51 protein-coding genes, 1 tRNA gene and 1 pseudogene (2 of these 53 running past the window's edge) are annotated in these 56378 nt (G+C 69.1%); 36 read left to right on the plus strand and 17 right to left on the minus strand.

The features are described 5' to 3' along the window. The 3 genes from E7Y32_RS09655 to E7Y32_RS09665 all read left to right on the plus strand — a co-directional run. Positions 1 to 890, plus strand: the 3' end of a protein-coding gene (locus E7Y32_RS09655) for an acyltransferase family protein (protein ID WP_146336920.1). It extends 1204 nt beyond the left edge of the window; the window shows 890 of its 2094 coding nt (coding positions 1205-2094); its start codon lies beyond the left edge, outside the window; its stop codon occupies positions 888 to 890. A gap of 178 nt (positions 891 to 1068) precedes the next feature. After that, positions 1069 to 2580, plus strand: coding sequence for an IMP dehydrogenase (gene guaB, locus E7Y32_RS09660; RefSeq protein WP_146336921.1), 1512 nt, complete (start codon positions 1069 to 1071; stop codon positions 2578 to 2580). A gap of 98 nt (positions 2581 to 2678) precedes the next feature. Next, complete coding sequence (locus E7Y32_RS09665) at positions 2679 to 4511, plus strand: ABC transporter ATP-binding protein (RefSeq protein WP_146336922.1); 1833 nt, start codon at positions 2679 to 2681, stop codon at positions 4509 to 4511. Here E7Y32_RS09665 and E7Y32_RS09670 read toward each other — a convergent pair. Further along, positions 4508 to 5113 carry a hypothetical protein gene (locus tag E7Y32_RS09670; protein ID WP_146336923.1) on the minus strand — a complete coding sequence of 202 codons (606 nt, stop codon included), beginning with the start codon at positions 5111 to 5113 and terminating at the stop codon, positions 4508 to 4510. The genes E7Y32_RS09665 and E7Y32_RS09670 overlap by 4 nt on opposite strands. Positions 5114 to 5295: 182 nt before the next feature. Beyond that, positions 5296 to 7200, minus strand: a complete 1905-nt coding sequence (locus tag E7Y32_RS09675; protein ID WP_146336924.1) for a S8 family peptidase — start codon at positions 7198 to 7200, stop codon at positions 5296 to 5298. Positions 7201 to 7484: 284 nt separating this feature from the next. Here E7Y32_RS09675 and E7Y32_RS09680 point away from each other — a divergent pair, with 284 nt between their 5' ends. The 7 genes from E7Y32_RS09680 to E7Y32_RS09710 all read left to right on the plus strand — a co-directional run bounded on the left by E7Y32_RS09680 (position 7485) and on the right by E7Y32_RS09710 (position 18544). Next, positions 7485 to 8621 (plus strand): GuaB3 family IMP dehydrogenase-related protein, encoded by a 1137-nt coding sequence (locus E7Y32_RS09680; RefSeq protein ID WP_146336925.1) that lies wholly within the window; start codon positions 7485 to 7487, stop codon positions 8619 to 8621. A gap of 92 nt (positions 8622 to 8713) precedes the next feature. Beyond that, complete coding sequence (locus tag E7Y32_RS09685; RefSeq protein WP_146336926.1) at positions 8714 to 10465, plus strand: glycerol-3-phosphate dehydrogenase/oxidase; 1752 nt, start codon at positions 8714 to 8716, stop codon at positions 10463 to 10465. A gap of 63 nt (positions 10466 to 10528) precedes the next feature. Beyond that, positions 10529 to 11017 (plus strand): PTS sugar transporter subunit IIA, encoded by a 489-nt coding sequence (locus tag E7Y32_RS09690; protein ID WP_146336927.1) that lies wholly within the window; start codon positions 10529 to 10531, stop codon positions 11015 to 11017. A 62-nt stretch (positions 11018 to 11079) separates the two neighbouring features. Continuing rightward, entirely contained in the window at positions 11080 to 11946 is an 867-nt protein-coding gene (locus tag E7Y32_RS09695; RefSeq protein ID WP_146336928.1) for an SURF1 family protein, read from the plus strand. Further along, positions 11943 to 12455 (plus strand): DUF3817 domain-containing protein, encoded by a 513-nt coding sequence (locus E7Y32_RS09700; RefSeq protein WP_146336929.1) that lies wholly within the window; start codon positions 11943 to 11945, stop codon positions 12453 to 12455. The genes E7Y32_RS09695 and E7Y32_RS09700 overlap by 4 nt, the downstream gene beginning before the upstream one ends. 96 nt (positions 12456 to 12551) lie before the next feature. Continuing rightward, on the plus strand, positions 12552 to 14141 hold the full coding sequence (guaA, locus tag E7Y32_RS09705) for a glutamine-hydrolyzing GMP synthase (RefSeq protein WP_146336930.1): 1590 nt from the start codon (positions 12552 to 12554) through the stop codon (positions 14139 to 14141). A gap of 209 nt (positions 14142 to 14350) precedes the next feature. Beyond that, a complete protein-coding gene (locus E7Y32_RS09710; protein ID WP_186466967.1) occupies positions 14351 to 18544 on the plus strand; it encodes a DUF4011 domain-containing protein in 4194 nt (1397 codons plus the stop codon). A 63-nt stretch (positions 18545 to 18607) separates the two neighbouring features. On the opposite strand, the gene E7Y32_RS09715 is transcribed toward E7Y32_RS09710, so the two are convergent. The 3 genes from E7Y32_RS09715 to E7Y32_RS09725 form a co-directional block, all read right to left on the minus strand. Then, the gene (locus E7Y32_RS09715; RefSeq protein WP_146336932.1) at positions 18608 to 19363 is read right to left on the minus strand and encodes an RcpC/CpaB family pilus assembly protein; all 756 of its coding nucleotides are present in this window, start codon (positions 19361 to 19363) and stop codon (positions 18608 to 18610) included. A 154-nt stretch (positions 19364 to 19517) separates the two neighbouring features. Then, positions 19518 to 19766 carry an FmdB family zinc ribbon protein gene (locus tag E7Y32_RS09720; RefSeq protein ID WP_146336933.1) on the minus strand — a complete coding sequence of 83 codons (249 nt, stop codon included), beginning with the start codon at positions 19764 to 19766 and terminating at the stop codon, positions 19518 to 19520. Positions 19767 to 19875: 109 nt separating this feature from the next. Continuing rightward, positions 19876 to 20505, minus strand: a complete 630-nt coding sequence (locus E7Y32_RS09725) for a 5-formyltetrahydrofolate cyclo-ligase (RefSeq protein ID WP_146336934.1) — start codon at positions 20503 to 20505, stop codon at positions 19876 to 19878. A 110-nt stretch (positions 20506 to 20615) separates the two neighbouring features. Here E7Y32_RS09725 and galU point away from each other — a divergent pair, with 110 nt between their 5' ends. The 5 genes from galU to E7Y32_RS09750 all read left to right on the plus strand — a co-directional run bounded on the left by galU (position 20616) and on the right by E7Y32_RS09750 (position 24236). Then, a complete protein-coding gene (gene galU / locus E7Y32_RS09730) occupies positions 20616 to 21521 on the plus strand; it encodes a UTP--glucose-1-phosphate uridylyltransferase GalU (RefSeq protein ID WP_146336935.1) in 906 nt (301 codons plus the stop codon). 4 nt (positions 21522 to 21525) lie between these two features. Further along, positions 21526 to 22146 carry a GNAT family N-acetyltransferase gene (locus E7Y32_RS09735; protein ID WP_146336936.1) on the plus strand — a complete coding sequence of 207 codons (621 nt, stop codon included), beginning with the start codon at positions 21526 to 21528 and terminating at the stop codon, positions 22144 to 22146. A 321-nt stretch (positions 22147 to 22467) separates the two neighbouring features. Next, positions 22468 to 23235: a hypothetical protein gene (locus E7Y32_RS09740; RefSeq protein ID WP_315897975.1), complete on the plus strand. Its 768-nt coding sequence runs from the start codon at positions 22468 to 22470 to the stop codon at positions 23233 to 23235. Between the two features lie 79 nt (positions 23236 to 23314). Beyond that, entirely contained in the window at positions 23315 to 24115 is an 801-nt protein-coding gene (locus E7Y32_RS09745; protein ID WP_146336937.1) for an SDR family oxidoreductase, read from the plus strand. A gap of 48 nt (positions 24116 to 24163) precedes the next feature. Continuing rightward, positions 24164 to 24236 (plus strand) — tRNA-Ala (locus E7Y32_RS09750). Positions 24237 to 25036: 800 nt separating this feature from the next. Here the strand turns inward: E7Y32_RS09750 and E7Y32_RS09755 are convergent. From E7Y32_RS09755 to E7Y32_RS09765, 3 genes are all read right to left on the minus strand, one after another. Next, positions 25037 to 25918, minus strand: a complete 882-nt coding sequence (locus E7Y32_RS09755; RefSeq protein WP_146336938.1) for a F510_1955 family glycosylhydrolase — start codon at positions 25916 to 25918, stop codon at positions 25037 to 25039. A gap of 82 nt (positions 25919 to 26000) precedes the next feature. Continuing rightward, on the minus strand, positions 26001 to 26645 hold the full coding sequence (locus E7Y32_RS09760; RefSeq protein ID WP_146336939.1) for a DUF305 domain-containing protein: 645 nt from the start codon (positions 26643 to 26645) through the stop codon (positions 26001 to 26003). A 134-nt stretch (positions 26646 to 26779) separates the two neighbouring features. Next, positions 26780 to 27256, minus strand: a complete 477-nt coding sequence (locus E7Y32_RS09765; protein ID WP_146336940.1) for a hypothetical protein — start codon at positions 27254 to 27256, stop codon at positions 26780 to 26782. 212 nt (positions 27257 to 27468) lie between these two features. On the opposite strand from E7Y32_RS09765, the gene E7Y32_RS09770 reads away from it, so the two are divergent. Both E7Y32_RS09770 and E7Y32_RS09775 read left to right on the plus strand, forming a co-directional pair. After that, positions 27469 to 27918: a universal stress protein gene (locus E7Y32_RS09770; protein ID WP_146336941.1), complete on the plus strand. Its 450-nt coding sequence runs from the start codon at positions 27469 to 27471 to the stop codon at positions 27916 to 27918. A 47-nt stretch (positions 27919 to 27965) separates the two neighbouring features. Beyond that, positions 27966 to 28403 (plus strand): hypothetical protein, encoded by a 438-nt coding sequence (locus E7Y32_RS09775; RefSeq protein ID WP_146336942.1) that lies wholly within the window; start codon positions 27966 to 27968, stop codon positions 28401 to 28403. Between the two features lie 60 nt (positions 28404 to 28463). On the opposite strand, the gene E7Y32_RS09780 is transcribed toward E7Y32_RS09775, so the two are convergent. Further along, positions 28464 to 28805: a heavy-metal-associated domain-containing protein gene (locus tag E7Y32_RS09780; RefSeq protein ID WP_146336943.1), complete on the minus strand. Its 342-nt coding sequence runs from the start codon at positions 28803 to 28805 to the stop codon at positions 28464 to 28466. Positions 28806 to 29026: 221 nt separating this feature from the next. Between E7Y32_RS09780 and E7Y32_RS09785 the strand changes: the two genes are divergently transcribed. From E7Y32_RS09785 to E7Y32_RS16415, 9 genes are all read left to right on the plus strand, one after another. Then, positions 29027 to 29290: a DUF2933 domain-containing protein gene (locus tag E7Y32_RS09785; RefSeq protein ID WP_146336944.1), complete on the plus strand. Its 264-nt coding sequence runs from the start codon at positions 29027 to 29029 to the stop codon at positions 29288 to 29290. Next, a complete protein-coding gene (locus tag E7Y32_RS09790) occupies positions 29280 to 29945 on the plus strand; it encodes an isoprenylcysteine carboxylmethyltransferase family protein (RefSeq protein WP_146336945.1) in 666 nt (221 codons plus the stop codon). The genes E7Y32_RS09785 and E7Y32_RS09790 overlap by 11 nt, the downstream gene beginning before the upstream one ends. 23 nt (positions 29946 to 29968) lie before the next feature. After that, on the plus strand, positions 29969 to 31075 hold the full coding sequence (locus tag E7Y32_RS09795) for an ABC transporter permease (RefSeq protein WP_146336946.1): 1107 nt from the start codon (positions 29969 to 29971) through the stop codon (positions 31073 to 31075). Continuing rightward, positions 31072 to 31800, plus strand: a complete 729-nt coding sequence (locus E7Y32_RS09800) for an ABC transporter ATP-binding protein (RefSeq protein WP_146336947.1) — start codon at positions 31072 to 31074, stop codon at positions 31798 to 31800. Before E7Y32_RS09795 ends, E7Y32_RS09800 begins: the two co-directional genes overlap by 4 nt. Then, on the plus strand, positions 31797 to 32474 hold the full coding sequence (locus E7Y32_RS09805) for a TIGR00730 family Rossman fold protein (RefSeq protein ID WP_146336948.1): 678 nt from the start codon (positions 31797 to 31799) through the stop codon (positions 32472 to 32474). The genes E7Y32_RS09800 and E7Y32_RS09805 overlap by 4 nt, the downstream gene beginning before the upstream one ends. Before the next feature lie 80 nt (positions 32475 to 32554). Further along, the gene (locus tag E7Y32_RS09810) at positions 32555 to 33439 is read left to right on the plus strand and encodes a DMT family transporter (RefSeq protein WP_222433441.1); all 885 of its coding nucleotides are present in this window, start codon (positions 32555 to 32557) and stop codon (positions 33437 to 33439) included. Positions 33440 to 33486: 47 nt separating this feature from the next. Next, the gene (locus E7Y32_RS09815) at positions 33487 to 33750 is read left to right on the plus strand and encodes an SHOCT domain-containing protein (RefSeq protein ID WP_186466969.1); all 264 of its coding nucleotides are present in this window, start codon (positions 33487 to 33489) and stop codon (positions 33748 to 33750) included. A 157-nt stretch (positions 33751 to 33907) separates the two neighbouring features. After that, entirely contained in the window at positions 33908 to 36496 is a 2589-nt protein-coding gene (locus E7Y32_RS09820; RefSeq protein WP_186466970.1) for a cation-translocating P-type ATPase, read from the plus strand. A gap of 410 nt (positions 36497 to 36906) precedes the next feature. Beyond that, positions 36907 to 37236, plus strand: a complete 330-nt coding sequence (locus tag E7Y32_RS16415) for a hypothetical protein (RefSeq protein WP_261382400.1) — start codon at positions 36907 to 36909, stop codon at positions 37234 to 37236. Positions 37237 to 37424: 188 nt separating this feature from the next. Here E7Y32_RS16415 and E7Y32_RS09830 read toward each other — a convergent pair whose 3' ends face one another. Then, positions 37425 to 38291 (minus strand): SDR family NAD(P)-dependent oxidoreductase, encoded by an 867-nt coding sequence (locus E7Y32_RS09830; RefSeq protein ID WP_146336950.1) that lies wholly within the window; start codon positions 38289 to 38291, stop codon positions 37425 to 37427. A gap of 258 nt (positions 38292 to 38549) precedes the next feature. On the opposite strand from E7Y32_RS09830, the gene E7Y32_RS09835 reads away from it, so the two are divergent. From E7Y32_RS09835 to E7Y32_RS09845, 3 genes are all read left to right on the plus strand, one after another. Further along, the gene (locus E7Y32_RS09835) at positions 38550 to 39167 is read left to right on the plus strand and encodes a hypothetical protein (protein ID WP_146336951.1); all 618 of its coding nucleotides are present in this window, start codon (positions 38550 to 38552) and stop codon (positions 39165 to 39167) included. Positions 39168 to 39368: 201 nt separating this feature from the next. Further along, a complete protein-coding gene (locus E7Y32_RS09840) occupies positions 39369 to 40961 on the plus strand; it encodes an ABC-F family ATP-binding cassette domain-containing protein (RefSeq protein ID WP_146336952.1) in 1593 nt (530 codons plus the stop codon). 30 nt (positions 40962 to 40991) lie between these two features. Beyond that, positions 40992 to 41321 carry a hypothetical protein gene (locus E7Y32_RS09845; RefSeq protein ID WP_146336953.1) on the plus strand — a complete coding sequence of 110 codons (330 nt, stop codon included), beginning with the start codon at positions 40992 to 40994 and terminating at the stop codon, positions 41319 to 41321. A 76-nt stretch (positions 41322 to 41397) separates the two neighbouring features. Here E7Y32_RS09845 and E7Y32_RS09850 read toward each other — a convergent pair whose 3' ends face one another. The 3 genes from E7Y32_RS09850 to E7Y32_RS09860 are packed head-to-tail and all read right to left on the minus strand — an operon-like array spanning position 41398 to position 44635. Next, positions 41398 to 43062: an AarF/ABC1/UbiB kinase family protein gene (locus E7Y32_RS09850; RefSeq protein ID WP_146336954.1), complete on the minus strand. Its 1665-nt coding sequence runs from the start codon at positions 43060 to 43062 to the stop codon at positions 41398 to 41400. Between the two features lie 31 nt (positions 43063 to 43093). After that, positions 43094 to 44089 (minus strand): magnesium/cobalt transporter CorA, encoded by a 996-nt coding sequence (corA, locus tag E7Y32_RS09855; protein ID WP_146336955.1) that lies wholly within the window; start codon positions 44087 to 44089, stop codon positions 43094 to 43096. 18 nt (positions 44090 to 44107) lie between these two features. Next, on the minus strand, positions 44108 to 44635 hold the full coding sequence (locus tag E7Y32_RS09860; RefSeq protein ID WP_146336956.1) for an Lrp/AsnC family transcriptional regulator: 528 nt from the start codon (positions 44633 to 44635) through the stop codon (positions 44108 to 44110). A gap of 175 nt (positions 44636 to 44810) precedes the next feature. Here E7Y32_RS09860 and E7Y32_RS09865 point away from each other — a divergent pair, with 175 nt between their 5' ends. Continuing rightward, the gene (locus E7Y32_RS09865) at positions 44811 to 46052 is read left to right on the plus strand and encodes an MFS transporter (protein WP_146336957.1); all 1242 of its coding nucleotides are present in this window, start codon (positions 44811 to 44813) and stop codon (positions 46050 to 46052) included. 422 nt (positions 46053 to 46474) lie between these two features. Here the strand turns inward: E7Y32_RS09865 and E7Y32_RS09870 are convergent, their stop codons facing one another. After that, entirely contained in the window at positions 46475 to 46981 is a 507-nt protein-coding gene (locus E7Y32_RS09870) for an Lrp/AsnC family transcriptional regulator (RefSeq protein WP_146336958.1), read from the minus strand. A 132-nt stretch (positions 46982 to 47113) separates the two neighbouring features. Here E7Y32_RS09870 and E7Y32_RS09875 point away from each other — a divergent pair, with 132 nt between their 5' ends. After that, positions 47114 to 48277, plus strand: coding sequence for a PLP-dependent aspartate aminotransferase family protein (locus tag E7Y32_RS09875; RefSeq protein ID WP_222433442.1), 1164 nt, complete (start codon positions 47114 to 47116; stop codon positions 48275 to 48277). Here the strand turns inward: E7Y32_RS09875 and E7Y32_RS09880 are convergent. Then, positions 48274 to 49566 (minus strand): MFS transporter, encoded by a 1293-nt coding sequence (locus E7Y32_RS09880; RefSeq protein ID WP_146336960.1) that lies wholly within the window; start codon positions 49564 to 49566, stop codon positions 48274 to 48276. The two genes, E7Y32_RS09875 and E7Y32_RS09880, sit on opposite strands and share 4 nt — an antisense overlap. 92 nt (positions 49567 to 49658) lie before the next feature. Between E7Y32_RS09880 and E7Y32_RS09885 the strand changes: the two genes are divergently transcribed. Beyond that, positions 49659 to 50642 carry a LysR family transcriptional regulator gene (locus E7Y32_RS09885; protein ID WP_146336961.1) on the plus strand — a complete coding sequence of 328 codons (984 nt, stop codon included), beginning with the start codon at positions 49659 to 49661 and terminating at the stop codon, positions 50640 to 50642. Positions 50643 to 50770: 128 nt separating this feature from the next. Here E7Y32_RS09885 and E7Y32_RS09890 read toward each other — a convergent pair. After that, positions 50771 to 51816 (minus strand): annotated as a pseudogene (locus E7Y32_RS09890) (nitronate monooxygenase). A gap of 36 nt (positions 51817 to 51852) precedes the next feature. Between E7Y32_RS09890 and E7Y32_RS09895 the strand changes: the two are divergent. Next, entirely contained in the window at positions 51853 to 52785 is a 933-nt protein-coding gene (locus E7Y32_RS09895) for an N-acetylglucosamine kinase (protein WP_146336962.1), read from the plus strand. A gap of 7 nt (positions 52786 to 52792) precedes the next feature. Here the strand turns inward: E7Y32_RS09895 and E7Y32_RS09900 are convergent, their stop codons facing one another. Further along, on the minus strand, positions 52793 to 53821 hold the full coding sequence (locus tag E7Y32_RS09900) for a pirin family protein (RefSeq protein WP_146336963.1): 1029 nt from the start codon (positions 53819 to 53821) through the stop codon (positions 52793 to 52795). Positions 53822 to 53886: 65 nt separating this feature from the next. On the opposite strand from E7Y32_RS09900, the gene E7Y32_RS09905 reads away from it, so the two are divergent. From E7Y32_RS09905 to E7Y32_RS09915, 3 genes are all read left to right on the plus strand, one after another. Continuing rightward, entirely contained in the window at positions 53887 to 54339 is a 453-nt protein-coding gene (locus E7Y32_RS09905; protein ID WP_146336964.1) for an NUDIX hydrolase, read from the plus strand. A 240-nt stretch (positions 54340 to 54579) separates the two neighbouring features. Beyond that, positions 54580 to 55728: a ribosome small subunit-dependent GTPase A gene (gene rsgA, locus E7Y32_RS09910; RefSeq protein ID WP_146336965.1), complete on the plus strand. Its 1149-nt coding sequence runs from the start codon at positions 54580 to 54582 to the stop codon at positions 55726 to 55728. Positions 55729 to 55953: 225 nt separating this feature from the next. Beyond that, a protein-coding gene (locus E7Y32_RS09915) for an ABC transporter ATP-binding protein (RefSeq protein ID WP_146336966.1) crosses the window boundary here: on the plus strand, positions 55954 to 56378 show its start. It continues 673 nt past the right edge of the window; only the first 425 of its 1098 coding nucleotides appear in the window; it begins with the start codon at positions 55954 to 55956; its stop codon lies off the right edge, out of view.

Consider the following 56378-nt stretch of genomic DNA (forward strand, 5'->3'; position numbering starts at 1 on the left):
TGGCCGGACCCGTCACCGCATGGCAGAGCCAGCTGATGGCCGACGAGGCCGCCGCCGCGGCCCAGCCCCGGGAACTGACCCCCGGCGCCGCCGCGCTGGCCCCGGAGAACGCCGGCAAGCCGACACCGGACGCCAAAATCATCCCCGGCCCCGCCGCCCTCAAGAACGAGTGGGCCGACATCGACGGCCTCTGCACGGACTCCAACGCACCCACCGACCTGCTGGCAGGCTGCCTGCAAAACAGCCGGCCGGACCACGTGACCAAGAGGATCGTGGTGCTCGGCGACTCCCACGCCCAGCAGTACATGGCGGCGCTGGGCCCCATCGCCAAGAGCCACGGCTGGGAAGTCGTCACGCTGCTCAAGGGCAACTGCCGTTTTGGCGGGGAATCGCCCGAACGCGACGCGGACTGCAACGCCTTCAACAGGGCCAGCGCCCAGTACGTGCTGGACCACAAGCCGGACGCCGTGTTCACGGTCGCCTCGCTCACGCACAAGGACGCCCCGTACGAAACCGAGGTGCCGCAGTACCTGGAGGGCATCAAGCCGTTCACCGACGCCGGGATGGACGTCGTGGGCATCCGCGACAACCCGCGGTTCACCATGAACATGCCCGAATGTGTGCAGAAGAAGGGCACCGACGCCGCCGCCTGCAACGTTCCGCTGCAGGAATCGCTGGCCGCCTCCTCGCCGCTGGACGCCTACCGCGGCAAGGTGGCCCGGCTGCACCTCATGGACATGAGCGACTTCATCTGCGCCAACGGCACCTGTCCCGCCGTCGTCGGGAATGTCTACGTGTATAAGGACGACAACCACCTCACCAAGACCTACGTCCAGAGCATGATCCCGATGTTCGAGCAGCGGCTGCTCGCCGCCACCGGCTGGACGTGACGCCCGCGGCACGGCCGGCCATGCCGTTGCTCACATTCGCGGCCCGGAATATGGGGATCGGGCCCGAGGTTCTACTATTTACACAACACTTCTGCACAGGCCACGCCCGTAATGACGGGCTGGTCATCTGCTGCAACCCCTACCCGTGAACCCAGAAACCAAGGTAAGAGGCGCACTCATGACCCAGCCCGAACACGACCCTTTCGGCTTCGTTGGCCTGACCTACGACGACGTCCTGCTTCTGCCGGGACACACCAACGTCATCCCGTCCGAGGCTGACACCTCCTCGCGGATCTCCAAGCGCATCACCGTGAACACCCCGCTGCTTTCCGCCGCGATGGACACCGTGACCGAGTCCCGGATGGCCATCGCCATGGCCCGCCAGGGCGGCCTCGGCGTGGTGCACCGCAACCTCTCGATCGCCGACCAGGCCGACCAGGTGGACCGGGTCAAGCGCAGCGAGTCCGGCATGATCACCAACCCGCTGACCATCGGCCCCGAGGCCACGCTCGCCGAGCTGGACGAGATCTGCTCGCACTACCGCGTCTCCGGCCTGCCGGTCGTGGACGAAGGGATGCGGCTGCTGGGCATCGTCACCAACCGCGACACCCGTTTTGTGCCGGAATCCGACTTCCCGATCCGGCTGGTCAGCGACGTGATGACCAAGATGCCGCTCGTCACCGGGCACGTGGGCATCAGCCGCGAGGAAGCCTCGCACAAGCTCGCCACCAACAAGATCGAGAAGCTCCCGCTGGTGGACGAGCAGGGTCGGCTCAAGGGCCTGATCACCACCAAGGACTTCACCAAGGCCGAGCAGTACCCGCTGGCCACCAAGGACGAGGAGGGCCGGCTGCGCGTCGGCGCCGCCATCGGCTTCTTCGGTGACGGCTGGGAGCGGGCCATGGCCCTGATCGACGCCGGCGTCGACGCCCTCTTTGTCGACACCGCCAACGGCCACTCGCAGGGCGTCCTGGACATGATCCGCCGCCTCAAGTCCGATCCGGTCGCCGCCCACGTGGACATCATCGGCGGCCAGGCCGCCACCCGCGAGGGTGCGCAGGCCCTGATCGACGCCGGTGCCGACGGCATCAAGGTGGGCGTTGGCCCGGGGTCCATCTGCACCACCCGCGTGGTGGCCGGCGTCGGCGTCCCGCAGATCACCGCGATCTACGAGTCCTCGAAGGCGGCGATCCCGGCCGGCGTGCCGCTGATCGCCGACGGCGGGCTGCAGTACTCCGGCGACATCGGCAAGGCCCTGGTGGCCGGCGCCGACACCGTGATGCTCGGCTCCCTGCTGGCCGGCTGCGACGAGTCCCCGGGGGACCTGATCTTCGTCAACGGCAAGCAGTTCAAGAGCTACCGGGGGATGGGCTCGCTCGGGGCCATGCAGACCCGCGGCAAGAACACCTCCTACTCCAAGGACCGCTACTTCCAGGCCGACGTCTCCGGCGACGACAAGCTCATCCCGGAAGGCATCGAGGGACGCGTGGCCTACCGCGGGCCGCTGTCCTCGGTGGCGTACCAGCTGGTGGGCGGCCTCCGCCAGACCATGTTCTACACCGGCGCCCCGACCGTCGCCGAGCTCAAGGCCCGCGGCAAGTTCGTCCGGATCACCCCGGCCGGGCTCAAGGAATCCCACCCGCACGACATCCAGATGACGGTGGAGGCACCGAACTACGGTTCGCGCTGACCCGCCACACGGCGGACAGGCAGGCCACGGGGTTACCCCGTGGCCTGCCCGCGTTAACGGCGGACGTGGACGCGCGGATCCGGAACTAGGCTGAAGGCATGTCCGAACTCCTGCCCGCGCGCGAGCCCAGGCGCAAACTGGCGCTGCGGCCCTATGCCCGGGCCGTGGCGCAGGTGCTGCGGGTCAGCTTCCGCGCCTCGCCGGCCGCCGTCGTGATGAAAATCGTGGGCTCGCTGATCTCGGCGCTCCTGCCGCTGGTCACCACCTACTTCGCCGCGCTGACCACGACGGCGCTCGCGGCCGCCTACGCCGGCAACGCCGAGGCCGGGCAGCAGGCGGTCGTCTACGTCATCATCACCGCCGCACTGGGCCTGTTCTGGGGCGCCTTCAGCAGCGTCGACCGCTACATCCAGCAGCTGATGAGCTTCCGGGTCGGCGCGATCGTCGGGGACCTGATGTACGAGCGGTTCCTCGCCCTCGACTTCTGGCGCTACGACGACAAGGAGACCGTGGACCTGTACGACCGGGCCAAGCGCTTTTCCGATTCCTACGCCCGCGTCCTGGACCGGATCGCGGCCATCTTCACGCAGCTGGTCTCGGTGATCCTGGCGGTGGGCGCGCTGCTGCTGGTCAGCTGGTGGATCGCCGTGATCGTGCTGGTGGCGATCGTGCCCAGCGTCTACCTGCAGTTCAAGCTCTCCCGCGAGCAGATCGCGCACTGGAACACCCAGGTGGACTCGCGGCGGCAGCGCCGCATGATCGAAACCAACCTGCTCCGCCCGCAGCACATCGCCGAGATGCGGCTCTACGGGATCGTCGGCTACCTGATGGGGCTGCGCTCCCGGCTCCGGGACGCGGACGAGAAGCGCCGGCTGGACTTCCAGAAGCGCTACATCCCCAAACAGCTCGCGGCGGACGCGCTGCAGTACGGCGCCGAGGTGGTCTCGCTGATCTGGGTGGTGGGCCAGATCATCGCCCGGGCGCAGCCGGTGGGGCAGTTCCTCTACGTCCAGCAGATCGTCAGCCGGGCCCTCTCCACCGCCAACAACCTGGTCTCCTCGCTCAGCTCCATCGATGAGGACCTGGCGAACCTCAAGGACTACGAGCTGTTTATGGCGCTGCCCGTGCACTCCGAGCACGCCCCGCCCCTGCTGCAGGCGCCGACGGCCGTGGAACTGCGGGACATCCGTTTCACCTACACCGGCAGCGAGCTGGAGGTCATCAAGGGCATCTCGCTGACCATACGGCAGGGCCAGCACATCGCGATCGTGGGGGAGAACGGCGCCGGCAAGTCCACCCTGATCCGGATCCTCGCCGGGCTCTACCGCCCGGATTCCGGGCAGGTGCTGCTCGACGGCGTCGACCTCGCCGCCGTAGACGTGACGTCCTGGCACCGCCATCTGGCGGTGCTCAGCCAGGAGTTCCTGAAATACGAGTTCGCCACCGCGGCGGAGAACATCTTCTTCGGCGACGTCCACGCCCCGCGGGACGACGCGCGGATCCGCCGCGCCGCCGCCGACGCCGAGGCCCTTGAGTTCATCAACAAACTGCCCAACGGGCTGGACAACCACGTCAGCAACTGGATGGAGGATCCGCGCGGGCGGAAGGGCAGCGGTCTCTCCGGCGGCCAATGGCAGCGTCTGGCGATGGCCCGGAACTTCTACCGCGACGCGTCCTTTATGGTGATGGACGAGCCGACGTCGGCGATCGACGCGCTGGCCGAGCACCGGATCTTTTCCCGGCTCTTCGCGGACCGCAGCAGCACGATCATCGCCATCAGCCACCGGCTCGCCACCATCGAGAAGGCAGACATCGTCTACATGCTGGAGGACGGCCGGATCGTGGAGCAGGGCACACACCGGGAACTCGTGGCGCTGCGCGGCCGCTATTTCCGGATGTTCGAATCCCAGCTGGCCGTGGACGAGGCCTAGGATCCTGTCACGGTGGTTTGCACCCGCGCCAGGCTGGGGGCGGCGGGGACGCTGCTGAAACCAAAGGAGACCGCGGGGCGGACGGCGGCAAGCGCGCCGGCGTCGGAGCCGTCCCAGCTCACGCGGGCCGCCGTGATGTGGTGCAGGTCTGTGACGCCGTAGTACTCCGTCCGTCCGCCCCTGGCCGTGCCCGCGGTGCGGGCGCCGGGGCTGATGCGGGCAGCGAGCGGGCTGACGGCCCGCAGCCACCGCGGGTGCACCGCCAGCGGACGCGGAACCAGGCGCACGAGGCCGCCAAGCCGGGTGCGGGCGCCGACGGCGGCGCGGACGCTGAGTGGACCGGCGTCGACGTCGAGCCGGGGGCCGTCATGCGACACCGCGACGTCCACCACGCCGGTCTCGTCAAAGGTGTAGACCGAGGCGATGAACGCGCCGATCTCGGCGGTCGGGGCCAGCAGAATCCGGTGGCCGGAGGGCAGCTCCACCATGGCGTCGGCGAAGGATCCGAACGGGGACCGCTGCCAGAGCCCCAGCACGGCGCGCAGCCCGGATTCCGTTCCCAGCCCCGCAATGTGGCCGTCGAAGATCCACCCCTTACCCATGCCGCCAGCGTCCCTGCCGCCGGAAGGCCGCCGGGCCGCCGTACCCCGGCGCAACGAATGGACATGCCCTTCCATGGCCGCGGCCAATGGACAGATTGCCACTATGTCCATTCCCGGGCGCAGAGAATGGGCATGCCCTTCCGGGGAGGGAGGACATGCCCATTCTTGGGGTGCGGCCGTGGCTAGGAGGTGGTCACCGAGGTGTCGTCCACGAAGAAGTAGGTCTTCAGCGAGGAGTCCTCGACGCCGAGGAAACGCAGTGTGACGCTCTTGCCCTTGAACCCGGACAGGTCCAGCGTCTTCAGCACGTAGCCGGCGGACTTGTTCAGGTTCGAGTAGGTGGCCAGCGTCGTGGTGACACCGCCGCTGATGGCCTGGACTTTCAGCGTGTCGTAAGCGCTCGCCGTGGTGGTCTCATCGGTCAGGGTCTTGAGGTAGAAGGACAGGGTGGAGCCGGTCACGGAGGACGGGATGGAGATGGTCTGGTCCAGCGTGTAGGACGTGGCCTGGCCCCAGCCGTTCAGGCCGGCGAAGCCGTTGCCGGTCCGGGCGTTGGTTCCGGTCTCGAAGGTGTCCGTGTGGTCGGAGGTCCACGAGGCCGCGCCGCTCTCGAAGCCGGGGTTCAGCAGCAGGTTCCCCGACGGCGGCGGCGGGGTGGTGCCGCCGAGCAGGCCCATCGTGGCGGTGGCGTCGGAGAGGCCGGCGCCGCAGCCCTTGGTGCAGCCGCCCGGCATGGCCCGGGTACCCTGTCGGAGGGTGGACTCGACCTGCGCCGGGGTAAGGGCGGGGGACTTGGCCTTCATCAGGGCCACAAGACCGGCAACGTGCGGGGTCGCCATCGAGGTGCCCTGGTAGCTGGCGTAGCCTGCGCCGCCCGGCGTCGTGGTTCCGGTGTTGATGGTGGAGAGGATGCCGCCGCCGCTGACGCTGGTGTCGCCGCCGGGCGCCGTGAGATCCACGGTGGCTCCAAAGTTGGAGTAGTAGGAGAGGGTGCCGCTCGGGTTGCTGGCGGCCACGGTGACCACCGAGTTGCAGTTGGCGGGCCGGAAGCCGGAGGCGTCCTGGTTGCTGTTGCCTGCCGCCACCACCACGGTGGTGCCGCGCGAGACGGCGGCGTCGATCGCGGCCTGGTACGTGGTGCCGCAGGCACCGGAACCGCCCAGGCTCATGTTGATGACCTTGGCGGGGTTCGCGTTGGCGGGGATCCCGGCGACGGTGCCGCCGGAGGCCCAGATGATGGCGTCCGCAATGTCGGAGAGCGAACCGCCGCACTTGGCCAGCACGCGGACCGGGAGGACCTTGGCGTTGGGCGCCACGCCGGCCACGCCCGTGGCGTTGCCGGTCACGGCGGCGACGGTGCCGGCCACGTGGGTGCCGTGCCAGGAGGAGTTGGAAGCCGCGGTCTGGCCGCATTCGCCGGCGGCGTACCAGTCGCCCTGGTCCTGGGGGTTGGCGTCCCGGCCGTTCCCGTCGCGGGCCGCGGTGGCGTCCGAGACGAAGTCATAGCCCGGCAGCACGTTGGCGTCCAGGTCCGGGTGTGCCGTGATGCCGGTGTCGATCACGGCGACGGTGGAGCCGGCGCCGGTGGAGACGTCCCACGCGCCGGGGATGCGCATGCCGTTCGCGGCGGTGAAGTCCCACTGCTCGCTGTAGCGCGGGTCGTTCGGGGAGAGCACCGCGGTCATGCGGGCATCGGGCTCGACGGCATCGACCGCGCCGGAGGCGGCGATCTCGGTCATAAAGTCCTTGGCGGCCTGGTCCGAGAGAGCCTTGTCGGACGCGATCAGGGTGCCGCCGGTGGCGAGGGCGCGCAGCTCCTTCACCGTGACGCCCCGCTGCTTGGCTGCCTTGCCCCACGCGTTCGCGCGGCCGCCCGGGGTGGCGTTCCCGGGGGTCTTCTTGAAGCTCACGATGAACTGCGTGTAGGCCTCGCCGGCGTTGACGTCCGGCGCCGGGACATTCTCCGAGGCGACCGGTCCGGTGCCGGGGGCGGCGAGGACCGGGCCGACGGCCAGGGTCATGGTGCCGACGAGGGCGGCCAGCGACAAGGCCAGCACGCGGGACTTCCTGAGTGATGCACTTCCCATGGGTTCTGCTTTCTATCACCGGGCAGTGCGGACTGCCCGGAACGGGGTGGGGAGGCCGCCGGGGAGATCCCCGGCGGCCGAAAGCAAACGTAAAGGCATTTTCAGGATTTGTAAACTATTGACAAAATATGTCAAGTTGGTGTGAGCTATCGGTTGTTTTGTGGGTTGTTGCAGGGTGCGGTAGCGGCCCCGGAGCGGCCAGCGGGCGCGGTCCGGACGGTCCGTGCCGGGTCAAAGGCGGGGTCAAAGGGTGGGTCAACGGCCGGGTCAAGTAAAGTGGGGACGTGACTTACGAGATTGAGATTGGCCGTGGCAAGCGTGGGCGTCGTGCCTACTCCCTGGACGACATTGCGATCGTCCCCAACCGGCGCACCCGCGACCCCAAGGACGTGTCCGTCTCCTGGCAGATCGATGCCTACAAGTTCGACATGCCCGTCATCGCCGCGCCGATGGACTCCGCGATGTCGCCGGAGACGGTCATCGCCCTGGGCCGGCTCGGCGGCCTCGGCGTCCTCGACCTGGAAGGCCTGTGGACCCGCTATGAGGATCCCCAGTCGGTGCTGGACCAGATTGCCGCCCTCGAGAACGAGACCAACAGCCCGGCCGTCACGCGCCGGATGCAGGAGCTGTACCAGGCCCCGATCCAGCCCGAACTGATCACCTCCCGGCTGGCCGAGATCCGCGCCGCGGGCGTCACCGTCGCCGGCTCGCTGACCCCGCAGCGCACCCAGGAGCACTACAAGACCGTGGTGGCTGCCGGCGTCGACATCTTTGTCATCCGCGGGACCACCGTCTCGGCCGAACACGTCTCCAAGGACCACGAGCCGCTGAACCTTAAGCAGTTCATCTACGAACTCGACGTCCCGGTGATCGTCGGCGGAGCGGCCGGCTATACCCCGGCCCTGCACCTGATGCGCACCGGCGCGGCGGGCGTCCTGGTCGGCTTCGGCGGGGGAGCGACCACCACCACCCGCCGCGCCCTGGGCATCCACTCGCCGATGGCCTCCGCGATCTCCGACGTCGCGGCCGCCCGGCGGGACTACATGGACGAATCCGGCGGACGCTACGTGCACGTGATCGCCGACGGCGGCATGGGGACCTCGGGCGACATCGTCAAGGCCATCGCCATGGGCGCCGACGCCGTAATGCTCGGCAGCGCCCTGGCCCGGGCCGAAGAGGCACCCGGCAAGGGCTGGCACTGGGGCCAGGAGGCCCACCACCTCGAACTGCCCCGCGGCGACAGGGTGAACGTCGGCACCGTCGGGCCGCTCGAAGAGGTCCTTTTCGGCCCCGGCCACCACACCAACGGCAGCTCGAACCTGATCGGCGCGCTGCGCCGCTCGATGGCGACCACCGGCTACTCGGACCTGAAGGAATTCCAGCGCGTCGACGTCGTCGTCTCGCCCTACGCCGGGAACTGAGCCCTGCGCAGGGCCCGGTAAAGCCCTGCCCATCCGGAGAACTTGGAAGTAGTGTGGTGCACTACGAGGTTTGATCCGGACGGAGGCGTGAGATGAACAGTTTTCCCGGTGGTGCTCCCTTGGCCGGCGGTGCGCTTGGACCCGCGGAACGCGAAGCGTCCCTGGCGGTGCTCAAGGCCAGCACCGAGCCCGGCAAGGAGCTCGACATCCTGATCGTCGGCGGCGGCATTGTCGGCGCCGGCGCCGCCCTGGATGCCGTGACCCGCGGCCTGAGCGTCGGCATTGTCGAGGCCAACGACTGGGCGGCCGGCACCTCCTCGCGGTCTTCGAAGCTCATCCACGGCGGCCTGCGCTACCTGGAGATGCTGGACTTCGCCCTGGTCAAGGAGGCCCTGCACGAGCGCGGGCTGATCCTCTCCGTCCTTGCCCCGCACCTGGCCCGGCCGGTGCCGTTCCTCTACCCGCTCACCAAGCGCTTCGTGGAGCGGCCCTACGTTGGATCCGGGATCGCCCTGTACGACGCCATGTCCATCACCGGCGGGCACAGCCGCGGCGTCCCGTTCCATAAACACCTGAGCCGCCGCGGCACGCTGCGGGCGGCGCCGAGCCTCAAGGACGACGCCTTCGTCGGATCCATCCGCTACTACGACGGCCAGGTCGACGACGCCAAGTACGTCGCCAACCTGGTCCGGACCGCTGCCTACTACGGCGCCCATGCGGTGAACCAGATGGCCGTGGTGGACTTCCTGCGCGAGGGCGAACGGGTGGTCGGGGCCAAGGTGGTCAACCACGAGGACGGCTCAAGCTTCAACATCCGGGCCAAGCAGGTCATCAACGCCACCGGGGTCTGGACCGACGAGACCCAGGCCATGGTCACGGACCGCGGCCAGCTCAAGGTGCGGGCTTCGAAGGGCATCCACCTGGTGGTGCCGAGGGACCGCTTCCAGTCCACGGTGGGCCTGATCCTGCGGACCGAAAAGTCCGTGCTGTTTGTCATCCCGTGGGGCCGGCACTGGATCATCGGCACCACGGACACCGACTGGCACCTGGACAAGGCACACCCCGCGGCGTCCAGCAAGGACATCGACTACATCCTCGAGCACGTCAACAAGGTCCTCAAACGGCCGCTGACCCGCGAGGACGTCGAGGGCGTCTACGCCGGCCTGCGGCCCCTGCTGGCCGGTGAGAACGACTCCACGGCCAAACTGTCCCGCGAACACGTGGTGGCCCACCCGGTTCCTGGCCTCGTCGTCGTGGCCGGCGGCAAGTGGACCACCTACCGGGTGATGGCGAAGGACGCCGTCGATGAGGCGACCCGCAGCATGGACGAGCGGGTCCCGCCGTCGTGCACGGAATCCATCCCGCTGCTCGGCGCCAGCGGGTTCAAGGCCGCCTGGAACAAGCGCAACCGGATGGCCGAGGAAACCGGCGTCCACGTGGCGCGGATCGAGCACCTGCTGAACCGCTACGGGTCGATGGCTCCGGAGGTGCTGGCCCTGATCGGGGAAAACCACGAACTGGCCGAGCCGCTGCCGGGCGCCGACGACTACCTGGCGGCCGAGGCCGTGTACGCGGCCAAGTTCGAGGGCGCCCGCCACGTCCAGGACGTGCTGACCCGCCGGACCCGGATCTCGATCGAGGCCTGGGACCGCGGTGTGTCCGCCGCCCCGGTAGTCGCTAAACTGATCGGTGAGGTTCTCGGCTGGAGCGACGCGCAGCGCGAGAGCGAAATCAAGCATTACCTGGCCCGGGTTGACGCCGAACGACTGAGCCAGGAGCAGCCGGACGACGAATCCGCCGACGCCGCACGGATGGGTGTGGAGGACATCGTCCCGCTGCGCTGACCGGGGCGCCGCCCGGCGCACCACCCGTCGGCGCGCACCGACGCCACATCGAAGGGACACCTCTTGGCGGAACAACTGGACCGGTACGACGCCGACCTCACCACGCCGCAAATGGTGATCCTGGAGCTGGACGCGACGGACAAGTTCGACGCCGCGGCCCAGCTCGCGCAGCGGATGTACGACGCCGGCCGGATCTCGGACCTCGAGGGATTCCTCGGCCACGTCAACGCCCGCGAGCACCAGCTGGCCACCGGGCTGCCCGGCGGCGTCGGCCTGCCCCACGCCCGCAGCGAGTTCGTCGCGCGCACCTCGATTGCAGTCGGCATTACCAAGTACGGCAAGGCGCTGGACTTCGGTGCGGCCGACGGCCCGGCCACCGTGGTCCTGCTGATCGCGACGCCGGCCAGTTCCTTCTCGGACCACCTGGAAGTCCTCGCCACCCTGGCCCGGTCGCTGTCGAAGGAGTCGTTCCGGGAGTCCCTCCGCCGCGCCTACGACCCAGAGGTGATCGCCGAACTGATCAATTCGTCCCTGGTGTTCTTCGACCACTAGTTTCCGCTGTGGCTGTAGCGCCCGTTTCGTTGTTCTACACGGGGACGAAGTACGGTTAAGGGGTGCTGAAAACCGCCCTCAAACCCCGCTGGATCGCAGGCCTGGTGTTTGCGATCGTCATTTCGGGGGTCTTCGTGCTGCTAAGCCAGTGGCAGTTCGGCCGCTCCACGCGGCCCGAGGCGCCGGTTTCCACCGGGACCGAGGAACCCCGCCCGCTGACCGCGGTCCTGAAACCCGGGCAGTTCTTCCCCGGCTCGGTGGCCGACCAGGTGGTCACCGCCACCGGCAGCTACGATCCGCAGAAACAGGTCCTCGTCCCGGGCCGGATCCACGACGGCGCCAAGGGGTTCTGGATCGTCTCCGCCTTCGCCGTGCAGGACGCCCCGGCCCTCACCGGTGCCGGTGCCTCGCCGCAGACCTGGATCCCGGTGGCGCGCGGCTGGGTCGCCGACCCCGCGGACGCCGCCGCACCGCCGTCGGGCCCCATTGAACTCACCGGCCGGCTGATCCCGTCCGAAGCGCCGCTGCCCAACACCGACGCCGGACCCGGCCGCGCCAGCGCCGTCTCCGTCGCCGAACTCATCAACCTGTGGGACGTCACCAGCTATCCCGGCTTCGTGGCCGCCAGCGCCGAACGCTCCGCCGGCGCCGACGTGGCAGCCTCCGGCCCCGTCAAGCCGCTGGCGATCGGGCCGCAGCCGCCCGCCCAGACGGTCAACTGGCTCAATCTGTTCTACGCCGCCGAATGGGTGGTCTTCGCCGGCTTCGCACTCTTCATCTGGTGGCGCCTGGTCAAGGACGACTACCGCCGAGGCCTCGAGGACGCCCAGGATGAAGAAGCCGCCCGGCTCGCCGCTGCAGGCGGGCCCCGAGACTCCGATTCCTCCGACACCAACCCGCATCCCACCAAACCGAGAGTGCAACCATGATCGAGCCCAAGCCGGCCATCGCGCCGCAGCAGCCCAACGGAACGGGAACCCCCGGCGGCCGGAAGCGCCGCTTCGGCGGGACCGAGGCGCAGATCCGCTCCGCCCTGAAGTTCTACAAGGTCCTGGCCTACCTGACCGGCTCCATGCTGCTGCTGCTCTGCGCGGAACTGATCGCCCGCTACGCCTTCGGCCAGTACCTCTTCGCCGGCGGCACCAACGCCGTCACCGGCCAGCCGTTCGGCTTCGGATTCGCCGACGCCGAGCCGCCCGGCGTCATCGGCGGAGTGAACCTGTCCGTTGCAGTGCTGATCGTGCACGGCTGGATGTACGTCGTGTACCTCATGTCCAACTTCCGGCTCTGGTCGCTCATGCGCTGGCCCTTCGCCAAGCTCATCATCCTGGCCCTCGGCGGCGTCGTGCCGTTCCTGTCCTTCTTTGTGGAGAAGAAGTTCCACGCCGAGGTGGAGGCCGAACTCGCCGCCAACCCGCAGGCGCCGCAGCGCTACTGAACCACCCCGGACGCGCCCGGCGCACCCTGCTGTGAGTTCGCTTACCCGCAGCTTCTCAAGGTGCGGGGGACCGGCGGCGCAACGTAGGCTAGGACGGTGACCACTCCCACTGCATCCCAGACGTCCCACAGGCCGGTGCTGGTTGTTGACTACGGTGCCCAGTACGCGCAGCTGATTGCCCGCCGCGTCCGGGAAGCGAATGTGTATTCGGAAGTCGTTCCGCATACCTACAGCACCGAGCAGCTGCTCGCCAAGAACCCCGCCGCCATCATCCTCTCCGGCGGCCCCGCAAGCGTCTACGCCGAGGGCGCCCCGAGCGTCGGCGCCGACCTGTTCGAGGCCGGCGTCCCGGTGTTCGGCATCTGCTACGGCTTCCAGGCCATGGCCAACGCCCTGGGCGGCAAAGTTGCCCGGACCGGCCTGCGGGAATACGGCTCCACGGAGACCACCGTACTCGGCGAGGGCCGCTCCATCCTCGAGGGCATGCCCCAGCACCAGAGCACCTGGATGAGCCACGGCGACTCCGTCCACGAGGCCCCGGAGGGCTTCGAGGTGCTCGCGACGACGGCGGGCGCCGACGTGGCCGCCTTCGCCAACGAGGAGAAGTGCCTCTACGGCGTGCAGTGGCACCCCGAGGTCAAGCACTCGGCCTACGGCCAGCAGGTGCTGGAGAACTTCCTCTTCAAGGGCGCCAAGCTGGAACCGAACTGGACCACGGGCAACATCCTCGACGAACAGGTCGAGCGGATCCGCGAACAGATCGGTGACGCCCGGGTAATCTGCGGGCTCTCCGGCGGCGTCGACTCCGCCGTGGCCGCGGCCCTCGTCCAGCGCGCCGTCGGCGATCAGCTGACCTGTGTCTTCGTAGACCACGGGCTGCTGCGCGAGGGCGAAGCCGAGCAGGTCGAACGGGACTTCGTGGCCGCCACCGGCGTCAAGCTCTACGTCGCCAACGAGCAGGAGCGCTTTCAGGCGGCCCTCGCCGGCGTCAGCGACCCCGAGACCAAGCGCAAAATCATCGGCCGCGAGTTCATCCGCGCGTTCGAGGAAGCCGAACTGGCCATCATCGCCGAGGCCGCCGCGCACGGCGAGAAGATCAAGTTCCTCGTCCAGGGCACCCTCTACCCCGACGTCGTCGAATCCGGCGGCGGCGAGGGGGCAGCGAACATCAAGAGCCACCACAACGTGGGCGGCCTCCCGGAGGACCTGCAGTTCGAGCTCGTCGAGCCGCTGCGCGCGCTGTTCAAGGACGAGGTCCGCGCGGTCGGCGCGCAGCTTGGCCTGCCGCAGGAAATCGTCGGCCGCCAGCCCTTCCCGGGTCCGGGCCTCGGCATCCGGATCGTCGGCGAAGTGACCAAGGAACGGCTGGACCTGCTCCGCAAGGCCGATGCGATCGCCCGCGCCGAGCTGACCGCCGCCGGCCTCGACAACGAGGTCTGGCAGATGCCGGTCGTGCTGCTCGCGGACGTCCGCAGCGTCGGCGTGATGGGCGACGGCCGTACCTATGGCCACCCGATTGTGCTGCGCCCGGTGTCCTCCGAGGACGCCATGACGGCCGACTGGTCCCGGCTGCCCTACGACCTCCTGGCCCGGATCTCCAACCGGATCACCAACGAGGTGGAGGGCGTCAACCGCGTCGTGCTGGACGTGACCAGCAAGCCGCCGGGAACCATCGAGTGGGAATAGCGTTGTGAATGGCCGGCCCCCTGCGGGGCCGGCCATTTTCCTTATGGCCGGGCCGCCGCGCTGAGGCAACTCGCCGCACGAATTTGACCCGTGCCAGTGTTGCGCCCCGGCACTGCGGCCTGATTCGGGCTACCCTCGAAAGCATGCCGGTATGGTCCAGGGCGTCCCGCGCGAACTCAGAAACCGTGAGCACAGAAAAGAAGGCAGCAGTGTCAGTAGGTCAAGGCCACCCCGAGGGCTCCGAGGAGTTCAGGAAATGGCTGTCGGGTCTCAAACCCGTCACCGGAGCAGACACCATGCTGCGTTTTACGAAAACGCCCGAAGGCTCCATTGACCTGACCCATGCCCATCCCTCCGGCCTGGCCCAGCTGATGGCCGGACGCCGCACCCGCCTGTCCACCCTGATCCGGGACCGCCAGCAGTACGTCGTCGCGGCCCGGGCCTCGCGCAACCTCCGCTCCAAGATCTTCGAACTCGCCAACGACCGCGGCATCGACGCCGGCTACCTGTCCGCCGGCACGGTCGTCTGGACCTCCGCTGTCGGCGGCAAACCGCAGCGGGTGTCCGCGCCGGTGATGCTCACCGCCGTGTCCCTGACCGTCCGCCCCGGCGAGGACGACTACGAACTGCAGCTCACCGAACAGGCCCGGATCAACCCCGCCCTGATCCGGCACCTGAAGACCATCCACGGGATCGTCTTCGACGTCAACGCCGTCACCCGGATGGCCTACAGCACCGCCCGGTACGACCCGCAGCCGGTCCTGGACCGCCTCGGCACCCTGATCCAGCCCATCCACGGCGCCGAGATCGAACACAACCTGCTGGTCTCCACCTTCGCCGACCTCTCCGGGAACCTGGACGATCCCTGGATCAACCAGCACAACCCGCTCGTGGCCGCGCTCGGGCGTGCCGCCGCCGGCGTCCCGATGGACGTCCCCGCACTCCAGGACGGGCGCTTCCCGAGCACCGATGAGCGCAGCCCCGCGGACGAGCTCCTGCTGCTCGACGCCGACACGGACCAGCAGTACGTGGTGGACGCCGTCCGCGCCGGCGACTCCCTGGTGGTCAGCAGCCCGCCGGGCACCGGCCAGACCCAGACCGCCATCAACACCATCGGTGCCCTGGTCGACGAAGGCAAAAGCGTCCTGGTGGTCGGCGACCGGCGCGCCAGCCTCGGCGAGATCTCCGCCCAGCTGGAGAGCCTCGGCCTCGAATCGCTGCTGGTCCAGCTCGCGGGCAACTCCACACCGCTGCAGCTCAAAGGCCAGCTGGTCCGGGCCATCGTCCGGAACGAGAAGTCCCTGGAACCGCAGCTGAAGAACCTGCACTCCACGCTGACCGAGCACCGGCACGCCCTGATGGACCACGTCGCGTCGCTGCACAACGTGCGGGCGCGCTGGGGATGCTCACCGTACGAGGCCATGCAGTCCCTCGCGGCGCTGACTGCCATCCACCCGGCGCCGGCCACCACGGTCCGGCTCAAGCGCAGCGTCCTGGACAGCATCCGCGACCGCGCGGAACTGGCGGGACGGCTCAAGCGCGCCGCCGAGCTGGGCAGCTTTAGCCGCGCCTCGACCATGAGCCCGTGGCACGGCGCCCGGCTGCTGACCCGCAAGGAGACCCAGGAAGCCCAGCAGGTGGCCCGCTCGGTCGCGGAGAAGCTTCCGCAGCTGCGCGAACGGATGAACGGCGTCGCCGAGCATGCGGAGATCCGGCTCGGCAGGACATTCGCCGAGTGGGGAGACCAGATCGACCTGCTGGTCGCCGTCCGCGAAAGCCTGGACAAGTTCACCCCGGACATTTTCGACCGGCCGGTCCACGACCTCATTTCCGCCACCGCCCCCTCGGCGTGGCGGCGCGAGCGGAACATCGACATGCCCTCGATGCAGCGCTCCCGGCTGCGGCGCGTCGCCAAGGAGTACGTCCGGCCCGGTGTGCACATCGCGGACCTGCACAGCTCGCTGGTGCTGGTCCAGGACCAGCGGGCCACCTGGGCCGACTACGCCACCAGCCAGCGGCACCCCGCCGTGCCGTCCGGCCTCGCCGAGATCACGGCCCTCTACCGTGAGCTCGAAGCCGAACTGGGGCAGCTCGGGGAGGCCGTCCGCCACACCCGCGCCGGGGGAGCTGTCCACGACACCCCGTACGAGGAACTTCTCGAGCGCCTGGACCGGCTCGTCGCTGACACCGGGACGCTGGAAACGCTGCCGGAGCGGACCCTGCTGGTGGAGAACATGCGCGAACACGGCCTGGGCGAACTCCTCGCCGACCTCGCCGAGCGCGAGGTGCCCGCCGAATCCGTGGCCGCGGAGCTGGAGCTGGCCTGGTGGCAGTCCGCGCTGGAGGCGATGATCAGCGGCGACGACTACCTCGCCATGTCCGACGGCGACGCGCTGCGCCAGCTCGAGGCGGAGTACCGCCTCGCCGACAACGCCCACATTGCCAGCGGCGCCGCCCGGCTGCGGTGGAAACTGGCCGAACGCTGGCGCGCCGCCCTGACCGAGCACCCGCGCCAGGCGGAGCTGCTGCGCAGCCTGCTCAAGGACGGGCGGGTTACGCCGGCGGCGCTGACCGCCCAATCGCCGGAGCTCGTCCCCAGGCTGGTGCCGGTCTGGTCCGTCAGCCCCTACCTCCTGACCAGCCTGCTGCCGGCCGAGCAGCATTTCGACGCGGTGGTGATCCTCGACGCCGAGGCGACGTCGCTGCAGGCAGTGCTGCCCGCCGTCGCGCGGTCCCGGCAGGTCATTGCGTTCGGCGACGACAAGATCGCCAGCCCGCGCAGCTTCTCCGTGGGTGTCGAGCGGCTTGCTGCCGGCGAGAACCCGCACCAGCGGGTGGACAGCGCCTATCAGGCACTGACCGCGGTGCTGCCGGTCTGGAAACTCAGAACCGTCTACCGCGCCGTCGACGAGGACCTGGTCCGGCAGTTGAGCAAGGGTTTCTACGCCGGCGAGCTCCGTCGTCTTCCCGAGGGCCAGTCGGCCACCGGCCTCGACCGGGCCCTGACCGTGGAATACCTCCCTGACGGTACCGGCCTGCCCAGCGCCGACCACGACGGCGTCGAATCGGTGGTGGCGGAAGTGAACCGGGTGGTGGAACTGGTCTTCGAGCACGCACGGCTGCGGCCGCGCACCTCCCTGGCCGTTGTCACCGGCAGCCTGCGGCACGCGGCCCGGATCGGCGAGGCCATCCGGCTGCAGCTGCCCAACTACCCGCTGCTGGGCAGCTTCTTCACCGCCGGCGAGGAGTCCTTCCGGGTGGTGGACCTGGAACGGGCGCAGGGCCTGGTCCGGGACCGCGTCATCTTCTCGCCCGGTTACGGCCGCACCCCGCACGGCCGCGCCCTGCACAGCCTCGGCCCGCTCTCGGCCGACGGCGGCCGCGCCCGGTTTGCCCTGGCCATGACCCGGGCACGGCGGTCCCTGCATGTGCTCAGCTGCTTCCGGCCCGAAGACCTCGACGTCACCCGCCTGAGCCACGGCGCGGTGGACTTCTACGAGCTCCTGGACCGGGAAATCGCGGGCAACTCGGATCTGGGCAGCCCGGCCTCCCGGGCTGCCGCCAGCGAACAGGCCCTCGGCGCCGACCCGCTGGTGGCCGACCTCGGCGACCGGCTCCGGGCCCGCGGGGCGCGGGTCTGGCATCAGTACGACGGCGTCCTGGACATGGTGGCGGCGGCGGACCCGATGCACACCATCGGCCAGGACGACGCCGAGATCCCCAGCCCCGTGGCCATCGAGTCCGACGGCACCGAGCGGTACCGGCGGATGAGTGTGCGTGAGCGCAGCCGCCTCCGGCCGCAGCTGCTGGAGCGCATGGGCTGGCGCTACATGCCACTATGGACCATAGAGGTATTCACCGATCCGTCGGCCTGCGCGGACCGGATCGGCGGCTACCTCGGACTGGAGAAGCCGGTGGCGTCCAGCCGGTTGCGCAGCACGCCGGGCTTCTCCGATGACATTGAGAACCTGAGCGTCGAGGACGGGAGGCATACCTATGCCCCGTCCGCCCCGGCGCCGCACGTGTGGTCCGCGGACGGTGACCGCGGGCAGGAAACAGCGAATCGCACCAAGGAGGCCGGCGTCATGAACGCAGACGGCGACAACCAGCACCACAACTCCACGCCCGGCGGCGGCCGGGATCACGGCTCCGCTCCGGATGCCCCGTCCCAGGACGTCCCGGCGCCGGCCGACCCTGCCCGGGAAGCTGGGTCCGCGGACCTGCAGCAGCCGGAGCCGGATCAGCAGGAGCCGCTGTCCCGGAGCGCGGCACGCGCAGCTGTGCCCGGGGGAGTGCTGCCCAACAAGGCCGCCGAGGATGATCCCCGGCGCTGGGGCGACCAGCCCGGCAGCTACGACCACGACGCCTGGCTGCAGGAGCAGAAGCCCCCGCACTGGGGCTGACCGCCCGGCACGCTGCGGCGGCACGCCCCGCACTTGGCTGAATGCACCCGGGTGGCCATCCGGCTAGCCGGGACCGGAACCGACCAGGACAAAAAACAACTTGCCCTGTGTCGACGCCCCGGCAAGTCTTCGGGCCTGCTCCGGATCTGCCGCCACCACCATCAGCCCGTCGGTCTCCGCCGTGTCGAGCCACTGGCCGGTTCTGCCGCCCCGGGCCGAGGTCCACAGCACCGGCACCGCCGTGGCGAGCAGCTGCGCCGGTGCCGCCTGCTCGAGGTCGCCGCCGCCGGTCATGACCACGTTGATGAGCTGGCCGGGGGCTACCAGCTGGACGGAGGCGGGGTCGGCCATGCGCAGCGGCACGGCGGCGGCCCCCGGCGGGCTGCCGGCCAGCATCCCGGGTCCCACAAGGAGGGAGTCCGCGAGGAGCTGGCCTTTCCGCAGCGCCACGGCGAGCTGTTTGCCCTCCAGCGCGGCGGGATCGAGGGCGCCGCCGGGGAGCAGTCCGGGGGGCACCTGGACAACGGCAAGGTCGGAGGCCGCCAGCACTTGGCCTGCCGGGAGATCCCGGGCGGCCGCCCACGCGGAAGAAGTCGCCGCCGGTGCCGGCGTCAGCTGCTGCACGGCCAGGCCGGCGGCGACGCACAGCAGGAGGGCCACCACGAGCCGGCGGTTGCGCCGGAGCCAGCGGCTGGCGCGCCGCTTTGGCGGGACTTTGCGGGAGGCGCCGTGCCGGAACGTGCGCGGCGGCCGGGACCGGCCCGGGAACCAGGGCGGTGCTGGTGGCTGCGGCGGGCGCGGACGGTAACTGCGGGCCATGCCACCACGCTAGGACCGGCCCGGATGCCGGGGCAGTGCTAGGTGCGGCTATGTGGACAACGCGACGCGTGAGCGCCGGCCGGGCGCCGGCTTGCATAGGGTGCCGGCCGGGCGCCGGCCCGGCGGGACAGCGCCGGGTCCGGCGTCGGCGTCCTTAGCTGGCTGCGGCGGAAGCCGAAGCGGGAGCGGCAGGAGCTGCCGCCGGGGCCACGGTGCTTCCCTTGGAGTCGCGGGAGTCGGTCCGGTAGAAGCCGGAGCCCTTGAAGACGACCCCGACGCTGTTGAACTTCTTGCGCAGGGTCCCCTCGCACTCGGGGCAGGACGTCAGCGAGCTGTCCGTGAAGGACTGCACAATCTCGAAGGCGTGGCTGCAGTCCTTGCAAGCGTATGCATACGTGGGCACTGGGTTCCTCCTCTGGGGCAAACGAGCAGGTCCCGGGCTGTTGTGCCATAAACGCTGGCATTAGCAGTCGCAGGGCCTGAGTGCCAATTCTATCACCCGGCGGGCGCGGCTACGGCTGGTCGGAGAGCCGGACGAGACCCCCCGGCGTCAACGCGGCAGCAACCTTCCGGTCGAAGGACTCCGCGGGAATGCTGCCGGCGGCCAGCACCTCGGCGTCATACACCAGGGCCACCGTCGGCAGCGGTCCGGTCGGGGACACCGGCACGCCCCACGGCAGTTCCTCGAGAGCGGCCAGGAACTTGTCGTAGTAACCGCCGCCCTGGCCGATCCTGTTGCCGGTGCGGTCCAGGGCCGTGGCGGGCAGGAAGAGGCCGGCCACCCCCAGCATCACGGAGGTGTCGAGCCGGTCGCCGACGGGCTCCTGGATGGGGGCGAAGCGGCTGCGGACAAACTCCGACGCGGGGGTCCAGTACACCCAGCTCAAGGCCAGGCCGGGCTCGCAGACCGGGAGCAGCACCTGGTGGCCGGCGTTGTGCAGCGCGGCCAGCAGGGGGAGGGTGGGAGGCTCGGAGCCGACGCCGAGGTAGGCCGCGAAGGTGCGCCGCCCGCCGTCGGCCAGAGCCGATGCCCACGCCAGGCCGTGCCGGGCGAGGGCTGCGCCGGCGGCGTCCAGCTCCGGCTGCGAGAGGGCGGCCCGGCCGCGCCGGTGATGGGAGCGGATCTCGTCCTTGCTGCTCATGTGCGGGCTTGTCCTTTCGGCCGGGCGGCGCCGTCGTGCAGGGCGGCCACGGCAGCCCTGCCGGCGGGGGAGAATTACCTGATGTTTGCCCCCTCCGCTAGATTAGTCGAGTGATTACACCCAACGCCTCCGTCCGTAAGGCCGTCATCCCCGCAGCGGGCCTCGGCACCCGTTTCCTTCCCGCCACCAAGGCGATGCCCAAGGAGATGCTGCCCGTCGTGGACAAGCCGGCCATCCAGTACGTCGTCGAGGAAGCCGTGAACGTGGGCCTCAACGACGTCCTGATGATCACCGGACGCAACAAGCGGGCCCTCGAAGACCACTTCGACCGCGTGCCCACGCTGGAGGCGACGCTGGAGGCCAAGGGTGACACGGCCAAGCTGGAGTCCATTCAGGCCGCCAGCAACCTCGGCGACATCCACTACGTCCGCCAGGGCGACCCGATGGGCCTGGGCCACGCCGTGCTGCGCGCCAAGCAGCACGTCGGCTACGAACCCTTCGCCGTGCTGCTCGGTGACGATCTGATCGACGCCCGCGACGAACTGCTCAGCACCATGATCGAGGTCCAGGCCAAGACCGGCGGCTCCGTCGTCGCCCTGATCGAGGTCGATCCCTCCCGGATCAGCGCCTACGGTTGCGCCGACGTCGAGGCCGTCGAGGGCGAGGACTACGTCCGGATCAAGCAGCTCGTGGAGAAGCCCGACGTCGACGAGGCTCCCTCCAACCTGGCCATCATCGGCCGGTACGTCCTGCACCCCGCGGTCTTCGAGGTCCTGGAGCGGACCGAACCGGGCCGCGGCGGCGAAATTCAGCTCACCGACGCCCTGCAGGAACTCTCCGCCGGCGAGGGGGAGGGCTACGGCGTGTACGGCGTGGTCTTCCGCGGCCGCCGCTACGACACCGGTGACAAGCTCAGCTACCTCAAGGCCTGCGTCCAGCTCGCCTGCGACAGCGAGGACCTGGGCCCCGGCCTGCGCGAATGGCTGCCCGGGTTCGCCTCCAGCCTGACCAAATAATCCCGTGGGGGGCAGCTTCGCCTGGCCGGTGACCCTGGAGTGCGGCGACATTGTGCTGCGCCCGATCCGGTACCGGGACCGCAGGGAATGGACTGAAGTGCGGGCCCGGAACGAGAAGTGGCTGGCCCCCTGGGAAGCCTCCAACCCGGGTCCCGGCGGCGGGCTGCCCGACTACCGGCAGATGGTGCGCTCCCTCAAGGCCCAGGCCGCCCAGGCCACGGCATTGCCGTTCGTTATCGCGGCCTGGACCCCGGGATTCAAGGAACCGGTGATCGTGGGCCAGCTGACGGTCTCCTCGATTGTCTGGGGTTCGGCCATGATGGCCACCCTCGGGTACTGGGTGGACCAGGACCGCGCCGGGCAGGGAATCGCCCCGACCGCCGTCGCGATGGCCACGGACTACTGCTTCCGTACCCTGGGCCTGCACCGGATGGAAATCAACATCCGGCCCGAAAACGGTCCCAGCCTGCGCGTGGTGGAGAAACTGGGGTTCCGGGACGAGGGATACCGGCCGCGTTTCCTGCACATCAACGGGCAATGGGCGGACCACCGCACTTTCGCCTTGACCTCGGAGGAAGTGCCCGAAGGGCTCCTGGCCCGGTGGTTGGAAAACCGCCCCGCCTAGCCGCGGGAAACCCCAGTCTGACCAGCGCTTTCGACATATTTCCAGCGATTTGGCAGTTGCCTCGCGACACACCGGCGGCAATGCCACCCGCGCCGCCGTCTTGCTCATACGGTTTTGACTGTGGACTTCCCTCTTAGCAGCTCAGTGATCCTTGTCATTGCTGTTGCGCTCTGGATCGTATGGGTGGCTCCCTACATGCTCCGGAACGGCCGCCCCCAGCTGCAGTCAGCGGGCGAGCTCCTGATGGATGTCGCGGACCTAGGAAAAGCAGACCCCCAAGCCGGGCATGTCATGAAAATGGCGGCCCCGCAGGAGAAACCGATGACGAGTACGCAGCGCCCCGAGTCCGCACCGGGTTCCCTTGACCTCGACGGCGCCCGGAAGCCTGCAGCACCCGCCCCGGCCTTCCGGATCCGCTACGGCCGGCTGCTGCTGGCCTTGGCCGGCCTGCTCTCGCTGCTGACCGGCGTGGTATCCGCCGCCCTCCGGCTCTTTGGCCTTGGCTCCGGCTGGCTTCCCGTCTCCACCCTGCTCGGCGCGGTCCTGGCCGTGGTGGTGCTCCGCCGGCTTGCCGTGCGGGACCGCCGGCGGAAGCTCAACGCTGCGTTCCGCTCCGCCATGGGCACCCCGGCGCACGGCGCCGCAGCCCCGCCCGACCGGGCCGCTTCTGCCAGTGCGACGGTCCCTGCGAAGGAAAGCGCGCTGTTCGACGCCGAGGCCGGCGCCGCGGCACCCAAGCCCGCCCCCAAACCCCTGACGGCCGACGAACTGCGCCAGGCCGCCCTGGCCGAGGCTGCCGCGTCCGGCGACCCGTCCGTGCGCCGCGTGGCAGATCCGGCCGCCGCGGACGGCTCCAGCTGGGAGCCCGTGGAAGTGCCCAAACCGACCTACGTCGAGGCACCCAAGGCCGAACGCGCCGCGCCGCAGCCGCTGGACCTTCCGGCGGCCCCGAAGGCGATCGGCAAACCCTCGCTCAAGCAGGCCACCGTCCGGCAGCCCGAGACGGCCGCCCCGGAAGCGAAGCCGCTGGGCAAGGGCCAAAGCGCACTCAGCAACCTTGACGACGTGCTCCAGCGCCGCCGCGCCTGATCCTGAACTTCCGCCCCGGACAGCCGACAATTCGGCTGTCCGGGGCTTTTTGTTGCCCGCTGCCGGTAGCCTGAGGCGCATGACAAGAATCTGCGTTGCAGGCGGAACCGGACAGGTGGGCCGCGAAGTGGTGCGCCAGGGGGTTGCCGGCGGACACCGGGTGGCCGTGCTCAGCCGCAATCCGCCCGCGCCGGGAACCGCCGGGCACATCGATGGCGCGGAGTACTTCCGCGCCGATGTCACCACCGGGGAGGGGCTGGCGGCGGCGCTGGCCGGCGCCGACGTCGTCGTCGATTGCCTTGAAGGGTTCTCAGGCAAGGCGCGGAAGAACTTCGCCGACGGCGGGGCGCGGCTGCTGGCCGCCGCGCAGGACGCGGGCGTGGGGAGGGCGGTGATGCTCTCGATCGTCAATTGCGACCGGAGCAGCGCCGGCTATTACCGGTCCAAGGCGGCCAAGGAAACGGTCTACGAGCACTCCGGTCTCGAGACCCTGGTGCTCCGCGCCACGCAGTTCCATTCCCTGCTGGCGCGCGTCTTCGCCGCCGGCGCGAGGGTGCGGCTGGTGCCTGTGGTCAAGGGCGCCCGGTTCCAGCCGATCGCCCACACCGAGGTGGCCGCCGCCCTGCTGGACGCCGCGCTGGAAGCCCCCTCCGGCGCCCGGCACCGGGTCAGGACCATCGGGGGACCGGAGATCGTGAACATGCGCGAGCTGGCACGCTCCTGGCAGCGGGCCACGGGTGCGCGCGGCCGCCTGGTGGAGTTTCCGCTGCCCGGGGCGATGGGCAAATACCTGCGGGCCGGCCTGAACCTGGTGCCCGAAGAACGACACGGCACGCAGACATTCGAGGGCTGGCTGGCAATGCACGCGGATAGTTTGTAGCCTAGGAACGTTGATGGCGCCGTTCCCCTGAGGGAACGGCGTTGTTGCGGGGCTATAGCTCAGTTGGTAGAGCGCTTCGTTCGCATCGAAGAGGTCAGGAGTTCGAATCTCCTTAGCTCCACAGTTTGCAGGGGTTTTTGAGGTACCCACTGCCCGGAATAAACACTTTCCAAACACTTTGCTGGAAAAGTCGGCGGCCGCGAGCGGTCCAATGTGCATGTACTCATGCTGGGATAGTACCTAGGTCCGTAGCGACTTAGGCCTATGTCCCAAGCGCCGACCTTTAGAATCGAATCCGCGCGCCATCGGCGCACATGGTCTTAGATGACCACGAGGAACAATCCTGCCGGGACCGAAAGGATGCTGCCGAATCGGAGATGCCTCGGGAGGATGTCGGCCACGGTCGGCCGCGCCGGCGAATCGTGGGGTCGGGTCCGGGGGCGCCCTCATCTTCGGCCGCCCTGCATTGGGAATAGGTTCGACGTTCCTGGGGCACGTGGGAACCGAGCGCGTTTCGCCAAACAACAGAATGCGAAGTACGACGCCGGTGTATTCGGCGGCCCGAATCAGCGCAGGTTCTGCCGGTCTTGGTAAATCGTAAAGAGCCGTACCGATCCTAAGCTGGTACCGCAGGATCTCCTCCCGGAAGATGGACCAGACAGCGGCGAGTGTCATCATGGCAAAGCCCACCTCCATGGTGATGCCGCTCCCGCCTCCGGAGGACGCGCCGAGGCCGTATGCGGTCGCAATATCAAGACCGCCCGCGGCCAGCACAACGCAGCCGGATGTCACCCAGCGGCGCGCCCCGGTCCGTTTGCCCGCTGGCCTGCGGCCCGGACGGTTGAAAGCAATCCAGAACCCGACGGCGGCGGCAACGGCGGATCCTCCGACTAGGAACATGAAGGGGTCACGCATCAGCGCTCAGGATGTGCCAGCGGGCGTGAACGTCACCCCGCCATCGTAAGAGAAGATGAGCCCACCGGCCGTGGCGGCCCAGACCGACAGGGTTGCCCCGGGGCCCTTCACTGCCGCCACTGCCTGAACGGTGCCTGGGATCTTTCCCTTTCGCGTCCAGGTGGCGCCGGCGTCGCCGGAGGTGTGGACTGTCCCGTCGGGTTCGATTCCGACCGCGTCGGCGGGGCTGGCGAAAGCAGCGAACTGGATTACGGGTCCGGGGTTCACCGTTGCCCAGGTCTTACCGCCGTCCGTTGAGCGGCGGATCCCTTGCGGGGTGGTGGCCAGAATGGTGTCGCTGGTGGGGTTTCCGGCGAGGGCGGCCGGAACGAAATTCGCGGTCACGGTGTTCCAGGTTTTCCCGTCCGGGCTGGTGCGCAGCGCGCCGTCAAAGCCGATGATGCCGGATTTGGTAGCGGTGAGTGCGTGGAAGTCGGATTCACCCTGGCGGGAGAGCTTTTCCCACGTTTTACCGGAATCGGTGGATCTGATCAGCCCGATGGGGTTGGCCAGGTCAGAGCCTTCGCCGGGGTGCCCGGACGCGTAGAGTACGCCGTGGTCGGGGGCGCCGGTGAAACCCATCAGGTCATTAGTGGGGCCGATTTTGGCAGCTGGATGCTTCGTCACGTCGAACAGGCCATCGTGGGTGGCCAGGAGCACCTGGCCGGTTGTACTGCTGACGCTCAGACCGTGAATATGCGCATCCGGCATGGGGCTGGTGGCATTCCCTGAAGGGGCGGGTCCGGCCGCACCGGTGGTCGGACTGCACGCCGACAGGGCAAGGATGAGGCCGGTGCCGGCTGCCAGGGCAGCTGTTGTGCGGACGCGGGCGCGGGACAGATTGGGCATGGGGAGCTCCAAGGATTGATTGGGGGATGAGCAGGAACGGGCGCCGGCCTGTGAGGACCGGCGCCCGTTGGACACCGGTTGTTTACAGGGTGGCCAGCAGGTCCTGCATTTCCTTGATTTCCGATTCTTGGGCGGTCACTATGTCTTTGCTGAGCTTGATTGCGTCGGCGTTTTTGCCCTGGGAAGTTTCGGTCTTGGCCATCATGACGGCACCTTGGTGGTGGACGATCATCTGTTTCAGGAAGAGCTTGGCCGCTTCAGTGCCCTGGGCCGTGTCGAGCTGCTTCAGATCGTCCTCGCCCATCATGCCGTCCATGCTGTGGCCTGCGCCCATGGTCGCGGATTCGTTCCAGCTTTTCAGCCAGCCGGTCATCGTTTCGATCTCCGGCGCCTGCGCGGCCTTGATCCGGGTGGCCAGGTCGGTTACGGCTGCGGGGATGTCCTTCTTGTGGAGCATCGTCTCGCTCATTTTCACGGCTTGTTCGTGGTGCGGGATCATTCCCTGGGCGAACATCGTGTCGGCGTCGTTGTGCTCGGTGGAGGCCGCAGGGGTGCTGCTGGACATCATTCCGGAGCCATTGTGGTCCATGCCCGGCATGGAGTTGCCGCCCGAAGCAGAGGTGCTGGACGTGGCTGACGATCCGGAGGTTCCGGTAGAGCATCCGGCGAGGGCAAGTGCCGCGGCGATCGCGGTGGCGGAAAGGGTCAGAAATTTGTTGGTCATCATGCGTGTTCAAGTCCTTCAAGACATCAGCGGGCGCGGAGGCGCCACGGTGGGTGTGCATCGGTGATGTGCCGGGCTCTCAGGGAGGAGTGCCGGGCAGGGGTGGGCGCCGGTCAGCTCACGGCGCGGCCCGCCGTTTACGTCCTGCTGATGCAGAGATCGCCCGGGGAAGGACTGCCGGGACGGTAGGACCACTGCGCGCTGAACGCGCTAAGGGTCCCGGTGGTCATGTTTCGGCTGACGATGACGGTCCCTGGCAACGGTGCGGCCAGGGATCCGGCTTTCGCTGACGGGGTGCAGGGGTCAGTCATCGAATGCACGCTGGTGCAACTGCCGGACTCGGTGCACTGCGCGGTTCGTGTGCTCTCATCCGCCTGCGCCGCAGGCATGGCCGCGGCAGCAGCCGGCCCGGCCGCATGTTCTCCGGTGTGGCCGGCAGGGGATGATCCGTGATGGGCGCTGACAGTGGCGGCCGGCATGGTCGGGGAGTGCGCGGCGTGCGTTGCCGTCATGACGTGCATGCCGAAAATCCCGGCAATCAGGGCCAAAACGGCGGTGAGCAGGCCCGCACGGCGGAGGAACGCGATCGCGCGGGCTGATGCCAGTACGGTCATGCGGTCCTCCTTCGCGTCAGGGGCTGTCCGGTTAAGACTATCGGCCCTGCGGCAGGGCACTATGCAGAACAACGATCCTGCGGCCGGTTTGGTTTCACCCCGCCCGCCGGGGTAGTGAGCCCGACAGGGAGTTTCGGCCCTAGCGGCCCAAACCCTGCCCGCATGACACTGAAGACAACAACGGCAGGTACCTCATGGAGGGGGTGGCGCTCATGGACGGCGAAGCAAGATTCAGGATCGTGGCCGGGGTGGACGGTTCGGCCCCTTCCCGCCTCGCGCTGGAATGGGCGGTCACGGAGGCTCGGCTGCGCCACGGCGAGGTCAGGGCCGTGACCGCGTGGGAGTTCCCGCCCGTCACGGTCGGGATGGAAGGGCTGATCCATGACCCGGATGTCTTCCCGCAGACCGCACGACGCCTCCAGAACGAGGCACTGAAGCGTGTTGACAGCGAGGGCGTGCCAGTGATCGGTGATGTCGTTCAGGGCAACGCGGCGGCCATGCTCCTGGGGGCTGCCGAGGACGCCGACCTGGTCGTCGTCGGTTCCCGCGGGCTTGGGGGATTCGCCGGGTTGCTGCTCGGTTCAGTGTCGTCACAGGTCCTTCATCACTCGCCCTGTCCTGTACTGGTGGTCCGAACCCGGTCGCGGACCGGTGACGAATGAGGCCCGAATGATCCGCGCGGGGGACCTCTGCCCCCGAAGCAGCGGCCGTGACCGCTGACCACTCTTCCCACCTGCACCGGGGGCCCGGCCCCGACGGCGGGACGGTTCCGGCCGGGCGGAACGTCAGGGGCAGGCTCCACGCGCTGTGGCACACGGTGGTCGGCGCAGTGGGCCTGATCATGGGGCTCCTGCCGCACGTGCTGCACCACGTCGGCCTGCTCGCCGGCACCGCCCTAGTGGCCGGATCCGGCGGCACAGTCGTGTTCGGGGCACTGGGTCTCCTCGCGTCCATTCCGATGCTGGTCCGCCTCTACCGTCGGTTCGGCAGCTGGATCGCACCATTCCTGGGACTGCTGGTCTTCGCCGCCATGTTCTCCCTGTCCGCGTTCGTCATCGGCCCGGCCATCAGTGGTACTGCAGAGGAACCGGCTCCCGGCCCGGCACCCACCCTGGACCATACCGGCGACCACACCGAAGGCCACTGAACCCGGCCCGGCGCGGTGGCAGGGGTTGCCGTTCACCGGGGCCGGCGTTTCGTACGGAGCCTACTGCGAGGCGGTCAGGACGTAGCCGGAGGAGCGTACGGCTTCGGCCACTGCGAGCGGGTCCGCGGTGCCATCGACGTTCAGCCGCGACGTGCCGCCCGGGACCAGATCCACTGTTGCGGACTTGACCCCCCGCACGCTCGAAACGGCCTGTTCCACGGTCTGAACGCAGTGTCCGCAGGTCAGCCCTTCCAAGGCGAACTGGGATCCGGAGACGGGAGCCGCCGGGTGTTCCGCGGCCGGGGCCGCCGTCGTTTGGGCGGCAGGCGAGCAGCAGCTGCAGGCGTGCTGCGCTGTGGAGGCGAGGGGGAGTTGGGTTCGTGTTTCGGGTGTTCCGCACATGTCAGTTTTCCTCTGAAGCAGGGGTAGGAAAGGGCTGTTGCGGTTGAACGGCTGTAACGGCCTGGGCCTGGACAAACCACGTCACTGGCAACACCGAAACAATACCCCTTAGGGGTATGCGTGGCAATGGTTGGCACCCCGCCGAGCGGCTGGTCCGGCTCGTCGGTGCCTGGGGTCCTAAGGCTCTAGCCGGCGCCTGCCCCGGCGGCAACACTCGGGGTATGAGCAATCGGCCCGAGCCGCGGCAGTATGTGCCCCCGGGGTCGAGCAGGCCCTGGGTGCAGGCCCTGCTCACCGTCCTCATCGCCGGCGCTGCCGTATATCTGGTCACCAACCACTGGCTCCATATCCTGGATGCCCTGCCGTACCTGTGGGTGGTGCTCATGATGGGCATGCACCTGTTCATGCACGGCGGCCACGGGGGCCACGGCGGGCACGGCGGCAGCCGGCCCGGGGCCGGGGGAGGGGGCGGGCATGTCCACTGATTTCGGCTATGACCTGTGGTGGCTGGTGATCATCAACTCGGCGGTGTTCATAATCTTCGCGTTCAGTTTCGTCCGACCCAGAACGAAACTGGATTGGCGGGCCCTAGGCGGGTTTTCCGCGTTCATCGTCGCTCTTTTTACCGAGATGTATGGCTTTCCGCTGACGATCTATCTGCTCTCGGGATGGCTGGGGAACCGGATCCCGGGCGTGGATCTTCTGAACCACAATTCGGGGCATTTGTGGCAGGACCTGACCGGCTGGCAGGGGGATCCGCACCTGAGCCCGCTGCACCTGCTCAGCAACGTGTTGATCGCGGCAGGGTTCATCCTGCTGTACCGGTCCTGGCAGGTCCTATTCGCAGCCCAGCGGGACCGCCACCTGGCGGCCACAGGCCCTTACGCCAGGATGCGGCATCCGCAGTACGCGGGTTTCCTGATCATCATGGCCGGGTTCCTGCTGCAGTGGCCAACGCTGCTGACCCTGGTGATGTTCCCGGTTCTGGTCGTCGTGTACCTGCGTCTGGCCCGGAAGGAAGAACATCTGATGGAGGCCGAGTTCGGTGAAGCCTATGCCGCCTACCGGCGGCAGGTCCCCGGATTCATTCCCCGGTTCGGACACCGCCCCGCCGGCACCGGGCAAACGCAGGGGCCGTGACGGCAGGACAAGCAGGTGGCTCCATGCTCTTTCTGGCCATAAAGAATCTGGTTCAGGAAAAGACCCGGTTGCTGATCAGCGTCGGCGGGGTCGCGTTCAGTGTGCTGCTGATCATGAGCATCCAGGGCCTGTATCAGGGCTGGAGCAACAAAATCGGCGAATACATCCGCACCGTGCCAGCCGACTACTGGATAACCCAGTCCGGCGCGACCGACATGTTCCACACCCCATCCGTGCTGCCCCTGACCGTCCGGGATTTCCTCACCGGTGTTCCCGGCGTTGCCAGCGCCAAACCGTTCAGTGGCCGAAGGGTCGCGTTCGCGCACAACGGCAAGGACATCAACCTGTACGTCATAGCCGACGACACTGAGAATAACGTCGGGGCCCCCGCACGGGTGGTCGAGGGCAAAGGCGTCCCGGACAAGGGCGAGATCATCATCGACCGCGTGGTCGGGCGCAGCGAGAACATCCGGATCGGCGACACCATTCCGGTCGCCGGGAGGATGCTCAAAGTTTCCGGCTATTCAGAAGGCGGATACATCCTCAGCTTCTCCTTCGCGTTCGCTACCAAGGAAGACGCAGAGAGCATCCTCCAGCTTCCGGGAGCCACGAACTTCTTCCTCGTCACGGTCAATGAGAGCACCAACGCAGACGACGTTGCGTCCCGGATCGAAGCAGACCCGGCGGTGGATGCCATCACCAAGGACAGGTTCGTGGAAAACAACACGAACATCGTCCGGGACACCTTCCTGCCCATCATCCTGGTCCTGCTGCTGATCGGGATCGCCGTGGGCATGACGGTCATCGGCCTGACCATCTTCACCTCGACCATCGAAAAAGCCCGCGAATACGGTGTCCTGAAGGCCATCGGGGTGAGCAACCGCCAGCTTTACGCCGTCGTGGTCGAACAGGCCGTCACCGCAGCCGTGCTCGGGTATATTGTCGGCGCGGGACTGGCCCTGGCCGTCAGCGCCGCCGCGGGAATTTATGTCCCGGAGTTCATCACGGAAATTCGCTGGCTCGATGCCGGCTGGATCTTCGCGGTCACCTTGGCCATGGCCTTGGTGTCCTCGCTGCTGCCGGCCCGCCGGCTGGCCCGCATCGACCCGGCGGAAGTGTTCCGGGCATGAGCGTCGTCTCCGTCGAAGATGTCTCCAAGACCTTCGGGTCCGGGCACACCGCGGTGACCGCCGTGGACCATGTATCCCTCCACGTTGACGCCGGGGACATTGTGCTCGTCATGGGACCCTCCGGATCTGGAAAGACGACCCTGCTGTCCATGATCGGCACGCTCATGTCACCCACGACGGGCACGATCCTCATCTCCGGGCACGACACGTCCGCTCTTGGCCCCGCGCAGCTCTCGCGGTTGCGGCTGAAGGAGTTCGGTTTCGTGTTCCAGACCTTCAACCTGCTCTCGGCGCTCACCGCGGAGGAAAACGTCATGATGCCCCTCATCACGGCAGGGATGCCCCGCAAGGAGGCTCGGGCCAGAGCCCGGGCTGCGCTCGAACAACTCGAGCTCGGGCACCGGCTGCGGAACCTGCCCCGGGACCTCTCCGGCGGTGAAAAGCAGCGCGTGGCCATCGCCCGCTCCCTGGCCAATGATCCCCGGCTGATCCTTGCCGACGAGCCCACCGCGAACCTGGACGCGAAGACCGGACAGGACGTGACCCTGCTCCTGTGTGAGACGGCGTGCCGGGAGAACAGGGCCGTCATCATCGTCAGCCATGACCAGCGGCTCCGGACGGCCGCGAAAAGGGTCATCACCATCGAGGACGGACGCCTCACCACGGAAGAGCCCGGGGAACACGACCGGCACTGCCGCATGCACACGCCAGGATCACTGTCATGAAGATGACTGATGAGGAACTGCTCGCGGCGCTCGCTGACCCGGCCGACGATCCGGCCCGGATGGAAAGGATCAGCACGGAAATCGATGCCGGATTCCGTCTGCTCTCCGGCCGGCTGGGCAAGGCGGTCGCCGTCTTCGGATCCGCGCGCCCCGGACCGGACGATCCCCGTTACGCAAACGCCCGGACTTTGGGGTCGCGGTTCGCGGAGGCCGGCTTCGCGGTGATCACCGGGGGAGGGGCGGGCCTGATGGAAGCTGCCAACCGCGGTGCCGCGGAATCCGGGGGCACATCCGTCGGTCTCGGCATCGAACTCCCGCACGAACAGCGGCTCAATGCCTACGTGGATGTGTCTATGACCTTCCGGTACTTCTTCGCGCGGAAACTCATGTTTGTCCGGTACGCCTCGGCCTTCGTGGTCCTTCCCGGCGGATTCGGCACCCTGGATGAACTCTTTGAAGCCCTGACACTCGTGCAGACCGGAAAAATTCATGAATTCCCCGTGGTCCTGATCGGGACCGGGCACTGGGCCGGCCTCATGGCCTGGATCCGGGACCGGCTCCAGGATCAGGGATTCATCGCTCCCGCTGACATCCAGTTGTTGCGGTGCACCGACGACGTCGACGAAGCCGTGGAACTGATCCGGCAGTGCCACCTGCGCCAACTCGGCACCTGAACCCGGTGCGTCCGATGAACGGCCCGGACGCCGGACGAGGCGCCGCAGGACAGGGCAGGGGAGCGCCGCGCCCGGGAACCATGCTCTGGATTACTGCAGCCTGGGGACTCTGTTTTCTGGCTATCAGGCTGGGCCTGCAGGACGCTCCGGTCCTGTGGTTCGCGGCCCTCCGGGCACTCATCGCGGCAGCTGCGCTGCTGCTGCTCTGCCTGGTCCAAGGCCGGGGCATGCCACGGGGACCCCGGACCTGGACGCTGATCACACTGATGGGGGTCACCAACGTCACGGTTGCCTTCGCCGCCATGTTTGCCGGGACCGCAGGGATGGCCATCGGCGCCGCCGCAGTCCTGGCGAACGCCCAGCCCCTACTGATTATCCTGCCCGCCTGGTGGATCTACCGGGAGGCCCTGTCGGGCCGGACACTGCTCGGGATCACCGCCGGATTCGCCGGCCTACTAGTGGTCGGACTGAGCAGTGGCAGCGGGACTGGAGCCTGGCTGTCCCTGCTCGCCGCCGCAGCCGTCACCGCCGGAACCCTGCTCGCCCGGGGCCTGGACAGTACGGACCTGGTCGCCGCCAGCGCCTGGCACTTCCTGATCGGAGGGACCCTGCTCACCGCGATGGCAACCGTCCGGGAACCGGTTCAGGCGATCAACTGGACCCCGCAGTTCATCATCGTCCTGCTCTTCCTCTCCCTTGTCGGGACGGCCGCAGCCTTCGTGGCCTGGTTTAGGGAAGCCGCGCACTCCCGCTTGGACCTCCTTACCACTTGGACACTGCTCGTGCCCGTCATTGGCCTCGGCGTCTCGCTGTTCCTCCCCGGGGAACGGCCGCCCCCGGCGGCAGCGGCCGGCGCTGGACTGGTCCTGGCCTCACTCTGGCTTGTGCTCGGCCAGCCCCGCCACGGCACTGGAAAAGGGCGGGGGACCAAAGACTCTGACCCCGCGCACCGCACGGGGCGATAGTGAACGCAGGGACACCGGTGCATCTGTGCGCAGAGAGGACAACAGCAATGATGTATTGGGACGGGAACATGGGCGTCTGGGGCTACATCCTGATGGGAGTCAGCTTTGTCCTGTTCTGGGGCGCCGTCATCACCGCCATCATCCTCTTCGCCCGCTCGACGGGAGCCGGAGGCCGCCGATACGAGGCCGGCACACCGGGACCGGGCCTCGCGGAAAACCTGCTCGCCGAACGGTTTGCCCGCGGCGAAATCGACGAAAGCGAATACACCGCCCGCCTCACCGTCCTCCGACACGCCCGCGGAGAACGGTGAAGAACCCTTCTCCACCACCTTGACGAATACCCCTAGGGGGTATACGGTCTGGGGACCGGAAGACGTCGTCGCGGGCGGGGCCGCTACGCAGTGAAGGTCCGACAGCTGGTGAGCCGCGCCGCTGTCCTCCTCGGATACCCCTGCGAAAGGACGCACCATGACTTCCGGCCCGAAGCCCGACGGAGCAACGAGCACGCCTCTGAAGAGCACTGTCGTGGAAGTGCGCGGCCTGCACTGGGCAACCTCCAAAGCGGTTGTTGAACACGTGCTGCTGCAGCGGCCGGGAGTCGCCTCCGTCGACGCGAACCCGGTCGCCCAGACCGCGACCGTGAGCTATGACCCGAGCGTGACCTCCCTGGAGCAGATTTCCGGGTGGATCCGTGAGTGCGGATACCACTGCCGGGGCGAATCGGTCCCCGACCACATCTGCTACCCGATGGACGAAACAGCCCTCACCACCCAGACAAGGCATGACACCGACGGCCATCCGCCGTCCGGGCACGGCCACCCCGGTGCTGCACACCCGCCGGAGCATGTGCACCCGACACCTGATCACCGGGGAATGCACGCGGGCCGGGCGCCGGAAACCGCGGAACCCCAACACGGCCATGTCCATGCGCCGGCGGAAAGCCACGTCGGCCACGGTGCGGGCCCGAACGCCGGGACGACCCGGACCCCGCAGGAGTTGATGGGCCATGGCGGACACCACGGCGGGATGTCGATGGATGACATGGTCAAGGACATGCGCAACCGGTTCCTCGTAGCGGCGATCCTGTCTGTCGGCGTGACGCTGTTCTCCCCGATGGGCCGGGACATGCTCGGCTTCACCGCACCGACGCCGTTCGGCCTCCGCGACGACGTCATGGCCCTCATCCTCTCCCTGCCCGTGATCTTCTACTCCGCCTGGATCTTCTTCGACGGCGCCTACCGGGCTCTGAAGGCCCGCACCTTGGACATGATGGTCCTGGTCGCGATCGCGGTAGGCACCGGATGGCTTTACAGCGTCTGGGTTACCTTCACCGGCGGCGGCGAGGTGTTCTACGAAGCCGCCACCGTCCTGACGTCATTCGTGCTGCTGGGCCACTGGTTCGAAATGCGAGCACGCGGCGGGGCAAACGAGGCCATCCGCACGCTGCTCGAGCTCGCCCCGCCGGTCGCCGTCGTCATCCGCGACGGGGACACCGTCGAAGTCCCCACCTCCGAAGTCCAGACCGGGGACCTGCTGCTGATCCGGCCGGGATCGAAAATCCCCGTTGACGGGGAAGTCGAGGACGGCCAGTCAGAGGTCGATGAGTCCATGGTTACCGGGGAAAGCCTTCCGGTCACCAAGACCAGCGGCTCGGAAGTGATCGGCGCGTCCATCAACACCACCGGTACGATGCGGGTCCGGGCCACCAAGGTCGGAGCCGACACCGCCCTGGCCCAGATTGTGGCACTCGTCCAGGAAGCCCAGAACTCCAAGGCGCCAGGCCAGCGGTTGGCCGACCGGGCGGCGTTCTGGCTCGTCCTGGTCGCCCTGGTGGGCGGAACCCTGACCTTCGGAGCCTGGCTCGCCCTCGGCGCCGGTGTCCAGGCGGCCTTGCTGTTCGCCATCACCGTCGTGGTGATCACCTGCCCCGACGCGCTGGGGCTCGCGACACCGACGGCCATCATGGTTGGTACTGGCCTCGGCGCGAAACGGGGCGTCCTGTTCAAGAACGCGACGGCCCTGGAAACCTCCGCCCGGATCGACACCGTCGTGATGGACAAAACCGGAACCCTGACCAAGGGCGAACCGGAAGTCACCGACGTCGTCGTTGAGGGCATTGACCACAACGAACTCCTAACCCTGGCCGCCGCGGTGGAGCAGGAATCCGAACACCCGCTCGCCGCCGCCGTCGTCCGGCATGCCCGGGAACACAGCGCACCCGTCCTAGCCGCCTCGGATTTCCGCAACGTTCCCGGACACGGGGCTGGCGCCACCGTGGACGGACGCCGGGTGCTGGTCGGCAACCGCAAACTCATGGCGGACGAAGGCATCGACCTCGGACCGTTGGCCGCGGTCCGCGATGAACTGGCCGCCACCGGCCGGACCGCCGTCCTCGTCGCCGTCGACGGCAAGGCCGCGGCCGTGATCGCCCTGGCGGATGCCGCGAGGGAAACCGCGGCCGCCGCGGTAGCGGCACTGCATGAGTCGGGGATCGAGATCGTCATGCTCACTGGAGACAACGAGGCGACGGCCCGGAGGATCGCCGGGCAGCTGGGCATCGACTCCGTCATCGCCGAGGTGCTACCCGGCGACAAATCAGCGAAGATCGCCGAACTGCAACAGGCCGGGAAGAAAGTCGCCATGGTCGGCGACGGCGTCAACGACGCCCCCGCCCTGGCCCAGGCCGACCTCGGCATCGCCATCGGCGCCGGCACGGATGTGGCGATCGAAACAGCCGACCTTGTACTGATGCGCTCTGACCCGCTGGATGTGCCCATCGCGCTGCGGATCGGCAAAGGCACCCTGCGCAAGATGCGGCAGAACCTCGGCTGGGCCGTGGGGTACAACGCGATAGCCCTGCCGATCGCGGCAGGGGTCTTCGCCTTCGCCGGCCTCGTCCTGAGCCCCGAGATCGCGGCCCTGTCGATGTCCGGGTCCAGCTTCCTGGTCGCCGTTAACGCCCTTCTGCTCAAACGGCTCCGGCTGCCCCGGCCGGAAACGCCCGAGGCCACGACGGCGCGTGCTGACCGACCGCTGGCCCCTGCCGGGACCCGCTAGACGACCACCGCCATGGACCTGCGTCTCATCTCCCGGGTGTTGTTCCTGCGGGCCGCGTGGCGGCGACGGGACCACTGGGACGCGGCCCGGATCGCTGCCCAACAGGATCACGCCCTGGGGGAGCTGCGCCGGGCAACGTACGCGGGCTCTGAGTTCTATCGGCGCCATCACGCGGGCCTGCATGACGCCCCTCTGGACCGCCTGCCGCCCGTGACAAAGGCGGACCTGATGGAACACTTCGACGAAGCCGTCACCACACCGGGCCTGAGGCTTGCGGAGTTGGAGGACCACCTTCGGGCCCTGACGCAGAGCGGGGGAGACCCGGGGGTGCCGTGGAAAGGCCGGTGGTGGGCTGCGGCAACGGCCGGAACCACCGGTCGGCGCGGGACCTTCATCTGGGACCGTTCCGAATGGGCGACCGTCCTGGCCTCCCGCCGATGGAGGAGACGGTCGCGGCGCTGAACCGGTTCCAGCCCCGGCTCCTTGTGGGCTACGCTTCGGCGCTGAAGCCCCTCGCCGCTGAGCAGCGCGCCGGACGGCCGCACATCTCACCGGAAGGGGTGATGTCCGCCTCCGAAGTCCTCACCCTGCGCACCGCCGCGGAGCTGGAGGCCGCGTGGGGGAGCACGCCCTTCGATGCGTATGCCGCCACCGAAACGGCCGGAATCGTCTCCCCCTGTCCCTACCGGAACCGCCACGTTTACGAGGATCTGCTCATCGTTGAACCAATTGACCAGTGATCCGGACGTGATCCTCCGTGAGCCCACGTGAGGCCAGGTCTAAGCAGCCACAGGTCAGAGGCTGATTTCGTGAGAGCGCGTGAATCAGCGTGATTCCGAGTTCGCATCGAAGAGGTCAGGAGTTCGAATCTCCTTAGCTCCACAGTTTGTCAGGGTTTCGGGCGCCGCCGAGAGCCCGGGCGTAAGGCCTAATGTTGCTGGTGACGCGCCGCTGGCCTTTGATTGCCCAGCACGATGACGTCCAATGGCATGCGGTTGGCGCGGCGGAGGCGCCCCGCCAGCACGCTGCGCACCCCCCGTGTTATCAAGGCCACTTTGGTCAGATCCCGGAACTCCGCGGCGTGAGAGGTGACGAGGTCCAGGAGCGGCTGCGCGGCTTCGTCAGGACTCTGGCCCCAGAGTGCAACCACGATCTGCAGCCCACCAAGTCGCTGCTCGTACCCCGGCTGGGATGTGATGCGTCGCAGCAGGTCCGTCGTCACCAGGCCGGGGTTCATCCCGTGCACCCGGACGCCGGTGCCCCTGGTCTCCCGACGCAAGGTTTCGGTGAACTGGCGGACCCAACGCTTACTGGAGGCGTACGCGTTCTGCAGCGCCACCGGCCCCCGGTCGCCCTGGCCGTACAGGTTGACGAGGTCCCCGTGGCCCTGGGCGAGAAACACTGGCAGCGCGACCCTGGACCCGTGGAAGGTGCCGAGGATGTTTGTGCGCAGAACCTGCGTGAAATCCTCGACCGGCGTGGACGCCGTCGGTCCGTAGACGCCCGAAACTCCGGCGTTGTTCACCCAGATATCGAGAGTCCCGTGGCAGAGGGCTTCGTCGCGAAGTGCCTCGACGCCGGCGAAGTCACCGGTGTCGCAGCGTCGTCCGAACGCCGGGATCCCCTCCGCCCGCAACCGTTCGACGGCCGCCGCCACGTCGGCTCCGGACCGGGAGGAAACCACCACCGTCGCGCCTTGGCTGCCAAGGCGCCGCGCCATCGCGAAGCCCAGACCGCGGGTGGACCCGGTCACCACGGCAACGCGTCCGCGGAGGACGCCCCCATGTGATTCCATGCCTCTCTCTTACGCTCTGCGGCGGAGGACGGCAAGACCCGTCGCGGCCGGACACGTGCCCCGCATTGATTCCGGCCGCCTAAGGCGGCGTGGTCGTCGCGACGTGCTTTCCGCACCGCCGCCGGAGTTTTTCCCAAGGAATGCCACAGGAATTGCTTCCTGGACCGCTGCCGCACTTTGCATTAGGTAACGTTGCCGGCGGTTGGCTGTGCGGCACCGTCCGCGAGCCTCAATGTAAGCACTCTGGAAGGACCACCCATGGCAGGAATCTTCACCTGGCTCAGCGCCCTCGGCACCGCGGGCAAGGCGACCGTTGTCGCCGCCGTCGTAGTCACCGGCGGTGCGGGCGCCGCCATGGCTGCCACCGCCACCGAACTTATCTCCGACCCGGCCGCCACCGTCACTCCGGCCCCGTCGGCGACCGCCACCCCGGCCCCGGAGCCGACTGAGACCACCCCGGCACCGGAGCCGAGGGAGACCACTCCGGCCCCAGAGCCGACGGAGACTACGCCTGCCCCGGAGCCGGCCGAGACTACTCCGGCGCCTGGGCCGACCAAGACCATTCCGGCCCCGGAGCCCGCCGAGACCACTCCAGTTCCCGCTCCGGCCGAGGATGACGAGGCAGACGACGCCGGCGATGACGATTCCGACGCCAAGGGCGAATCCTCGGAGCGCGGCAACAGCGCCTGGGCCCACGAGAACGCCGCTGCGCACCGCGCCGCCGGCCTCGCCAACGCCGCCGAGGACCGCAACGAGCACGCCGCCACCCCGGCCGTGCCCTCCTACGGCGCCAAAACCGCCAAGTCGGCACCCGCGCAGGCGCCCGCCGTCGCACCCAGGGCCGCACACGAGAAGTCAGGCAAATCCGGCAAGTAGTCCGCTGCCCGGAAAGCCCCGCACTGCACCGCCCCGCGAAACGGCGCAGTGCGGGGCTTTTTGCTGCTCCCGGCAGCCCATCGCGCCAACCCGAAGCGTCCCGCGGTCCGGCCGCTGCGCCGAACCGGATAGTCTGAAGGAAGGCTCCCGCAAGCCTCCAGGCCCGCCTGCCGGGCAAGATTCCTTGAGAGGACAGCATTAGTGAGCCTGATCCGGCTGCATGACGTCAGCGTCCGCTTCGACAACAACCAGGTCCTCCGTGAGGCCTTCTTCCGGCTCGAACCCGGGGACCGGGTGGGCCTGATCGGCAAGAACGGATCCGGCAAGACCACCATCCTGAAGCTGATCCTCGACCAGGTGGCCCCGGATACCGGCACGGTCAGCATCGAACTCGGGACCAGGGTGGGCTACTTCTCCCAGTTCTCCGAACTGAACGGCGAATCGACCATCACCGAGGTCCTCGACGGGCTCTTCGCCGTGATCAAGGCCGTGGAAGCCGAACTGGCCGCCATCGACGCCGCCATCGCTGCGGACCCCGCCGCCGATGAGCTGGACCGGCTGATCGTGCGGCAGGCCGCACTCTTCGAGGACATGGACCGGCTGGACGGCTGGGATTACCCGCGCCGCATCGACACCGTGCTGACCACCCTGGGGTTCGACGACGCCCACCGCCACTGCGCGATCGATGCGCTCTCCGGTGGCTGGCGCAACCGGGCGGCGCTGGCAAAGATCTTGCTCGAGCGTCCGGACGTGTTGTTGCTCGACGAACCCACTAACTTCCTCGACGTCGCCGGCGTCGAATGGCTGGAGAACTGGTTCCGCGACTTCAAGGGAGCGGCCGTGATCGTCTCGCACGACCGGACGTTCCTGGGCGCCGTCGTCACCCGGATCATCGAGGTGGAGAACTACCACCTGCACGAATACCCCGGAAACTTCGGCGAATACGTCATCCAGAAACAGTTCCGGCTCAAGACCCTTGAGCAGCAGTTCGTGCACGAATCCGAACTGCTCGCGTTTGAAGCCGAAGGGATCGCCGACCGCCGCGAAGCCGCCAAGGCCGCCGGCCGCGGGCTGGGCAACCAGCTGGCCAAAATCAAGAAGTCCCGCACACCCCGTCCCGTGGACCAGATCGTCACTGAGATCTACGGCGGCCTGCACGTCAAGGACGTCCTCTGCCGGGTGCAGGGGCTGGGCAAGGCCTACGGCGACAAGCTCCTGTTCGAGGACCTGAGCTTCGAAATCCGCAAGGGCAACCGGATCGCGGTACTCGGCGCCAACGGCAGCGGCAAATCCACCCTGCTGAAGGTCCTGACCGGCGAGGAGCAGGCCGACACCGGCGAGGTGGCCTGGGCCAAGGGCCCCGGGTTCGTGTCCTACAACCGGATGCTGGAAGAGCTCGACGACGGCGATACCGTCTCGCACGCGGTCAACGCCCTGCCGGACAGCCTGGCGTTCAGCGCCACGAAGAAGTCCGTCAACCGCTTCCTGGCGATGTTCCAGTTCTCCGAAGCGGACCTCAAGCAGAAGATCGGCAACCTCTCCGGCGGCCAGAAGGCGCGCGTGGCCATGGCGCAGTGCCTGCTCTCCGGCGCCTCGGTGCTGCTGCTCGATGAACCCACCAACCACCTGGACCTCTCCAGCACCCAGGTGATGGAGCGGGCGCTGCTGCATTTCCCCGGCGCGGTCGTGGTGGTCAGCCATGACCGGTTCTTTACCGAGAAGATTGCCACCCGCCAGCTCATCTTCGGCGCGGCCGGCGCCGGCCCCGGAGAGGTCGGGCAGCGGGCCGCCTAGGCCCGCGGGATAACGCGGGATAATAGGACCATGGCCGAACAGTCGCGCGAACACGAGCCCGACCCGTGGGAGGAATTCGACCGGCTGACACCGGCCGCGCAGGACCGCGTGGGCGGCTACCCGGGCGGGGAACCGCTGGGCTTCGGTTTTCGTACTGGCGTGCGCAGCGCCCGTGTGGCTTTCGGCTTCGCCGTCTACGCCCTCGTCCTCGGCAGCGTGCTGGTCGCGCTCGGGGCGATCTACTTCATCGGCCACGCGCAGTGGCTCTGGCTCGGACTGATGGGCTTGATCGAGGCTGGCTTCGTGCTGGCTTTCCTCCGCCTCGTGGCGCTGGCGCGCAACCGCCGCGGGGCGCGCTGATCCCTCCGCTGCCCCGGCCGGGGGCCCGGGCTACCGCCCGCCGCCGCCGTCGAGCGCCCGGACCGCGTGCCCCCGCTTACCCCCGCCGCCGGTGCCGGGAGGTGACGGCCAGGTAGCCGCCGAGGGCGCCCACCCCGCCGAGGCCCGCAGTGACGAGGGCTTTCGGCCATCCCCGCCAGCGCTCCGGCTGGACGGACACGAGTTCCCCCACGGCGCCGATCAGGGCCGCGGTGATCAGTCCGGCCACAATCCGGTTGCCGGTCCGTTCAGCCTTGTCCAGCAGCCGGTCCAGCTCGTCCGCCCGGAAGTGGACGTCCAGGCCGCCACGTTCGAGCACCTCCAGCAGCCGGCGCGCCATCTCCGGCGCCTCCGTGCCGAATTGCAGCGCCTCCCAGCCGAGCTTCTTCAACCGAGAGGCCAACGCGTCGGGGGACAGCGAGCCGAGGAGGATCCTGCGCGTGAACGGTGCCAGCTGAGCGGTTAGCTCGAACCCCGGATCGAGCTGCTTGCCAAGCCCGTCCGCCATGATCAGCATCTTCACCAGCAGGGCGGTCTCGCGCGGCAGCCGGAGCCGGTGCGCGCGCAGCAGCGCCGCCAGTTCGGTCAGCACTGGGACGATCGGCACCTGCGCCAGCGGCCGGCCGGCGTAGCGGCCCACGAGGCGGCCCAACGACGCTTGCAGGCCGCTCGCGTCGGCGGCCTCCGTCGCCCCGCAGAGCTGCACCATGGCGGTGGTGAGGCGTCCGGCGTCCTGCTCGACGACGGCCAGCAGCACCCGGACCAGGTTCCAGCGTGCCGTGTCGCTGATCTGGCCCACCATGCCGAAGTCGATGATGCCGAGGCGTCCGTCGGCTTCCACAAAGAAGTTCCCGGGGTGGGGGTCGGCGTGGAAGAAGCCGTCCTCGAACACCATCTTGAGCAGGATGTTGCAGGCCGCGACGGCGAGGCCGCCGGGGTCGATCCCCGCCGCGCGCAGGGCCTCGACGTCGTTGATCTTGATGCCGCGGACACGCTCGAGGGTCAGCACACGGGAGGTGGTGGTGTCCCAGAAGACGCGGGGGATATGGACGCGGCTGTCGCCGGCGAAGTTTTCGGCGAACTGCTCCGCGTTCCGGGCCTCCTGCAGATAGTCCAGCTCCGCCCGCATGGTCTGGGAAAACTCGTCCACCAGCGCGGAAACGTGGAAGCCGGCGATCGTCCCCGACGCCTGTTCGGCCCGTTTGGCGAGCTCGGCCATGATCTCCAGGTCCTCGCTGACCTGTTCCACGACGCCGGGGCGCCGGACCTTGACGACGACGTCGTCGCTGCCGCCGCCGGGCGCTTCAACCGTTGACTCGTGCACCTGGCCGATGGAGCCGGTGGCGAGCGGAACGTCCTGCAGGGCCGCCAGTAGCCGGTCCGCGCGGGGCCCGAGCTCCTCGGCGAGGACCTCGCGGATTTGCCCGGCGGGCACTGGCGGGGAGGCGTCCTGGAGCTTGGCCAGTTCGGCGGCGTATTCCGGCGGGAGCACATCCGTGCGGGTGGAGACGATCTGGCCGAACTTGATGTAGACCGCGCCCAGGTCCTCCAGCGTCAGCCGCACCCGGGCCGGCAGCGGCACTCCGGCGGTACCGGCCCGCAGCCGTGCGGGGCGGCCGGGCACGTGCAGCCGGTCCAGGCCCAGCTGGCCCAGCGCGAAGCCCAGCCCGTGCCTGCTCAAGGTCTCCACGATGTGCCGGAACCGGTCCCGCCGCGCGCTCATGACGCCAGACTACACGGGGCGCCGGGACCTGCTAGAGCCAGCCCTTGCGCTTGAAAATGCCGTACATCAGGGCCGCGGTGGCCGCCATCAGGCCGATCGCCATCGGGTAGCCGTAGGTCCACTGCAGCTCCGGCATCCGCTCGAAGTTCATGCCGTACACACCGGCCACAAAGGACGGGGCGAAGAAGATCGCCGCCCAGGACGAGATCTTCTTGACCTGCTCGTTCTGTTCGGCGCTGGCCTCGTTCTGGCGGTTGGCGGTCAGGGTGCCGTCGAGGGTGAGCGCGTTCTGCAGTAGGTCCCGGAACGAATCGGCGCGCGAGATCAGCCGTTCCACGTGGTCCTCGACGTCGCGCAGGCTGTGCTGCAGCTCGGTGTCCACCTGGTACTTCTCGAACCCCCGGCGGAGCTGCTGCATCATGGCCGGCAGCGGGTGGATCGCCCGCTGGAAATGGATGACCTCGCGCGCGAGCTCGTAGATGCGCCGGGACACCAGCGGGTCGCCGCTGAACAGCTGGTCTTCAATTTCGTCGATGTCGTTCTCCAGCCCGGCCACCACCGGACCGTAGTCATCGACCACCTGGTCCATCAGCGCGTAGAGCACGGCTTCGGGGCCGTGGCAAAGAAGGTCCGGGCGGTGCTCCAGCCGGCGCCGGACCAGGCCGACGACGGCTGTCTCGGCGTGCCGGACCGTCACCACGAAGTTCCGGCCGGTAAAGACATGCAGCTCACCGAACTCGACGGTCTCCGTCTCGTCCAGGTACCGGGCCGGGCGCAGCACGGTGAACAGATTGTCGTCGTAGCGTTCCAGCTTGGGGCGCTGGTGCGCGGAGATCGCGTCTTCCACCGCCAGCCCGTGCAGGCCGAATTCCGCCGCGACGGCGGCCATTTCCTCTTCGGTCGGGCGGTACAGGCCGATCCAGGCCATGCCGCCATGTTCGGTCAGGGTCTCGACGGTCTGTTCCAGGCTGCTCGGCTCGGCGCGGCGCACACCGTCGACGTAGACGGCGTTGTCAATGATAGTCACCGGCTCATTATCCAGTCTCTAGCCGGGTTCCGCGGCACCGGCCCGGCGCGACGCGGACCGCCCGGGCGCCAGTGCACTGCCCTGGGCCAGCCGGCTGATCAGCGGCTCCGTGCGGTACGGAATATGGGTGTGCAGGGCGAGCACGGTTTCGGTCCGGATCACGCCTTTGATCCGTAGGATGGACCGCAGCGCGGACTGAAGATTGTGGGTGTCGGTGGCGACCACGCGGCACCAGACGTCGCCGCGGCCGGAGATTTCGTGGACCTCGAGGACCTGGGGGATCAGGCGCAGGGCGCCCACCACGCCGTCGAGCTCGCGGTGGTTCACCTCGATCGTGACGAAGGCGACGACGTCGTAGCCCACCGCCTCCAGGTCGATTTCCCGGCCGCCGTCGTGCAGCAGGCCCGAGCGCAACATCCGGCGCACCCGCGACTGGGCCGTGTTCCGGGCGATGCCCAGGACGTCGCTGAGTTCGCCGATCTGGATCCGCGGATCCTTGATCAGTTCGAGCAGAATCTTCAGGTCGGTGGGGTCCAGGCTGTTCATATCGTCACTCCGGTTCATGCTGGCAGGCCACGGTTGATGGTTTTGCTCAATTTTGGCACAGAACTTGGCCTGAAAGGTCACCCGTGCCGCATTCTGGAGGTATCAAACTTCACCGGGCCGGCGCTTCCCCGCAGGGAGCGTATGCGGCCCGCTTCAATGCAGCAGGGGCACCGCCATGACCGTCTTCAGCGAACTTCGCATGCGCCCGGCCACGGCAGAACGCTGGGGCTGGGACGCCTCCGTCACCGCGCGCCTGGTGATGGCCGGCGTCGTGATTTTCACACTGCTGGTCGGCGCCAACCTCGCGACCCCGCTGTATCCGCTGCTGCAGGCCAAGCTCGGCATCACGGCCCTGGACGTTACGGTCGCGTTCTCCGCCTACGTGCTGGCGCTCGTGGCCACGCTGATCCTCGCCGGGCACTGGTCGGACCACATCGGCCGGCGCGCCGCGCTGCTGGTGGCCGTCCTGGTGGGCCTCGCCGGCGGCTTCGTCTTCGCCAACGCGGACAGCCTGCTGGCGCTGTGTGCGGGCCGGGCGCTGCAGGGGGCCGCCGTGGCGCTGGCCACCGGCGCCAGTTCCGCCGCCCTGCGCGAGCTGCTGCCCAGCCGGCCCGAGTGGGCCTCAAGGTTCACGCTGCTGGCCTCCGCCGGCGGCGTGGCGGCCGGGCCGGCGATCGGCGGAATGCTCTCCGTCCTCCCCGGGCCCACGTCCACGCCGTACCTCCTGCACTCCGTTGTCCTGCTGGCGCTGCTGGTGCCGCTCTACCTGCTCAAGGCCCGGCCCGCCATCACCTCTGTCGCCGGCCCGCAGCCGCTGAAGGTCCTCGCACCCCGCCGCCCCTCCGTCTCCAGCGAGGCCCGCGGCGCGTTCTGGCTCGCCTCGGCCGTCGGGTTCCTCAGCTTCGCGGTCTTCGGCTTCTGCCTCTCACTGGCGCCGGGCTACTTCGCGCAGATCGTCCACGCGGACTCCCGACCCCTGATCGGGCTCCTCGCGGGGCTGACCCTGGCAGCCTCGGCGCTGAGCCAGCTGCTCGCCGTGCGTGGCCGCTTCGTGGTGCCCGCCGGGCTGACCCTGCTGGCCGTCTCCGTGCTGCTGATCGCTGCGGCCGCGGCAATCAGCAGCCCATGGCTGCTGATCGCGGCCAGCATTACCGCAGGCCTCGGCCAGGGCGTCTCCTTCCGCACCGTTTTCAACGATGTGGCCGGGAAAGTGGAGGCATCCCGCCACGCCCAGATCATCAGCACCGTCTACGTGATCACCTACCTCGGCAGCGCCTTCCCGGTGATCGGGCTCGGTCTGGCCGCCGGCGTCTTCGGCCTGCAGGCCGCCGTGGCAGGCTTCGTCGGGCTCTGCGCTGTGTTTGCCGTTGCCCTAGCGGCGCTCACGCTGCGGAATGCCCTGCGTGCGCAGGCCTGAGGCCCTGCCTGAGGGCGCCCGGCTCCGTCCGCGGCTAGCGGTACTGAGCTAGGCCCGACCGCCGGGGCGAAGAATGGGCATGTAACACCCGCCGGCACAGGGAATGGGCATGTTTGTCGGTCGGCTGGGGACATGTCCAACGCCGAGCGCTAGCAATGGACATAGTGCCAATATGTCCGCCCGCCAGCCCGAAGAATGGGCATGTCCGACGGGGCCGGCCCGAAGAATGGGCATGTCCCACCCGCCGGCGCCAAGAATGGGCATGTTCGTCGGTCGGCTGGGGACATGTCCGGTCCAGGACGCGAGCAATGGACATAGTGCCAATATGTCCACCCGCCGGCACGAAGAATGGGCATGTCCCACCGGGCCGGCATCGAAACCACCCGATCACCAGGGTGCATCCAACGCCCGGCCCGCCGGAGTTAGTCCGGCAGCGGTCCGTGGTTGCCCTGGATGTGGTCGAACACGAGGGTGGTCTCGGTGTGGCCCACCACCGGATCCGTTGCCAGGTTGTCCAGTACCCAGTCGCGCAGGTCCTCGGTGGTGGCGACGGCGATGTGCAGCAGGTAGTCCACCGAGCCGGAGGTGTGGAAGGTGGAGAGCACGGCGGGCAGTTTCGGCACCCGGGCGGTGAAGCGGTCGATTTGTTCGCGGTCGTGGGCGCGCAGCCGGACGGCGATCAGCGCCTGCACCGAGCGGCCCACGGCGGCGAGGCTGAGTTTGGCTTCAAAGCCCTGGATGATGCCGCGATCGGACAACGCCCGGGTGCGCATCAACGCCGTGGACGGGGCAATCCCCACCAGTTCGGCCAGGTGCTTGTTGGAGATCCGGGCGTCCGCGACCAGGGCGGCGAGGAGGCGCTCGTCAATGGCGTCCAGGGGTTCGCTGGTGCCTGCTGCGGGCCGAACATTCTTCGTGGGGGTGCTCACGGATCCTCCTTGATGTGGTGTGAGTTCATCATAAACGGCCCTTTCCGGCAGTTCCATTCACAGCCCCTACAAAAGTCCGAATTAGTGCCAGATACTTACCGCATTCAATGGTGAATATTCAAAAGGAGTACGGTGCTTTCTCAAGACTCGCTGGCGGTCCACGCCGGCCGGAACGGCCTGACGGAACTCGGCGTCCACGCTGTCCCGATCGATCTCTCCACCACGGCCCCGCTGCCCTCGGTCCACGACGGCGGACTCGCCTACGAACAGATGGCCACCGGCGGCCCGCATCTGGACGGCCAGAGCACGGTCTACCAGCGGCTGTGGAATCCCACCGTCGCCCGCTTCGAGGAAGGCGTCGCCCTGCTCGAGGCCACGGAAGAAGCCGTCGCATTTGCCACCGGCATGGCCGCCCTGAGCGCCGTGCTGCTCGCCGTCGTCGGCACCGGGAAGAAGCACGTGGTGGCGGTGCGCCCGCTCTACGGCGGCAGCGACCACCTGCTGGCCTCCGGGGTGCTCGGGACCGAGGTCACCTTCACCACCCCCGAGGGCATCCGCGCGGCGATGCGTCCCGACACCGGACTCGTCATCCTGGAAACCCCTGCCAACCCCAGCCTGGAGCTCGTCGACATTGCCGCCGCGGCGGCCGCGGCGGACGGGGTGCCGCTGCTCGTGGACAACACCTTCGCCACCCCCATCCTCCAGCAGCCCTACCGGCACGGGGCTGCGATGGTGCTGCACAGCGCCACCAAGTTCTTCGGCGGCCACGGCGACGCGATGGGCGGCGTCGTCGCCGCTTCCCCGGAGTGGGCCGTCCGGCTGCGCCAGATCCGCGCCATCACCGGCGGCATCCTGACGCCGTGGCCGGCGTACCTGCTGCACCGCGGGCTGGCCACATTGCCGGTCCGGGTGCGGGCGCAGCAGGCCGGTGCCGAGAAGGTCGCGGCCTCCCTCGCCGGGCACGAGCTGATCCGCCGGGTCTATTTCCCGGGCCTGCCGGAGTGTGATCCGCGGGGCCTGATCGGAACGCAGATGGCGGGCCCCGGTTCGCTGCTGGCGTTTGAGCTGGCCAGTGCCGAGCACGCCGAGCGTGTCCCGGCCGCCGTCAGCATGATCACGCACGCCGTCTCGCTCGGCGGCATCGATACGCTGATCCAGCACCCCGCGGGGCTGACCCACCGGCCGGTGGCCGCGGAGGCCAAGCCGCACGCCAGCCTGCTGCGGCTGTCCGTGGGGCTGGAGGATCCGGCGGACATCGTGGCGGACCTGGTCCAGGCCCTCGAGGCAACCCGCTAGCGCGCCGCCGTCCCCGCCGGGGCCGCGCCCCGTGCCCCGGCGGGATGCACGACGGCGGTGATCACCGCCGTCGTGCAGGCCAGCCCCATCACTGACAGGGCAAGGGCCGCCCAGCCCAGGGACTGGAAGAGCAGTCCGCCGGCCCAGCCGATGACGCTCGAGCCCAAGTAATACGCGAGGTTGTACAGCGAGGCGGCCTGCGCGCGGCCGGTGCTGGCGATCACGCCGGTCCAGCCGGAGCCGATGCTGTGGGCGGCGAAGAAGCCGCCGGTGAACAGCAGCAGCCCGGCCAGAATCAGGCCCAGCTGCTGGGTCAGGGTCAGGGCCAGGCCGGCGACCATCAGTACGGTGCCGGCTACCAGCACATTGCGCCGGCCGAAGCGTACCGTCAGGCCGGCGGCCCAGCGGGCGGAGACGGTGCCGGAGAGGTAGGCCAGGAAGATCAGGCTGATCAGGGTGGCCGGCAGGCTGAACGGTTCGCCGGAGAGCCGGAAGCCAAGGTAGTTGTAGACCGCCACAAAGCCGCCCATCAGCAGGAATGCCTGGACGTAGACGGCCAGCAGCCGCGGGTTCCGGGCATGCCCGGACAGCGTCGAGAGGGCGCCGCGGAAACCGCCGGCGGCAGCGGCGGTGAAGTTCCGGGCGGGCGGCACCAGGATCAGGAAAAGGACGGCCGCGGCCGTGGCCATGACGGAAACCGCCAGCGCCGCGGCCCGCCAGCCCCACAGGTCACCGACCGGGCCGGCGACGAGCCGCCCCGCCAGCCCGCCGAGCGTGGTGCCCGCAACGTAGGTGCCGGCGGCCAGTGCGGCATGGGCCTTATTGACTTCCTCGTTGAGGTAGGCGATGGCGATGGCCGGGATGCCGCCCAGCGCCATACCCTCGGCCATCCGCAGGCCCAGCAGGACCGGAAAGCTCGGTGCCAGCGGGGCCAGCAGCCCCAGCACCGTGGCCGCCGAGATGCCCCAGGCCATGGCACGGACCCGGCCAATCCGGTCGGCGAGGAAGGACCACGGGAGCACGGTCACGGCCAGGCCCACGGTGGCCAGCGAGATGGTCAGGGCCGCCTCGGCCGCCGTCACCTGCAGCTCGCGGGCGATGAGCGGCAACACGGCCTGGGTGGAGTACAGCTGGGCGAACGCGGCGACGCCGGCGAAGGCGAGGCCGGCAAGGATCCGGCGGTAGGCAGCCGAACCCTTCGGATGGCCCGCCCACCCGGGATTGCCGGCGCGGGCCGCCGCCCCGACACTGGCTGCGGAGGGGGAGGGGCTGAGCGGGAGGCGGGACATTCCACCAGATTAGGCGTCCGAAAGACATGCTTCCAATGCATGTTTTCTATAAGATCAATAGCAAATTTGGAACAATTTAGGAGCCGGGTGCCGTGGACGTGCAGCATAAGCAGCTGGTCCAGCTGCTGCCCCTGCTGCCGCTGCTCGCCGAGCTCGGCCGCACCCAGCACATCACCGCGACCGCCGAGGTGCTGGGGCTGCCCCAATCCACGGTGAGCCGGGCCGTCGCGCGGGCCGGCGCCATCATCGGCACCGAGTTGCTGATCCGCGACGGCCGCGGCGTGCGGCTGACCGCCGCGGCCAAGGCCCTCCTGCCGCACATCGAGGCGGCGCTGGGCGAGTTCCAGGCCGGGCTGGACCTGGTCCGGCACGAGTCCGAGGTGGTGCGCGGACGCATCGCGGTCTCCTTCCAGCACACCTTCGGGGAGGCGATGCTGCCGCTGCTGATCAGCGCGTTCCGGCAACGGCATCCCCAGCCGGCCTTTGACCTCAGCCAGGGCGCGCGGGACGGCTGCCTGGCCGAACTGGCCGCGGGCGACGCCGACCTGGCCCTGACCGCACCCGTCGCGGCGCCGAGCAGACTGATCTCCTCGGCCCGCCTCTACCGCGAGCCGCTGCGTCTGGTGGTGCACCATTCACACCCGCTGGCCACGCGCCGCCGGGCCCGGCTCGCGGAGATCCGGCACGACCCGTTCGTGGCGATGGGGCCGGGTTACGGCATGCGCTCGCTGACGGACGCACTGTTCCGGGAAGCGGGCTTCCGGCCCCGCATCGCTTTCGAAAGCCAGGACTCCCACACGGCCAGGGGACTCGTCTCGGCCGGACTCGGCGTCAGCATCCTGCCGCCCGGCGGGCTGGCCCCCGGACGCCACACCCCGGCGCAGCCCGGCGAGCTGGGCTGGGTGGAGCTGGCGCTGGACTCCGGGCTGGCGTTCCGCGAGATCGGCCTGGCCTGGCGGGAGCGGCGCGGGGGAGCGGACGCCGAACCGGACCCGGTGCGGCTGTTCCGGGAACTGGTGCTCAGCGAGGGCCCGGCGCTGCTGGCCGGGTTTGTCCGCGGCCGCTCCGGCAACTGACCCGGCGACTCCGCGTCGGGTCAGCCGTCGCCGCCACCGTCGTTCGCTCGCGGGTTCCGTCCGGGCTCGACGTTTCCACACGGCGAGCCCGGAGCGAAGCCGCGAGCCGGCGCACCGGCGACGCCGCCTCAGCCCAGCAGCCCCGCCATGACCTCCGCGACCGAACCCGCCCGAGCCTGCTGCCAGCCGGTGCCGGCCCAGAGATTGAGCCTCTCCGGGTCCCCGGCGGCGGCAGCGGCTGCCCGCAGCGGGGCGGTGAGGTGGTGCACGGCCGGGTAGGCCTCCGGCGCGTCGGGGTGGTCCCGGACAAACTCATTGACCAGCGCCCTCGCCCAGCGCCCGGTGAAGGCCCGGGTCAGTTCGGTCTGCGTGAAGTGCGGGCTGGCCAGCGCATCCTTGTGCAGCTGCCGCGCGCCGCTCTCGTCCGTGCGCAGGAAGGCGGTGCCCAGCTGGCCCGTCTCGGCCCCCGCGGCACGCGCCCGGTCCAGGTCCGCGGCGTCCATGATCCCGCCGGCCGCCGCGAGGGGGAGCTCGACGGCGGCGCGCACCGCCGCGACCAGCTCCGCCGTCGTTCCCCGAGCCGCGGGACCCCCGGCGGAACCCCCTGCAGCGGAACCCGGCAGGAATGCTGCGCTGTGGCCCCCGGCGCACGCATGCTGCACCACCAGGGCGTCCACGCCCTGCTCGGCCGCCTGCCGGGCCTCGGCCACCGAGGTGACCGTGGCCAGCACCGCCGACCCGGCCCGCTGCAAAGCACGGACCACCGCCGCGCCGGGAAGCCCGAACGCGAAACTGACCAGCTCCACCGGGTCGGCCAGCAGGGCATCGATCTTGCCCTGCCACTCTCGTCGTCATCGAGGCGCAATGGCGGCAGCTCCACACCGTAACGCGCGGCATCGGCACGCAGCTCCAGCTGGTACTCCTCGAGCACAGCCAGGGCGGCCGCGGACGGAGCCAGCTGGGCCGGGTCCGGGACGAATACATTCATGCCGAACCGCGCGCCGGAGACGCGGGCGGCACGGATGTCCGCCTGCATGGCGGCAACGCCCCTATAACCGGCCGCCAGGAAGCCCAGGCCCCCGGCCGCGTGCACGGCTGCCACGAACGCCGGCGTGGACGTCCCTCCCGCCATCGGGGCGGCGACAACCCGGGTGCCAAAGAGACCGTGCGACATTGCTTTCTCCTGCCAGTGATTCAGTAGGCTGTTCCGGTGACCCATTCTGACATCCCGGCCTCGCCGGCAGCCTCCGCCTCCGTCGCTTCCGGTGCCGTGATCGGACTCGATATCGGCGGGACCAAGACCCGCGGGGTCCGCTTCGAGGCCGGAACGCCGGTGGCGGACGAATCGGTCGGCAGCGCCAACGTCCAGAACGTCAGCCAGGACGAGGCCGTCCGGAACCTGGCGGAACTTTTCGGCCGGATCGGCGGGGGAGACGTCGCCCAGGTCTACGCCGGAGCGGGCGGCATCGACACCGACGACGACGCCGCGGCGCTCGCCGCGCTGATCGCCCCGCACGTGCCGGGCGCCAAGGTCACCGTGGTCCACGACTCCCGCCTGCTGCTGGCCGCCGGCGGTGCCAGCACCGGCGTCGCCGTCATTGCCGGAACCGGCTCGGCCGCGTGGGGCAAGAACAGCCGCGGCGCCGAGGCCCGGGCCGGCGGTTGGGGCTACCTGCTCGGCGACGAAGGCAGCGGCTACTGGCTGGGCCGCGAAGCCGTGCGCCACAGCCTGCGCCGGATGAACCAGGGGCTGGAACCGGATGAGCTGACCCGTGCCCTGCTGGACTCCTGCGGGGTGGACCACCCAAACAAACTGATTGCGCTGTTTCACTCGCCCCGGACCGGGCGCCGCTTCTGGGCCCAGCGCGCCCGGCTCGTCGTCGAAGCCGCCGACGCCGGCCACGCACCGAGCCGGGCGCTGATCGAGCAGGCCGGCCGCGACCTCGCGGGCCTCGCCGAACAGACCGTCCGGCAGCTGGGCATCGAGGGCCCGGTGATCCTGGGCAGCGGCCTCGGCATGAACGTGCCGCGGCTGCAGGACGCGTTCCGCGGGGCCCTGGCCGGCGCCGGGATCACCGATGTCCGGGTCCTGCAGCAGGAGCCGGTGTTCGGTGTACTCCAGCTCGTCGCCGAGCAGGGCTAGCGCACAACTACTGCCGGCGCCGGGGGCGCAACGGGACCCCGGGCAGCGGCGGAGCCGGGATCCGCCCGGCCTCGGCGCCGGCGTCGGGGCCGTGCCCGCGCACCAGCCCGAACCGCGCCCGCGCCGCGTCGTCGTCCGGGAGACCGGCCTGGGCTTCCCAGTCCAGCCGCGACTGCTCCACCTCCTCGTGGCTGCGGCCCACGAAGTTCCACCACATCAGCAGTTCCTCCTCGAACGGCTCGCCGCCCAGCAGCACAAAACGGGTGCCCGGCGCGGCGTCGAGGTCCAGGCGGCTGCGCCCGGTGCCCAAGTAGCCCAGCGGCCCCGGCGCCACCACGTCCTGGCCGTCCAGCGACAGTGTCCCGTCGAGCACCAGCACGGCGTGTTCGAAGCCCGGGTCCAGCGGCAGGCTGATCCGGCCGGCGCAGCTGATGTCGGCGCCCACAATCGGGGAGTACACCGTCGCCGGGGAGGTGGCGCCAGCGAGGGTTCCCACGATGACCGTCGCGGTGAAGCCGTCGCCGCGGACCACGGGAAGCTCGCGGTGCTGTTCAAAGGCCGGGGCACGGTGCCGTTCGGCGTCGGGCAGCGCAACCCACAGCTGCAGCCCCCGCTGCAGCGGCAGTTCGTGCTCCGCCCCGCCTGCTGGAAGTACCGCGAACTCGGAGTGCGAGACGCCGTGGCCGGCGGTCATGATGTTCAGCTCGCCCGGGCGGACCAGCACGTCGCTGCCCACGCTGTCCCGGTGGCGGATGGTGCCGGCCAGCGGCCAGGTGACGGTCTGCAGCCCGGTGTGCGGGTGCGGCAGTACCGACATCGCCACCCGGTCCGGGCCGAAGCTGTCCAGGAAACACCACGCACCCACGGTCGGCAGCCCGCGCTGCGGCAGCGTCCGGGAGACGTTCATGGCGCGGACCCCGCCGAGCGGGACCTCACGGGCCGGCCACAGTTGCAGGCACGGCCCGCTCGCGGCGCCCGCCACACTGTGGGCGGCCGGGCAGACTTCTTCGGGCGGAAGGACTTCGAGATTGGTCACCCTCAAACTCTAGGGCCCGGACGGGAGATCCGGCAGGGCCCGCGCTGCGCCGTTAGGCTGGTTCAATGACCCTCCCATTCGACACCCGCCCAGCCGCCTACGCCGTCATTGTCCGCGACGACAGCCTCCTGCTGGCGTACTGGAAGCAGGGCGGCCGCGAAGGCTGGACCCTGCCCGGCGGTGGCCTGGACCTCGCCGAGCATCCGGTGGACGGGTGCCGCCGGGAAATCCACGAGGAGACCGGGTACGACGCCCGGATCGGCGCCCTGCTCGGGATCGACGTCGGGCACTGGCCGGCCGAGACCCGGCTCGACGGCGGCCAGCGGGACTTCCAGTCGCTGCGGCTCGTCTACGAGGCGAGCGTCAGCGGCGGCGAACTGCGCCACGAGGTGGGCGGCAGCACCACCCACGCTGCGTGGATCCCGCTGGCCGAGGTGGCGGGCCTGAACCGGGTCTCGCTGGTGGATGCCGGGCTCCGCCTCTACCGCGAGCGGCCGCTGGACGGCAAACTCGTGTGACAAAAAGCTGGCCACCCGCGGTGCGGACGGCTAGCCTAGAGACACCGCGGCCGGGATGGCCGCCAGACGGCCGGGGAGGTGGAAGTGATGACTGCAACGGATCTGCGCGCACCGCGCACAACCTCAAACCACTTCATCATTCCTGCCCCGCACGTCCGCACTTCCTAGCCCACCACAGCTGACCGGTCCGGCTGACCGCAGCGGGCAGCGCGCTTTCCGGGGCCCAGCAAAGGGTTTCCATTGAATCTTCACCGCAGTCAACAAACGGCTCTCCAGGGGCCGGTCCGTTTCGGTTTCACCGACGCCGTCACGGAGCTTTTCTCCTCCCATCCCGTCCCGGGCGGGACCAGCGCCGGACGGGTGGTGCGGGTGGACCGCAACCTCGTCCTGGTGGCGGACCACAACGGCCAGTCGCACCTGCCCTACCCGCGGACCGGGAGAATCCCGGCCACCGGCGACTGGGTCTGGCTCGGCAGCAACCAGGGCGGAGAGTCCGCCATTCTCGGCGTGCTGCCGCGCCGTTCGGAGCTCAGCCGCAAGCGCGCCTTCGAGGCCTCCTCCGAGGCGCAGGTGCTCGGCGCCAACATGGACCTCGTCGGTGTGGTGGTCCCGGTGGACCGTCCGCTCACCCACAACAGGCTCGAACGCACCCTCGTCGCCGCCTGGGATTCCGGCGCCACCCCGCTGGTGGTGATCACTAAAGCGGACCTCGCCGAGGTGGCGGACGACGTCGTCGGGCAGGTCTCGCTGCAGGCCGCCGGCGTTGCGGTGGTCACTACCAGCGCCGAGCAGGGCGACGGCCTCGATGAGCTGCTGGGGCATCTCCCTCCCGGCGGCACCATCGTGCTGCTGGGCCCCTCGGGTGCCGGCAAATCCACCCTGATCAACGCGCTCGTGGGCTTCGAAGCCCAGGAAACCGGCGCGGTAAGGGCAGGCGACGGCAAAGGCAGGCACACCACCACCTCCCGGGAACTGGTCCCGCTGCCCGGCGGGGCGGTGCTGATGGACACGCCCGGGGTGCGCGGCTTCGGATTGTTCGATGCCGAGGACGGCCTGGACGAGGTTTTCGGCGACCTCGAGGACCTCTTCGCCCGGTGCCGGTTCGCTGACTGCGCGCACGGCCGCGAACCCGGCTGCGCTGTGCAGGACGCCCTCGCCGGGGGCGAGCTGGACAGCCGCCGCTGGGCAAGCTACCTCAAGATGCAGCGCGAAGTCGCGGCATTGGAGCGGCGCCACGACGCGGCCGCCCGGCGCGCCTACCAGCGGGAGTGGCACCAGAAGGTGGTGGTGGCCAGCAGGAGCCAGCGCGCCGCCGAGCGGCTCAGCCATGACCAGCCCCGCAGGGCCACGGAAGGGGGCAAAGGAAAGGGCAACGGCCGCCGGAAATAGCCGCCGGAAATAGCAGGCCCATCCGGAAACCCGCCGGTGCCGAATGCAGGGGGTAGCCCCCGCGCCGCCGGCGGGATCCGGGCCCGATTCGTCCTATCGGCACCCCGGCCCGCCAGCGGCGCCAGCTACGCTGGGCCATACCCGCTTTACAGCCAAAATTCAGGATGCATATGATCAGTTGGCTGGACCGTCCCATGTTGCCGCCAACAGATAGGTAAGCCCGGAATGGCAGAGGCCATGATCGAGTTCCAGAGCGTCACCAAGCAGTACCCGGGCGGCCAGGCCGCCGTCGACGATCTGAGCATGTCCATCGACAAGGGCGCCATCACCGTCTTCGTGGGACCATCCGGCTGCGGCAAGACCACCTCGCTGCGGATGATCAACCGGATGGTCGAGCCGACGTCCGGCACCATCACCGTGGACGGACGGGACGTCACCACCGTGCCCGCCGCGCAACTGCGCCGCTCGATGGGCTACGTCATGCAGTCCTCCGGTCTCATGCCCCACCGCTCCGTCCTGGACAACATCGCCACCGTCCCGCGGCTCAACGGCGTGTCCAAGGCGGCGTCCCGCAAGCGCGCGGAGGAGCTGCTCGACGTCGTCGGCCTCGCCGCCGGGCTCGGCCGGCGCTACCCCTCACAGCTGTCCGG

The organism is Arthrobacter sp. UKPF54-2 (assembly GCF_007858535.1).
Taxonomy (GTDB): domain Bacteria; phylum Actinomycetota; class Actinomycetes; order Actinomycetales; family Micrococcaceae; genus Arthrobacter.

Excerpts from the sequence above, each read along its gene's own strand:
- guaB (WP_146336921.1), top strand. The coding sequence starts at position 1,069 with ATGACCCAGCCCGAACACGACCCTTTCGGCTTCGTTGGCCTGACCTAC.
- E7Y32_RS09665 (WP_146336922.1), top strand. The coding sequence starts at position 2,679 with ATGTCCGAACTCCTGCCCGCGCGCGAGCCCAGGCGCAAACTGGCGCTG.
- E7Y32_RS09670 (WP_146336923.1), bottom strand. The coding sequence starts at position 5,113 with ATGGGTAAGGGGTGGATCTTCGACGGCCACATTGCGGGGCTGGGAACG.
- E7Y32_RS09675 (WP_146336924.1), bottom strand. The coding sequence starts at position 7,200 with ATGGGAAGTGCATCACTCAGGAAGTCCCGCGTGCTGGCCTTGTCGCTG.
- E7Y32_RS09685 (WP_146336926.1), top strand. The coding sequence starts at position 8,714 with ATGAACAGTTTTCCCGGTGGTGCTCCCTTGGCCGGCGGTGCGCTTGGA.
- E7Y32_RS09700 (WP_146336929.1), top strand. The coding sequence starts at position 11,943 with ATGATCGAGCCCAAGCCGGCCATCGCGCCGCAGCAGCCCAACGGAACG.
- E7Y32_RS09715 (WP_146336932.1), bottom strand. The coding sequence starts at position 19,363 with ATGGCCCGCAGTTACCGTCCGCGCCCGCCGCAGCCACCAGCACCGCCC.
- E7Y32_RS09725 (WP_146336934.1), bottom strand. The coding sequence starts at position 20,505 with ATGAGCAGCAAGGACGAGATCCGCTCCCATCACCGGCGCGGCCGGGCC.
- E7Y32_RS09740 (WP_315897975.1), top strand. The coding sequence starts at position 22,468 with ATGACGAGTACGCAGCGCCCCGAGTCCGCACCGGGTTCCCTTGACCTC.
- E7Y32_RS09745 (WP_146336937.1), top strand. The coding sequence starts at position 23,315 with ATGACAAGAATCTGCGTTGCAGGCGGAACCGGACAGGTGGGCCGCGAA.
- E7Y32_RS09755 (WP_146336938.1), bottom strand. The coding sequence starts at position 25,918 with ATGCCCAATCTGTCCCGCGCCCGCGTCCGCACAACAGCTGCCCTGGCA.
- E7Y32_RS09760 (WP_146336939.1), bottom strand. The coding sequence starts at position 26,645 with ATGATGACCAACAAATTTCTGACCCTTTCCGCCACCGCGATCGCCGCG.
- E7Y32_RS09765 (WP_146336940.1), bottom strand. The coding sequence starts at position 27,256 with ATGACCGTACTGGCATCAGCCCGCGCGATCGCGTTCCTCCGCCGTGCG.
- E7Y32_RS09770 (WP_146336941.1), top strand. The coding sequence starts at position 27,469 with ATGGACGGCGAAGCAAGATTCAGGATCGTGGCCGGGGTGGACGGTTCG.
- E7Y32_RS09780 (WP_146336943.1), bottom strand. The coding sequence starts at position 28,805 with ATGTGCGGAACACCCGAAACACGAACCCAACTCCCCCTCGCCTCCACA.
- E7Y32_RS09785 (WP_146336944.1), top strand. The coding sequence starts at position 29,027 with ATGAGCAATCGGCCCGAGCCGCGGCAGTATGTGCCCCCGGGGTCGAGC.
- E7Y32_RS09790 (WP_146336945.1), top strand. The coding sequence starts at position 29,280 with ATGTCCACTGATTTCGGCTATGACCTGTGGTGGCTGGTGATCATCAAC.
- E7Y32_RS09795 (WP_146336946.1), top strand. The coding sequence starts at position 29,969 with ATGCTCTTTCTGGCCATAAAGAATCTGGTTCAGGAAAAGACCCGGTTG.
- E7Y32_RS09800 (WP_146336947.1), top strand. The coding sequence starts at position 31,072 with ATGAGCGTCGTCTCCGTCGAAGATGTCTCCAAGACCTTCGGGTCCGGG.
- E7Y32_RS09805 (WP_146336948.1), top strand. The coding sequence starts at position 31,797 with ATGAAGATGACTGATGAGGAACTGCTCGCGGCGCTCGCTGACCCGGCC.
- E7Y32_RS09810 (WP_222433441.1), top strand. The coding sequence starts at position 32,555 with ATGCTCTGGATTACTGCAGCCTGGGGACTCTGTTTTCTGGCTATCAGG.
- E7Y32_RS09815 (WP_186466969.1), top strand. The coding sequence starts at position 33,487 with ATGATGTATTGGGACGGGAACATGGGCGTCTGGGGCTACATCCTGATG.
- E7Y32_RS09820 (WP_186466970.1), top strand. The coding sequence starts at position 33,908 with ATGACTTCCGGCCCGAAGCCCGACGGAGCAACGAGCACGCCTCTGAAG.
- E7Y32_RS16415 (WP_261382400.1), top strand. The coding sequence starts at position 36,907 with ATGGGCGACCGTCCTGGCCTCCCGCCGATGGAGGAGACGGTCGCGGCG.
- E7Y32_RS09830 (WP_146336950.1), bottom strand. The coding sequence starts at position 38,291 with ATGGAATCACATGGGGGCGTCCTCCGCGGACGCGTTGCCGTGGTGACC.
- E7Y32_RS09835 (WP_146336951.1), top strand. The coding sequence starts at position 38,550 with ATGGCAGGAATCTTCACCTGGCTCAGCGCCCTCGGCACCGCGGGCAAG.
- E7Y32_RS09845 (WP_146336953.1), top strand. The coding sequence starts at position 40,992 with ATGGCCGAACAGTCGCGCGAACACGAGCCCGACCCGTGGGAGGAATTC.
- E7Y32_RS09850 (WP_146336954.1), bottom strand. The coding sequence starts at position 43,062 with ATGAGCGCGCGGCGGGACCGGTTCCGGCACATCGTGGAGACCTTGAGC.
- E7Y32_RS09860 (WP_146336956.1), bottom strand. The coding sequence starts at position 44,635 with ATGAACAGCCTGGACCCCACCGACCTGAAGATTCTGCTCGAACTGATC.
- E7Y32_RS09865 (WP_146336957.1), top strand. The coding sequence starts at position 44,811 with ATGACCGTCTTCAGCGAACTTCGCATGCGCCCGGCCACGGCAGAACGC.
- E7Y32_RS09880 (WP_146336960.1), bottom strand. The coding sequence starts at position 49,566 with ATGTCCCGCCTCCCGCTCAGCCCCTCCCCCTCCGCAGCCAGTGTCGGG.
- E7Y32_RS09905 (WP_146336964.1), top strand. The coding sequence starts at position 53,887 with ATGACCCTCCCATTCGACACCCGCCCAGCCGCCTACGCCGTCATTGTC.